This is a genomic window from Pseudomonas fluorescens (assembly GCF_001623525.1).
Lineage (GTDB): Bacteria > Pseudomonadota > Gammaproteobacteria > Pseudomonadales > Pseudomonadaceae > Aquipseudomonas > Aquipseudomonas fluorescens_Q.
On the sequence record NZ_CP015225.1, the window covers coordinates 6,284,206 to 6,341,154 of the forward strand.

At 62.7% G+C, this 56,949-nt stretch carries 51 protein-coding genes (2 of these 51 cut by a window edge); 26 read left to right on the forward strand and 25 right to left on the reverse strand.

Going from position 1 to position 56,949, the window contains the following annotated elements; genetic code table 11:
• The 3 genes in view from TK06_RS27270 to TK06_RS27280 are tightly spaced (at most 24 nt apart) and all read left to right on the forward strand, a layout consistent with a single transcriptional unit that may run on beyond the window.
• Positions 1-14 carry the 3' portion of an NUDIX hydrolase gene (locus TK06_RS27270; RefSeq protein WP_063324565.1) on the forward strand. 403 nt of this gene lie to the left of the window's left edge, so only the last 14 of its 417 coding nucleotides appear in the window; its start codon lies beyond the left edge, outside the window; the stop codon is at positions 12-14.
• A 24-nt stretch (positions 15-38) separates the two neighbouring features.
• Positions 39-677 (forward strand): LysE family translocator, encoded by a 639-nt coding sequence (locus tag TK06_RS27275; protein WP_063324566.1) that lies wholly within the window; start codon positions 39-41, stop codon positions 675-677.
• Positions 674-1,171: a GNAT family N-acetyltransferase gene (locus TK06_RS27280; RefSeq protein ID WP_063324567.1), complete on the forward strand. Its 498-nt coding sequence runs from the start codon at positions 674-676 to the stop codon at positions 1,169-1,171. The genes TK06_RS27275 and TK06_RS27280 overlap by 4 nt, the downstream gene beginning before the upstream one ends.
• Positions 1,172-1,637: 466 nt before the next feature.
• Here TK06_RS27280 and metR read toward each other — a convergent pair whose 3' ends face one another.
• The gene (gene metR, locus TK06_RS27285; protein WP_063324568.1) at positions 1,638-2,555 is read right to left on the reverse strand and encodes a transcriptional regulator MetR; all 918 of its coding nucleotides are present in this window, start codon (positions 2,553-2,555) and stop codon (positions 1,638-1,640) included.
• Positions 2,556-2,664: 109 nt separating this feature from the next.
• On the opposite strand from metR, the gene metE reads away from it, so the two are divergent.
• Positions 2,665-4,977, forward strand: coding sequence for a 5-methyltetrahydropteroyltriglutamate--homocysteine S-methyltransferase (metE, locus tag TK06_RS27290; protein ID WP_063324569.1), 2,313 nt, complete (start codon positions 2,665-2,667; stop codon positions 4,975-4,977).
• Positions 4,978-5,303: 326 nt separating this feature from the next.
• The gene (locus tag TK06_RS27295; protein WP_063324570.1) at positions 5,304-6,323 is read left to right on the forward strand and encodes an alpha/beta fold hydrolase; all 1,020 of its coding nucleotides are present in this window, start codon (positions 5,304-5,306) and stop codon (positions 6,321-6,323) included.
• 198 nt (positions 6,324-6,521) lie between these two features.
• Here the strand turns inward: TK06_RS27295 and TK06_RS27300 are convergent, their stop codons facing one another.
• On the reverse strand, positions 6,522-7,403 hold the full coding sequence (locus TK06_RS27300) for a LysR substrate-binding domain-containing protein (RefSeq protein WP_063324571.1): 882 nt from the start codon (positions 7,401-7,403) through the stop codon (positions 6,522-6,524).
• A 160-nt stretch (positions 7,404-7,563) separates the two neighbouring features.
• On the opposite strand from TK06_RS27300, the gene TK06_RS27305 reads away from it, so the two are divergent.
• From TK06_RS27305 to TK06_RS27330, 6 genes are all read left to right on the forward strand, one after another.
• Positions 7,564-9,201: a 5-guanidino-2-oxopentanoate decarboxylase gene (locus TK06_RS27305; protein WP_063325232.1), complete on the forward strand. Its 1,638-nt coding sequence runs from the start codon at positions 7,564-7,566 to the stop codon at positions 9,199-9,201.
• The gene (locus tag TK06_RS27310; protein WP_063324572.1) at positions 9,198-10,646 is read left to right on the forward strand and encodes an aldehyde dehydrogenase family protein; all 1,449 of its coding nucleotides are present in this window, start codon (positions 9,198-9,200) and stop codon (positions 10,644-10,646) included. Before TK06_RS27305 ends, TK06_RS27310 begins: the two co-directional genes overlap by 4 nt.
• A 215-nt stretch (positions 10,647-10,861) precedes the next feature.
• Positions 10,862-11,965: an extracellular solute-binding protein gene (locus TK06_RS27315; protein ID WP_063324573.1), complete on the forward strand. Its 1,104-nt coding sequence runs from the start codon at positions 10,862-10,864 to the stop codon at positions 11,963-11,965.
• A 118-nt stretch (positions 11,966-12,083) separates the two neighbouring features.
• Positions 12,084-12,992, forward strand: coding sequence for an ABC transporter permease (locus tag TK06_RS27320; protein ID WP_063324574.1), 909 nt, complete (start codon positions 12,084-12,086; stop codon positions 12,990-12,992).
• Positions 12,989-13,837, forward strand: coding sequence for an ABC transporter permease (locus tag TK06_RS27325; protein WP_003205149.1), 849 nt, complete (start codon positions 12,989-12,991; stop codon positions 13,835-13,837). Before TK06_RS27320 ends, TK06_RS27325 begins: the two co-directional genes overlap by 4 nt.
• A 15-nt stretch (positions 13,838-13,852) precedes the next feature.
• Positions 13,853-14,908 carry an ABC transporter ATP-binding protein gene (locus TK06_RS27330; protein WP_063324575.1) on the forward strand — a complete coding sequence of 352 codons (1,056 nt, stop codon included), beginning with the start codon at positions 13,853-13,855 and terminating at the stop codon, positions 14,906-14,908.
• 25 nt (positions 14,909-14,933) lie between these two features.
• Here the strand turns inward: TK06_RS27330 and TK06_RS27335 are convergent, their stop codons facing one another.
• On the reverse strand, positions 14,934-15,863 hold the full coding sequence (locus tag TK06_RS27335) for an AraC family transcriptional regulator (protein WP_063324576.1): 930 nt from the start codon (positions 15,861-15,863) through the stop codon (positions 14,934-14,936).
• Between the two features lie 328 nt (positions 15,864-16,191).
• Between TK06_RS27335 and TK06_RS27340 the strand changes: the two genes are divergently transcribed.
• Positions 16,192-16,545, forward strand: a complete 354-nt coding sequence (locus TK06_RS27340; RefSeq protein ID WP_063324577.1) for a putative quinol monooxygenase — start codon at positions 16,192-16,194, stop codon at positions 16,543-16,545.
• Positions 16,546-16,588: 43 nt separating this feature from the next.
• Positions 16,589-16,822, forward strand: coding sequence for a hypothetical protein (locus TK06_RS27345; RefSeq protein ID WP_063325233.1), 234 nt, complete (start codon positions 16,589-16,591; stop codon positions 16,820-16,822).
• A gap of 165 nt (positions 16,823-16,987) precedes the next feature.
• On the opposite strand, the gene TK06_RS27350 is transcribed toward TK06_RS27345, so the two are convergent.
• From TK06_RS27350 to TK06_RS27375, 6 genes are all read right to left on the reverse strand, one after another.
• On the reverse strand, positions 16,988-17,608 hold the full coding sequence (locus TK06_RS27350) for a flavin reductase family protein (protein WP_063324578.1): 621 nt from the start codon (positions 17,606-17,608) through the stop codon (positions 16,988-16,990).
• 278 nt (positions 17,609-17,886) lie between these two features.
• Positions 17,887-18,375, reverse strand: coding sequence for a hypothetical protein (locus TK06_RS27355; protein ID WP_063324579.1), 489 nt, complete (start codon positions 18,373-18,375; stop codon positions 17,887-17,889).
• Positions 18,376-18,673: 298 nt separating this feature from the next.
• Positions 18,674-19,993: an MFS transporter gene (locus TK06_RS27360; RefSeq protein WP_063324580.1), complete on the reverse strand. Its 1,320-nt coding sequence runs from the start codon at positions 19,991-19,993 to the stop codon at positions 18,674-18,676.
• A 210-nt stretch (positions 19,994-20,203) separates the two neighbouring features.
• Positions 20,204-21,529, reverse strand: a complete 1,326-nt coding sequence (locus TK06_RS27365; RefSeq protein WP_063324581.1) for a sigma-54-dependent transcriptional regulator — start codon at positions 21,527-21,529, stop codon at positions 20,204-20,206.
• Positions 21,522-23,288 carry a sensor histidine kinase gene (locus TK06_RS27370; protein ID WP_063325234.1) on the reverse strand — a complete coding sequence of 589 codons (1,767 nt, stop codon included), beginning with the start codon at positions 23,286-23,288 and terminating at the stop codon, positions 21,522-21,524. Before TK06_RS27370 ends, TK06_RS27365 begins: the two co-directional genes overlap by 8 nt.
• A gap of 244 nt (positions 23,289-23,532) precedes the next feature.
• Positions 23,533-25,056 (reverse strand): fumarate hydratase, encoded by a 1,524-nt coding sequence (locus TK06_RS27375; RefSeq protein ID WP_063324582.1) that lies wholly within the window; start codon positions 25,054-25,056, stop codon positions 23,533-23,535.
• Between the two features lie 476 nt (positions 25,057-25,532).
• On the opposite strand from TK06_RS27375, the gene TK06_RS27380 reads away from it, so the two are divergent.
• Genes TK06_RS27380 through TK06_RS27390 form a run of 3 tightly spaced genes read left to right on the forward strand, consistent with a single transcriptional unit; the run spans position 25,533 to position 28,345 of the window.
• Positions 25,533-26,639, forward strand: a complete 1,107-nt coding sequence (locus TK06_RS27380; RefSeq protein ID WP_063325235.1) for a GGDEF domain-containing protein — start codon at positions 25,533-25,535, stop codon at positions 26,637-26,639.
• Positions 26,632-27,567 carry an iron-sulfur-binding ferredoxin reductase gene (locus TK06_RS27385; RefSeq protein WP_063324583.1) on the forward strand — a complete coding sequence of 312 codons (936 nt, stop codon included), beginning with the start codon at positions 26,632-26,634 and terminating at the stop codon, positions 27,565-27,567. The genes TK06_RS27380 and TK06_RS27385 overlap by 8 nt, the downstream gene beginning before the upstream one ends.
• A gap of 28 nt (positions 27,568-27,595) precedes the next feature.
• On the forward strand, positions 27,596-28,345 hold the full coding sequence (locus TK06_RS27390) for an enoyl-CoA hydratase (protein ID WP_063324584.1): 750 nt from the start codon (positions 27,596-27,598) through the stop codon (positions 28,343-28,345).
• 101 nt (positions 28,346-28,446) lie between these two features.
• On the opposite strand, the gene pyk is transcribed toward TK06_RS27390, so the two are convergent.
• Positions 28,447-29,898, reverse strand: a complete 1,452-nt coding sequence (gene pyk, locus TK06_RS27395) for a pyruvate kinase (protein ID WP_063324585.1) — start codon at positions 29,896-29,898, stop codon at positions 28,447-28,449.
• A 365-nt stretch (positions 29,899-30,263) separates the two neighbouring features.
• Between pyk and TK06_RS27400 the strand changes: the two genes are divergently transcribed.
• Positions 30,264-30,638: a tetratricopeptide repeat protein gene (locus TK06_RS27400; RefSeq protein ID WP_053124682.1), complete on the forward strand. Its 375-nt coding sequence runs from the start codon at positions 30,264-30,266 to the stop codon at positions 30,636-30,638.
• A gap of 290 nt (positions 30,639-30,928) precedes the next feature.
• On the forward strand, positions 30,929-31,288 hold the full coding sequence (locus TK06_RS27405) for a PilZ domain-containing protein (RefSeq protein ID WP_063324586.1): 360 nt from the start codon (positions 30,929-30,931) through the stop codon (positions 31,286-31,288).
• A 77-nt stretch (positions 31,289-31,365) separates the two neighbouring features.
• On the opposite strand, the gene TK06_RS27410 is transcribed toward TK06_RS27405, so the two are convergent.
• The 7 genes from TK06_RS27410 to TK06_RS27440 all read right to left on the reverse strand — a co-directional run bounded on the left by TK06_RS27410 (position 31,366) and on the right by TK06_RS27440 (position 38,971).
• On the reverse strand, positions 31,366-31,734 hold the full coding sequence (locus TK06_RS27410; RefSeq protein WP_063324587.1) for a DUF6124 family protein: 369 nt from the start codon (positions 31,732-31,734) through the stop codon (positions 31,366-31,368).
• Between the two features lie 341 nt (positions 31,735-32,075).
• Positions 32,076-33,407: a DUF58 domain-containing protein gene (locus TK06_RS27415; protein WP_063324588.1), complete on the reverse strand. Its 1,332-nt coding sequence runs from the start codon at positions 33,405-33,407 to the stop codon at positions 32,076-32,078.
• 175 nt (positions 33,408-33,582) lie between these two features.
• The gene (locus tag TK06_RS27420) at positions 33,583-34,587 is read right to left on the reverse strand and encodes an AAA family ATPase (protein ID WP_063324589.1); all 1,005 of its coding nucleotides are present in this window, start codon (positions 34,585-34,587) and stop codon (positions 33,583-33,585) included.
• On the reverse strand, positions 34,584-35,747 hold the full coding sequence (locus tag TK06_RS27425) for a DUF4350 domain-containing protein (RefSeq protein ID WP_063324590.1): 1,164 nt from the start codon (positions 35,745-35,747) through the stop codon (positions 34,584-34,586). The genes TK06_RS27420 and TK06_RS27425 overlap by 4 nt, the downstream gene beginning before the upstream one ends.
• Complete coding sequence (locus TK06_RS27430) at positions 35,744-37,288, reverse strand: DUF4129 domain-containing protein (protein WP_063324591.1); 1,545 nt, start codon at positions 37,286-37,288, stop codon at positions 35,744-35,746. Before TK06_RS27430 ends, TK06_RS27425 begins: the two co-directional genes overlap by 4 nt.
• The gene (locus tag TK06_RS27435; RefSeq protein ID WP_063324592.1) at positions 37,275-38,249 is read right to left on the reverse strand and encodes a stage II sporulation protein M; all 975 of its coding nucleotides are present in this window, start codon (positions 38,247-38,249) and stop codon (positions 37,275-37,277) included. Before TK06_RS27435 ends, TK06_RS27430 begins: the two co-directional genes overlap by 14 nt.
• On the reverse strand, positions 38,246-38,971 hold the full coding sequence (locus tag TK06_RS27440; RefSeq protein WP_063324593.1) for an RDD family protein: 726 nt from the start codon (positions 38,969-38,971) through the stop codon (positions 38,246-38,248). The genes TK06_RS27435 and TK06_RS27440 overlap by 4 nt, the downstream gene beginning before the upstream one ends.
• A gap of 257 nt (positions 38,972-39,228) precedes the next feature.
• Between TK06_RS27440 and sbcB the strand changes: the two genes are divergently transcribed.
• A complete protein-coding gene (sbcB, locus tag TK06_RS27445) occupies positions 39,229-40,665 on the forward strand; it encodes an exodeoxyribonuclease I (protein ID WP_063324594.1) in 1,437 nt (478 codons plus the stop codon).
• An 81-nt stretch (positions 40,666-40,746) separates the two neighbouring features.
• Here sbcB and mvaT read toward each other — a convergent pair whose 3' ends face one another.
• Positions 40,747-41,124, reverse strand: a complete 378-nt coding sequence (mvaT, locus tag TK06_RS27450; protein WP_003205091.1) for a histone-like nucleoid-structuring protein MvaT — start codon at positions 41,122-41,124, stop codon at positions 40,747-40,749.
• A 306-nt stretch (positions 41,125-41,430) separates the two neighbouring features.
• Here mvaT and purU point away from each other — a divergent pair, with 306 nt between their 5' ends.
• Together purU and TK06_RS32815 are read left to right on the forward strand one after the other, a co-directional pair.
• Entirely contained in the window at positions 41,431-42,279 is an 849-nt protein-coding gene (purU, locus tag TK06_RS27455; RefSeq protein WP_003205089.1) for a formyltetrahydrofolate deformylase, read from the forward strand.
• 125 nt (positions 42,280-42,404) lie between these two features.
• On the forward strand, positions 42,405-42,578 hold the full coding sequence (locus TK06_RS32815) for a hypothetical protein (RefSeq protein WP_170862114.1): 174 nt from the start codon (positions 42,405-42,407) through the stop codon (positions 42,576-42,578).
• 4 nt (positions 42,579-42,582) lie between these two features.
• Here TK06_RS32815 and TK06_RS27460 read toward each other — a convergent pair whose 3' ends face one another.
• Genes TK06_RS27460 through TK06_RS27470 form a run of 3 tightly spaced genes read right to left on the reverse strand, consistent with a single transcriptional unit; the run spans position 42,583 to position 45,450 of the window.
• Positions 42,583-43,578 carry a lysylphosphatidylglycerol synthase transmembrane domain-containing protein gene (locus TK06_RS27460; RefSeq protein ID WP_063324595.1) on the reverse strand — a complete coding sequence of 332 codons (996 nt, stop codon included), beginning with the start codon at positions 43,576-43,578 and terminating at the stop codon, positions 42,583-42,585.
• On the reverse strand, positions 43,575-44,342 hold the full coding sequence (locus tag TK06_RS27465; protein WP_063324596.1) for a DUF2334 domain-containing protein: 768 nt from the start codon (positions 44,340-44,342) through the stop codon (positions 43,575-43,577). Before TK06_RS27465 ends, TK06_RS27460 begins: the two co-directional genes overlap by 4 nt.
• A 16-nt stretch (positions 44,343-44,358) precedes the next feature.
• Positions 44,359-45,450 carry a glycosyltransferase family 4 protein gene (locus TK06_RS27470; protein WP_086936729.1) on the reverse strand — a complete coding sequence of 364 codons (1,092 nt, stop codon included), beginning with the start codon at positions 45,448-45,450 and terminating at the stop codon, positions 44,359-44,361.
• A 342-nt stretch (positions 45,451-45,792) separates the two neighbouring features.
• On the opposite strand from TK06_RS27470, the gene TK06_RS27475 reads away from it, so the two are divergent.
• Positions 45,793-47,280, forward strand: coding sequence for a helicase HerA-like domain-containing protein (locus tag TK06_RS27475; protein WP_063325236.1), 1,488 nt, complete (start codon positions 45,793-45,795; stop codon positions 47,278-47,280).
• A gap of 137 nt (positions 47,281-47,417) precedes the next feature.
• Here TK06_RS27475 and TK06_RS27480 read toward each other — a convergent pair whose 3' ends face one another.
• Positions 47,418-47,873, reverse strand: coding sequence for a DUF721 domain-containing protein (locus TK06_RS27480; protein WP_063324598.1), 456 nt, complete (start codon positions 47,871-47,873; stop codon positions 47,418-47,420).
• Between the two features lie 294 nt (positions 47,874-48,167).
• Here TK06_RS27480 and secA point away from each other — a divergent pair, with 294 nt between their 5' ends.
• From secA to TK06_RS27500, 4 genes are all read left to right on the forward strand, one after another.
• Positions 48,168-50,903: a preprotein translocase subunit SecA gene (gene secA, locus TK06_RS27485; protein ID WP_063324599.1), complete on the forward strand. Its 2,736-nt coding sequence runs from the start codon at positions 48,168-48,170 to the stop codon at positions 50,901-50,903.
• A 123-nt stretch (positions 50,904-51,026) separates the two neighbouring features.
• Positions 51,027-52,244, forward strand: coding sequence for a bifunctional glutamate N-acetyltransferase/amino-acid acetyltransferase ArgJ (argJ, locus tag TK06_RS27490; RefSeq protein ID WP_063324600.1), 1,218 nt, complete (start codon positions 51,027-51,029; stop codon positions 52,242-52,244).
• Positions 52,245-52,337: 93 nt separating this feature from the next.
• Complete coding sequence (locus TK06_RS27495; RefSeq protein ID WP_063324601.1) at positions 52,338-52,970, forward strand: glutathione S-transferase family protein; 633 nt, start codon at positions 52,338-52,340, stop codon at positions 52,968-52,970.
• The gene (locus tag TK06_RS27500; protein ID WP_063324602.1) at positions 52,967-53,911 is read left to right on the forward strand and encodes a Nudix family hydrolase; all 945 of its coding nucleotides are present in this window, start codon (positions 52,967-52,969) and stop codon (positions 53,909-53,911) included. Before TK06_RS27495 ends, TK06_RS27500 begins: the two co-directional genes overlap by 4 nt.
• Before the next feature lie 135 nt (positions 53,912-54,046).
• Here TK06_RS27500 and TK06_RS27505 read toward each other — a convergent pair whose 3' ends face one another.
• The 3 genes in view from TK06_RS27505 to TK06_RS27515 are tightly spaced (at most 46 nt apart) and all read right to left on the reverse strand, a layout consistent with a single transcriptional unit that may run on beyond the window.
• Positions 54,047-54,628 carry a cob(I)yrinic acid a,c-diamide adenosyltransferase gene (locus TK06_RS27505; protein WP_063324603.1) on the reverse strand — a complete coding sequence of 194 codons (582 nt, stop codon included), beginning with the start codon at positions 54,626-54,628 and terminating at the stop codon, positions 54,047-54,049.
• Between the two features lie 2 nt (positions 54,629-54,630).
• Entirely contained in the window at positions 54,631-56,667 is a 2,037-nt protein-coding gene (locus tag TK06_RS27510; RefSeq protein ID WP_063324604.1) for a sensor histidine kinase, read from the reverse strand.
• A gap of 46 nt (positions 56,668-56,713) precedes the next feature.
• On the reverse strand, positions 56,714-56,949 hold the end of the coding sequence (locus TK06_RS27515; protein WP_063324605.1) for a putative 2-dehydropantoate 2-reductase. 682 nt of this gene lie beyond the right edge of the window; only the last 236 of its 918 coding nucleotides appear in the window; the start codon falls outside the window, past its right edge — the gene reads right to left on this strand; it ends in the stop codon at positions 56,714-56,716.

The following is a 56,949-nucleotide window of genomic DNA, read 5'->3' on the forward strand; positions in this document are numbered from 1 at the left end:
TAGCTACCTGCTGATTCACGCCTCAAGGACTGATGCCCATGATTCCATTGCCGGACCTGTTGATTTTCGCCGCTGCCGCGTTGCTGATGGTACTGACGCCCGGCCCGAACATGATCTACTTGATCTCCCGTTCGATCTGCCAGGGCCGCAAGGCTGGCGTCACCTCCCTGCTGGGGGTGGTGGCGGGGTTCTTCGTGCACATGTTCGCCGCGGCCGCCGGATTGACGGCAGTGTTCCTGGCGGTGCCCATGGCCTATGAAGTATTGAAATGGGCCGGTGCGCTGTACCTGTTGTGGCTGGCCTGGCAGGCGGTCAAGCCGGGCGCGCGTTCGCCCTTCGAGGCCCAGCAGTTGCCAGCGGACTCGACGCGCAAGTTGATCACCATGGGTTTTTTCACCAGCGCCCTGAACCCCAAGATCGCGGTGTTCTACCTGTCGGTGTTCCCGCAGTTCATCAGCCCGGAACACGGTTCGCTGTTCACCCAGAGCATTATCCTGGGCCTGACCCAGATCAGCGTCAGTTTCAGCGTCAACCTGCTGATTGCCCTGTTCGCTGCCGGCATTGCCTCATGGTTCGTCCACAACCCGACCTGGCTGGCGGCGCAGCGCTACTTCATGGGGTTTGTCCTCGGTGCGCTGGCGTTGCGCCTGATGTTTGAGCAACGGCGTTCGGCGTGAGCATCCGACGGCTGAGGGCCGGCGATGCCCAGGCGTATCGCCAACTGATGCTCCAGGCATACGCACTGCATCCCCAGGCCTTCACCTCCAGCGTCACCGAGCGGGCCAAGTTGCCTATCAACTGGTGGGAGTCACGCCTGGGCAGCCGGCTCGATGTACTGCTGGGGGCGTTTGTCGAGCAAGAGTTGGTCGGCATCGTCGGCCTGGCCCTGGAGCCCCGGGAAAAAGCCCGGCACAAGGCGCTGCTGTTCGGCATGTACGTCGCCGATGAACATCGCCATCGTGGGCTCGGCTACCAACTGGTCCAAGCCGCCCTCGCCGAAGCCCGGCGTCATCCCTTCCTGCGCCTGGTGCAACTGACCGTCACCGCCGGCAACGGCCCGGCGCTCAAGCTCTACCAGCGCTGCGGCTTCGTCCTGTACGGCCTCGAACCGATGGCGATCCGCGTGGAGGATGAGTTCCTCGACAAAATCCACATGTGGCTCGAGCTGTAAACCAATCGGCCATGACTGTTGAGCTTTTTTGTGGCGAGGGAGCTTGCTCCCGCTGGGGCGCGCAGCGGCCCTAGAGCCCGGCGACGCGGTGGATCAGGTTGATTGAGTGAGCTTGAGAGGGGCTGCTGCGCAGCCCAGCGGGAGCAAGCTCCCTCGCCACAAAAGCCCAAAAGCCCAAAAGCCCAAAAGCCCAAAAGCTCAAAAGCTCAAAAGCTCAAAAGCTCAAAAGCTCAAAAGCTCAAAAGCATCCCGGTCGACCAACCGATTGGCTCTTGAAACTGACACTGATTCGAGGCACTCCCTTAACCCGCGCCGAGCCCAATTCCCGTGGCGAGGGAGCTTGCTCCCGCTGGGGCGCGCAGCGGCCCTAAAACCCGGCGACACGGTGGATCAGGTTGATTGAGTGAGCTTGAGAGGGGCTGCTGCGCAGCCCAGCGGGAGCAAGCTCCCTCGCCACAAAAAGCAGTCAGCGCACGGCACTGACCCCGTCCAACGTGGAAAACGACGTGTCCTTGGCCGTCAGCAAAAAGTCGCGCATGTACGGCGCGTCGAGCATGTCGGTGCGCACCGCCGCGTAGAGCGTGGCAAACAAGCCTTTCTCCCCCAGCCGCTTGGCCTTCACGTAACCCCGCGAGCTGTATTCATGCAGGGCCCAGTGCGGCATGCCGCAGACGCCGCGACCGCTGGCCACCAGTTGCATCATCATCACCGTCAGTTCAGAGGTGCGCACCTGGGCCGGTTCGATGTCGGCCGGTTCCAGGAAACGGGTGAAGATGTCTAGCCGGTCGCGCTCCACCGGGTAGGTGATCAGGGTTTCGCTGATCAGGTCCTCGGGCACGATGTAGGGCTTGCCCGCCAGTCGATGCTGGTTGGCCACGGCGAGCATCGCTTCGTAGGTGAACAATGGCACGTAGGTGATGCCGGCCAGCTCCAGCGGGTCGGAAGTCACCACCAGGTCGAGGTCGCCCCGGGCCAGGGCTGGCAACGGCGCGAAAGCGAAGCCCGAGGCCAGGTCCAGCTCGACTTCCGGCCAGGCATCGCGGAATTGGTCGATGGTCGGCATCAACCACTGGAAGCAGCTATGGCACTCGATGGCCATGTGCAGCCGTCCGGCGGTGCCGCCAGCCAGGCGGGCGATGTCCCGTTCGGCGCCACGCAGCAAGGGCAGGGCGGCATCGGCCAGTTGCAACAGGCGCAGGCCGGCGCTGGTGAACCGTACCGGCTTGGTCTTGCGCACGAACAACGGCATGCCCAGGCGCTCTTCCAGTTCCTTGAACTGGTGGGAGAGGGCGGACTGGGTCAGGTGCAGGCGTTCGGCGGCTTCGACCAGGCTGTCGGCTTCGCGCAGGGCGTGCAGGGTCTTGAGGTGACGGAGTTCAAGCACCGGAGTTGCTCCATGAGTAAAACTTGTGATCAACACGAAAAGGTTGAGTTTGTCTCATGTAGGGTCAGCTGTCGACAATGGCGCCATCTTTTACAGGAGGACGCACACCATGGCCCTGGCCCACACTCTCGGTTTCCCTCGCATCGGCGCCGACCGCGAACTGAAAAAAGCCCTCGAAGCCTATTGGAAAGGTGACCTGGCCCCGGCCGCGTTGCAGGCGGTGGGTCGCGAACTGCGGGCCCGGCACTGGCAATTGCAGAAAGACGCCGGCATCGACCTGCTACCCGTCGGCGACTTTGCCTGGTACGACCAAGTGCTCAGCCACTCCCTGACCCTGGGCGTCGTGCCACCGCGTTTCCACAGCACCTTGAATGCCCAGGGCCGACCGACCCTCGACACCCTGTTCGCCATGGCCCGTGGCGCCACGGCCAGTTGCTGCGGGGCCGACCACGGCCAGGCGCAATACGCCCAGGAGTTGACCAAGTGGTTCGACACCAACTACCACTACCTGGTCCCGGAGTTTTCCGCTGACCAGACCTTCGCCCTGAGCTGGGAACAGTTGTTCGATGAAGTGGACGAGGCCCATGCCTTGGGCCATCAGGTCAAACCGGTGATCATCGGCCCGTTGACCTACTTGTGGCTGGGCAAGGCCAAGGGCGAGGCGTTCGACAAGCTCGGCCTGCTGGAGCGCCTGCTGCCGGTCTACGGGGAGATCCTCAACCGCCTCAAGGCCCAGGGCGTGGAGTGGGTGCAGATCGACGAACCGATCCTCACCCTCGACCTGCCTCAAGCCTGGAAGAGCGCTTTCGAACGGGCTTATCACATCCTCCAGTACTCGCCGCTGAAAAAACTCGTGGCCACCTATTTCAGTGGCCTGCAAGACAATCTCGGCCTGGCGGTCAGCCTGCCGGTGGATGGCTTGCACATCGACGCGGTACGCGCCCCGGAACAACTGGGCCAGGTGCTGGACCGCCTGCCGACCTACAAGATTCTGTCGGTGGGCCTGGTCAATGGCCGCAACGTCTGGCGCTGTGAACTGGAACAGGCGCTGGCGCAGCTGCAACCGGCCCAGGAGCGCTTTGGCGACAACCTCTGGGTCAGCACCTCATGCTCGCTGTTGCACAGTCCGGTGGACCTGGAGCGTGAAGACCGCCTCGATCCGGAACTCAAGAGCTGGCTGGCGTTTGCCGTGCAGAAGTGTGGTGAAGTCGCGGTGCTGCGCGATGCCCTGAACGATCCACACGCGCCCGCTGTGCAACAGGCCTTGGCCGACAGCCGCGAGGTGCAGGCCAGTCGCGCCCGTTCGGCGCGCATTCACAAACCCGCGGTCCAGGCGCGCCTGGCGGCAATCGGGCCACAGGACAGTCAGCGGCGCTCGCCGTTTGCCAAGCGCATCGAACGCCAGCGCGCCCGTCTGAAACTGCCGGCCTTTCCCACCACCACCATCGGCTCCTTCCCGCAGACCCCGGCGATTCGCCTGGCCCGTCAGGCCTACAAGCAAGGCAAGCTGTCGGCCAATGACTATCAGGACGCCATGCACACCGAGATCCGCCATGCCGTGCAGATCCAGGAACGCCTGGGCCTGGACGTGCTGGTGCACGGTGAAGCCGAGCGCAACGACATGGTGGAATACTTCGCCGAGCACCTGGACGGCTACGTCTTCACCCGTTTCGGTTGGGTGCAGAGCTACGGTTCGCGCTGCGTGAAACCGGCGATCATCTATGGCGACATCAGTCGGCCGAGCGCCATGACCGTCGACTGGATCCGCTACGCGCAAAGCCTGACCGACAAGGTCATGAAAGGCATGCTCACCGGCCCCGTGACCATGCTGATGTGGTCGTTCCCCCGCGAAGACGTGTCGCGCCAGGTCCAGGCCCGACAACTGGCCCTGGCCCTGCGGGACGAAGTGCTGGACCTGGAAAAGGCCGGGATCAAGATTGTGCAGATCGACGAGGCGGCGTTCCGCGAAGGGTTGCCGCTGCGTCGCGGGCAATGGCAGGAATACCTGGACTGGGCGGTTGACGCGTTCCGTTTGTGCGCGTCGGGGGTGGCTGATGAAACCCAGATCCATACCCACATGTGCTACAGCGAATTCAACGATGTGATCAAGGCCATCGCCGACATGGACGCCGATGTCATCACCATCGAGACCTCGCGTTCGGACATGGAATTGCTGGAGGCTTTCGAGGCGTTCGACTACCCGAACGACATCGGCCCGGGCGTCTACGACATCCACTCGCCACGGGTGCCGGACACGGCCGAGATGGTTGCGCTGATGAGCAAGGCGGTAAAACGGATCGCCGCCGAGCGGCTGTGGATCAACCCCGACTGTGGGTTGAAAACCCGGGGCTGGCCGGAAACGGAAGCGGCGTTGGTGAACATGGTGGCGGCGGCGCGGCAGTTGCGTAGTCAGTTGGCCTGAGGCCTCGGGTGTTGTGGACGAGCACCCTGTTTCCGACATTTTTTGTGGCGAGGGAGCTTGCTCCCGCTGGGCTGCGCAGCAGCCCCAACATCTATCTGTCGCCGCAGTGCCCCAGGCAGAGCCCCGGGGGTTGCTGCGCAACCCAGCGGGAGCAAGCTCCCTCGCCACAGGGTGTCCACCATGTCCCCGGTCCAAACAGGTGCCCACATGGCTTCAGATCACCACTCGGCAATCTTCATCAAACTGTCACGCAACTGTGGCAGCGCGCTTGAACAAACTTCATCAGACTCGCGCTCTACTGGGGTTCTGCGTTTCGGTGTTTCTTCATGCGTGTATTCATTTTCCTGGCCGCGTTGTTTTTCGGCCTGCCGTCGATGGCGGCTTCTCGGTGTGACATCAATGTTGCGACCCAACGGGTCGATCTGGCTCAGGTGAGCCTGGCCTACCAGAGCGTTGGCCGTGCCTCGGATCCGGCGCTGTTGCTGGTGATGGGCCTGGGTGGGCAGTTGATCCATTGGCCGGACGAAGTGGTGGTCGCCCTGTGCGAGCAAGGTTTCCGGGTGATTCGCTACGACAACCGCGACGTCGGCCTGTCCACCTGGCGTCAGGCGCCCGGCAGCGCCAACCTGACCTTTGAAGCCCTGCGCTACAAACTCGGCTTGCCCGTGGCCGCGCCTTATACCTTGACCGACATGGCTGATGATGGGCTGGGGTTGATGGATGCCTTGCAGGTGCAAAGCTTCCACGTATTGGGCGTGAGCATGGGCGGTATGATCGCCCAGCACATGGCCGCCATGGCGCCGCAGCGGGTCGAAAGCCTGACCCTGATCATGACCAGTTCCGGTGCCGAAGGCTTGCCCGCCCCTAGCGCCACGTTGGTGCAGTTGCTGTCGCGGCGCGGTGCGCCGAATCGCGAAATGGCCCTGGAACAGCAGGCCGATCTGCTGGCCGCCCTCGGCAGCCCGATGGTGGTCGACGACCGCGAGGCGCTGCTGCATCAGGCCGCAGTGGCCTATGACCGGGCCTTCAACCCCGAGGGCGTAAAGCGTCAGATCATGGCGATCATGGCCGAGCCAAGCCGGGTGACGCTGCTCGATCAACTGCGCGTGCCGACCCTGGTTGTCCACGGCACCGCCGACCCGTTGCTGCCGGTGATGCACGGCGTGCACTTGGCGGCGCACATCCAGGGCAGCCAGTTGAAGCTGATCCCGGGCCTGGCCCATCGTTTCCAGGAGGCATTCAAGGCGCCGTTGCTGGGTGCCGTGCTGCCGTATCTGCAGCAGCATCGCGAAGACACATCGCACTGGGCGCAGATCGAGCCGGTGCAGGCGCCTAATCTGCTCTGACAAGCCCGTACTGATCTCTTGAGCCTGGTGTGATCATGTGGCGAGGGAGCTTGCTCCCGCTGGGCTGCGCAGCAGTCCCATCATCTACCTGCCGCCGCAGTGCCCCAGGCAGACCCCAGGGGTCGCTGCGCAACCCAGCGGGAGCAAGCTCCATCGCCACGGTCCCATTCATCCTTGAATGATCTGGGTGGCTGACGCTTACCGCGCCTTGGCCTGCTCCACCAACCACCCCATCAAGGCCTGCAACGGCCCCGATGCCTCGGGTTTGTGCGGATGCACCAAGTGATAACCCAGCCCGGTCTTGACCTTCAGTTCAAACGGCATCACCAGTCGGCCGGCGCTCAAGTCATCGCCGATCAGCGACCAGTCGCCAATTGCCACGCCCGTGCCTTGGGAGGCCATGGACATCGCCAGGTCCAGGGTTTCGAAATGTTGGCCCTTGCTGACATTGCTCAAGTGCACATCGGCTGCCTTCAGCCAGGCGTTCCAGTCGCGCTCGTCACGGGTGGGGTGCAGCAGCACGTGTTGTTGCAGGTCGGCGGGTTCATGCAGCGGCACCGGCCCTTCCAGGACCGGGCGGGAGCAGACGGGCGTCAGTTGTTCATCGAACAGATGTACGCACGCCAGCGAGGCGTCGGGTGCTGGGCCATAGACCACCGCGGCGTCGAAGGCTTCGCGCTGGAAATCCACGCCGTGCCTGACCGTGGTGGTCAGTTCCACCGGCACGTCCGGTCGTTCCTTCTGCCATTGCAACAGGCGCGGCAGCAGCCAGCGCATCACGCAGGTCGGGGCCTTGAGTTGCAGGGTCTGGCGTTTTTCGCCGACCTGCTCAACCGCTTCGCCGATCAGGCTGAACACCTGCTGCACCCGGGGTAGCCACGCCTGGCCTTCGGCAGTCAGGGTCAGGCCGCGTGCCTGGCGCTGGAACAGTGCATAACCCAGATGATCTTCCAGCCCGGCGATCTGCCGGCTCACCGCGCCTTGGGTGATGTGCAGTTGTTCGGCGGCCCGGGTGAAATTGCAGCATTGGGCCGTGATCAGAAATGTGTGCAGCGCCGGCAGCGGGGGAAGTCGTTTCATTTCGGATCCAAGCCATGACGTGAGGACATGGCTAGTATGACTTTTTATCCATTGTTGCCGCTATGGTCGGACCGTTCCAATAACGCCATTCCCAAGACAGAAAAAGGGTCCCGCCGCATGCCGTGCGAGGCCCTTTACACGACAAGAAAAGGCAATGGCAATGGCGACGTGCGGCGAAGTATTGGTCAAGTTACTCCACGCGTATGGCGTGGAGCAGGTGTTCGGCATTCCTGGCGTGCACACCGTCGAGTTGTACCGCGGGCTGGCCCGTTCCAACATCCGCCATGTGACCCCGCGTCATGAACAGGGCGCAGGTTTCATGGCCGACGGTTACGCTCGGGTCAGCGGCAAGCCCGGCGTGTGTTTCATCATCACCGGCCCCGGCATGACCAACATCACCACCGCCATGGGCCAGGCCTACGCCGATTCGATCCCGATGCTGGTGATCTCCAGCGTGCAATCGCGCAACCAGTTGGGCGGCGGGCGCGGCAAGTTGCATGAACTGCCGAACCAGGCTGCATTGGTGGGCGGTGTCGCGGCGTTTTCCCACACGCTGATGTCCGCCGCTGAATTGCCCGGTGTGCTGGCCCGGGCGTTCGCCGTGTTCCAGGCTGGGCGCCCGCGGCCAGTGCACATTGAAATTCCGTTGGATGTGCTGGTCGAAGACGCCGATGCCTTGCTCGCCAGTGTGCCGGTGAACATCAACCGCGCCGGTGCTGCGCCGAGTGCCGTGGCGCAAATGGCTGCAAAGCTGGCATCGGCTCAACGGCCGTTGATCCTGGCCGGCGGCGGTGCCATCGACGCGGCGGCCGAATTGACTGAACTGGCCGAACGTCTCGGCGCACCCGTGGCGTTGACCATCAATGCCAAGGGCCTGTTACCGTCCCGGCATCCGTTGCTGATCGGCTCCACGCAGAGCCTGGTCGCCACCCGCGCGTTGGTGGCCGAAGCGGATGTGGTGCTGGCCATCGGCACCGAGCTGGCCGAGACCGACTACGACATCACCTTCGCCGGCGGCTTCGAGATTCCCGGTGCGTTGCTGCGCATCGACATCGACCCGGACCAGACCGTGCGCAACTACCCGCCGTACCTGGCGCTGGTGGCCGACGCTCGCGTCGCCACCCGGGCCGTGCTCGATGCGTTGAGCCAGCACCCCTTGGCCGAGCGCCGTGACGATTGGGGCACGACGCGTGCCGCCCGGTTGCGCGCAGAGCTTCAAGGCAGTTGGGACGCCGCGACCCGCGCCCAGACCTTGTTTCTCGACACCGTCTTGCAAGCGCTGCCGGAGGCGGTGTTCGTCGGCGATTCGACCCAACCGGTGTACACCGGCAACCTGACCTTCAACCCGGAGCAGCCACGCCGCTGGTTCAATTCATCCACCGGCTACGGCACCCTCGGCTACGCCTTGCCGGCGGCCATTGGCGCCTGGCTTGGTGGCAAGGACCGGGGCCATGGTCGCCCGGCGGTGGTGTGTTTGATCGGCGATGGCGGGTTGCAGTTCACCCTGCCGGAACTGGCCAGCGCGGTGGAGGCGCGCACGCCGGTGATCGTGCTGCTGTGGAATAACCAGGGCTACGAAGAGATCAAGAAATACATGGTCAACCGCGCCATCGAGCCGGTGGGCGTGGACATCTACACCCCGGATTTCATCGGTGTCGCTAGGGCTTTGGGCTGCGCTGCGCAAGCCATCGACGGCGTGGCGCAACTGCACGCCGCGTTGCTCGCCGCTTGCGACCGGCAGGGTCCGACGCTGATCGAAATCGACCAGGCAACCTGGATGGCGCAGGTGTCGAAATGAATGTCCCTACGACGCAAGACGGGCTGTACATCAACGGTGAGTGGTTGGCCGGCGATCAACCGCTGCGGGTGATCAACCCGGCGACCGAAGCGCTGCTGACCACCGTTCATGGCGGTGGTGAACGCGCCGTCGATCAGGCGTTGAACGCCGCGACCCAGGCGTTCACGCACTGGTCGACCACCACCGGCACCGAGCGTGGCGCGATCCTGCGCCGGATTGCCGCTGGCGTGCAGGCAGGCCGCGAGCGGTTGATGCAATTGCAATCGAGCAACAACGGCAAGCCGTTGTTCGAAGCGGCCATCGATGTCGACGATGTGGTCGCCACCTTCGAGTATTACGCCGAGTTGGCCGAAGGCCTGGACGCTCGGCAAGACAGTCCGCTGGCATTGCCCAGTGCTGATTTCAGCGCACGCCTGCGCCGCGAACCGTGCGGCGTGGTCGGCTTGATCGTGCCGTGGAATTTCCCGATGGTCACCACGGCCTGGAAACTCGCCCCGGCATTGGCTGCCGGCTGCTGCGTGGTGCTCAAGCCCTCGGAGGTCACACCGTTGCCGGAGCTTGCGCTGGCGTCGATCATCGCCGAATCCGGCTTGCCCCACGGGGTGTTCAACCTGGTCTGCGGCACCGGCCTGGCAGTGGGCGCGCCGCTGGCGGCGGACCCGCGCGTGGCGAAGATCTCCTTCACCGGCAGCAACGCGGTGGGCGTGCAAGTGATGCAACGGGCGGCGGAAACGGTGAAGGGCGTGAGCCTGGAGCTGGGCGGTAAATCGTCCCTGTTGGTACTGGCGGATGCCGACCTGGACCTGGCGGTGGAGCTGGCCTGTGGCGGCGCTTTCTTCAATGCCGGACAGATGTGTTCGGCCACCAGCCGCGTGCTGGTGGCCGACGAGCTGGCCGATGAATTCCTGCGCCGGCTCAAGGCCCGTGCCGAAGCGATCCGCGTGGCCGATCCGTTCGATCCGGACGTGGAGATGGGGACACTGGTCAACCAGGCGCAATACCAGCGAGTACTGGGGCACATCGACCGAGGCCTGAGCGCCGGAGCGACCCTGGTGTGCGGCGGCCAGCGACCGGCGCACCTGCCGCGCGGCTTTTTTCTACAGCCGACAATCTTCACTGACGTGCCCCTCGACAGTGCGCTGTGGTGCGAAGAGATCTTCGGGCCAGTGGTGTGTGTACGCCGTTTCAGCAGCCAGGCGCAGGCCATCGCCCTGGCCAACGACAGCCGTTTCGGTCTGGTGGCCAGCGTGGTCAGCCGCGATGCCGAAGCCGCCGGGCAGGTGGCCGACGCGTTGCAGGCTGGGCTGGTGTGGATCAACGCGCCCCAGGTGATTTTTCCCCAGGCGGCGTGGGGAGGGTACAAGCAGAGCAGCCTGGGCCGCGAGTTGGGACCTTGGGGATTGGCCGCGTTCCAGGAAATCAAGCATGTGGTCCGGGCGATCTGACGGCACGTTTTCAGGTCATGCATGCCTCGAAAAAAGGCATGCGCCAAGGACATGGCTCCAATGAGTTTTTTTCGATAGTCAGGGATTTTGCACAACCTCAGGATGGCCGCAGGCGGCGGCAAAGCCCAGGCAATACGGGGCTTTCGTCGACGCCGAACGGTGCGGGCACAACGGTTTTTACCCACCTCATACTTAAAAGAATAAAGGGAGTCCTCATGGGCGAGCATGATCTGAACAGACGTCAATTCATCAAGACTGCAAGTGTGGTTTCGGTTGCAGCGGCGGCCATGAGCATGCCGTTCATCAGTGCGCGGGCCAGTGACACGCGGTTCGTCGGCAAGACCCTGCGCCTGCTGACCTGGTCCGATGACACCGGGCTGGCGGCGCTGCGCAACATCGCCGCCACCTTCGAGGCCAAGACCGGGGCCAAGGTCATTGCCGACCGCACCGGCAGTACCTCGGAGATGGTGGCCAAGCTCAAGGCCGGTGGCGACCGGCCGCAGTACGACATTATCACCCTGGCAGGCGTCGGCGCCGAGGGCCTGGCCGTCGCCGGGCTGCTGGAAAAGCCTGACCTCAACCGCATTCCCAACCTGGCTGACGTGCCGGCGCAATACCGCACCGGCGCTGGCGGCCATGGCATCGGTTACCTGCTGTGGTGCAACAGCCTGGTCTACAGCACCCGTACCTTGCAGCAGGCACCGGACAGTTACGCTGCGCTGTGGGACGCGGAGCTGGCGCCGAACATTTTCCTGCCGCCGCCAAACTGGACCGAGGCCATGGACCTGATCATCATCGCCGCCAAGCTGGCCGGTGGTGATGAACACAACATCGAGCCCGGCTTCAAGAAACTCGCCGAACTCAAGGATCGGGTGGTGACCCTGGGGGAAAACCCGAACCAGATCGCCGAGCTGTTCCGCACTGGTTCCCTGGACATGGGCGGCTTGTACGCGCCGGCGTTCTTTCCCAAGCAGATCCGCGACCCGGCCTACAGCCTGGGGGCGACGTTCGGCATGAAGGAAGGTTTCTACACCGACCTGATGCTCTCGGTCATGCCAAAAAACCGCCCGGGCGACACTGACCTGGCCTACGCCTTCATCGACCACTCCCTCGACCCGCTGGTGCAGGGCAAGATGGCCGAAGACATCTTCAACGGCCCGGTCAACGCCAAGGCCATCATTTCCAGCGAAGCGCGCAAGAGCCCCTACATCCTCACCCCGGAGCAAATCGCCGACAAAGCGATCATGCATGACAACGCCTTCCTGGCGACGGTGCATGACCAGTGGATTCGCCGGTACACGGAAATCTTTTCTTCCTGATCCCGGTCTTGTGAGCATTCGAAATCCAGTGTGGGAGCGAGCAGGCTCGCTCCCACAGGGCGTTGAGCGGGTTTGAAATTGTGTTTGCTCTGTCGTTTTCCTCTGACGAGATTTTGCCATGGAACCCCAACCGTTAACCCATCCCCAACGTGTTGCGCCCATGCGACCACCCCGGGGTATTTCACCCACCGGCCGAGCCTGGCTGTTCCTGTCGCCGTCCATGCTGTTTCTCGGCGTGCTGATCGCCGCCAGCCTGCTGGTGCTGCGCATGAGCGTCGGCACCAAGGGCGCGGAGTGGAGTGGGTTCAGCCTCGCCAGCTACGAGCAGTTGCTGGAGCCTTATTACCTCAAGTCCCTGCTGCTGACCTTGCGCCTTGCATTGATCAGCGCGGTGATTGCTGTGCTGCTGGCGATCCCCGTGGCCTACACCATGTCGCGCCTGGCCTCGCCGTTGTTGCGGCGGGTGTTCCTGGCGGCGGTGCTGTTGCCGCTGTTGGTCAACCTGCTGCTGCAAAGCTATGGCTGGCTGGTGATCCTCGGCCCTGCCGGCATGCTCAATCAGGCACTCATGGGCCTGGGTCTGATCAAGCGGCCGATCATGCTGCTGTACAACCAGAATGGTGTGTTGATGGGCCTGGTCCAGACGGCCTTCCCGCTGGCCGTGCTGCCCATCGCCAGCGCCATGCGTGGTGTCGCCCGCAGCTATGAAGAGGCCGCCGCGACCCTCGGCGCCAGCCGCTTCCAGGTCTTTCGCCAAGTGGTGCTGCCCATGAGCCTGCCGGGCATCATCACCGGCGCGACGCTGGTGTTTGCCTACAACGCCAGCAGCTTTGTCGTGCCGCTGCTGTTGGGCGGTCGGCGGGTGCCGATGCTGGCGGTGATGGTCCACGATCAGATTGCCCCGTTGATGAACTGGCCCGCCGCGTCCGCCGCCGGGGTGGTGCTGATTGTCACCACATTGATGATCATGACCCTGTCCGAATACTTCACCGGCCGTCGTCGGCGGATGCTGGAGGCTTCTCAATGACCGCGTTGAGCAAAAAACGCCAGTCGCTGTTGCCCGGTGAAACCGGGCGCGCAGTGGGGCTGCTGTCGGGTTTCATCCTGTTGCTGGCGGTGCTGCCGATCCTGACCATGATCGTCATGTCCTTCAGCGGCGCCGCGAACCTGGACTTTCCGCCGAGCAGCTACAGCCTGCAATGGTATCGGGCGGCCTGGCACACCTTCGTGTCGCCGGATGCCAGCGATGTGCTGAGCCTGGGCCAGGCCATGGGCACCAGCCTGTTGGTGGCCTGCCTGACCATGATTTTCGCCACGCTGATCGCCGTGCCGGCGGCCTACGCGCTGACCCGTTGCGAATTCCGGGGCAAGGCCGTGGCGTTGCAACTGATGTCGCTGCCGCTGGTGTTTCCCATGGTGGTGCTGGGGTTGGCGCTGCTGTTGGTGTTCGACAGCCTGCCGTTCCAGATGACCACCTCGCGGCTGGTCATTGCCCACGTGATCCTCGCCTTGCCGTTCGTGGTGAAGAACTGCACCGCCGCCATGCTTGGCATCGGCAGCGAAGTCGAAGAAGCCGCGCGAATGCTCGGGGCGACGCCACGGCGGGCCATCGTCGATGTGGTGGTGCCATTGATGAAGTCGGGGATTCTCGCCGGGATGCTGCTGGCGTTCATTGTCTCGTTCAACGAATTCACCGTGACCTATTTCCTCTACACCATCGATGTCATGACCGTGCCGATCTGGATGTACAGCCGCACCGTGTCGTCGTTGGACCCCACCGTTTTCTCGTTTGCCGTGCTCATCGTGCTGATCGACTTCGTGCTGATCTGGGCGTTGGAGAAGCTGGTGGGCGAGGGCGGCGTTTCCTTTTGATTTCAAGGTGAAGACATGACTGGACTGATACTGGAAAACGTCGAGAAACATTACGGCTCGGCCTGCGCGGTGAAGGACGTGAACCTGCATTTGCCAGAAGGAAAACTGGTGTGTTTCCTCGGGCCTTCAGGCTGTGGCAAGACCACGTTGTTGCGCATGATCGCCGGCCTGGAAAGCCTCAGCGGCGGGGAAATCCGCCTGGATGGGCAAGACATCGGCCATACCCCGGCGCACCTGCGCAACTTCGGCATGGTGTTTCAATCGCTGGCGCTGTTCCCCCACATGACCGTCGGCGAGAACATCGCCTATCCGCTGAAGCTTCGGGGTGTGGGCAAGGCCGAGCAACAAGCGCGGGTGGTGGAGCTGCTGGAACTGATCCAGCTCCAGGCGATGATCGACCGGCCCGTGGCGAAACTGTCCGGTGGCCAACGCCAGCGCGTGGCGATTGCCCGGGCCATCGCCGCCCGGCCGAAGATCCTCTTGCTGGACGAACCGCTGTCGGCCCTGGACGCCAAGCTGCGCGAGTCGATGCAAGTGGAAATCCGCCAACTGCAACAGCGGCTGAACATCACCACGATCCTCGTGACCCACGATCAACGCGAAGCTATGACCATGGCCGACATCGTCGTGGTGCTGGGCGAACATCGGGTGCAACAGGTCGGTACGCCGATCGAGATCTACCGGCACCCGGCCAATGAGTTCGTCGCCGACTTCATCGGCTCAGGCAACATTTTTCCGGCGACCACCCTGGGCAACGGGCGAGTGGAGCTGCCGGGTGGCGATGCGCTGGAGGTGCCGGCCAGCGATAGCCTCAAGGTCGGCGAAAACATCAAGCTGCTGGTGCGCCCCGAAGACCTGCAACTGTCCGCGCCCCAGGCCACGGTGGGCAACCGGTTGCTGGGCAAGGTCACGTTCGTGCGCGACATTGGTGCGACGATCGAGACCACGGTGGAGTGTTCTGGAATCTCGTTCACGGCACTGAGTACGCCGTGCCAGGGCATGGATCTGGGGATTGGGCATGCGGTGTCGGTGACCATACCGGCGCAGGCATGTCGGGTGCTCGCTGCCTGATTTCAAAAGGCAATGCAAACCCAGATCAAACCGTCATCCGCAACCGCGCCAAGTCCCGCAACGGCGGCGCGCCGAACAACCGGCTGTACTCGCGGCTGAACTGCGAAGGGCTTTCATAGCCCACCCGATAGCCCGCCGCCGAAGCTTCCAGCCCTTCGGCCAGCATCAGGCGCCGGGCTTCCTGCAAGCGCAGTTGCTTCTGGTATTGCAGCGGGCTCATGGCGGTCATGGCCTTGAAGCGGTGGTGCAGGGTCGAGACGCTGAGGTTCACTTCCCGGGCCAGGTCATCGATGCGCAACGGCTGTTCGAAATGGCCGTTGAGCCATTTGATCGCCTGGCTGATGCGATGGCTCTGACTGTTGGCGATAGCGATTTCGTACAGCCGATAACCCTGGGGACTGCGCAGCAGACGATAGAGGATTTCCCGGCGCACCAGCGGCGCGAGCATGGCGATGTCTTTCGGCGTATCGAGCAACCGCGCCAGGCGCAGTACGGCGTCGAGCATTGGCGTGTCCAGGCGTTCGACATACAGCCCGCGCCCGGCGGGGCGGGTCGGTACGCCCAGGGGGCCGGCGTCGGCGATCAACGCGGTGATTTCCGCGGGGTCGATGTCCAGGCGCAGGGCCAGGATGGGTTGCTCGGGCGAAACGTCGGCAATGCAACCACTCAGCGGCATCGAGACCGAGACCACCAGGTAATGGAGTGGGTCGTAGTTGAACAACTCATCCGCCAGGCGCACCTGTTTGCTGCCCTGGGCCATGATGCACAGCGCCGGTTGCGCCAACACCGGGGCGAACTTATGCGGCTGGCTGTGCCGTGACAGATTCAGTGAGCCGATGGCCGTGGCGTAGCTTCCGTCTTCGCTGGTGTTGCGGTCGATGATCGATGCCAGTTCGGCGCGCTGTTGTTCCAGATACGTGTCCAGTGGGACGTGGGCGTGGTCGAGTGGCGACATGCCGGGATCCTCAAGCGATAGGGAGCGATGAACAAAAGCTTATGTTTGTGCAAGGCGCAGCGGTAGCAACATCCTGTTGAAAGCTTGCCTGATCCTGCACGGCGCAAAGGGCCATGACGCTGCAATGCTGTGGAAACTTGCTTGAAACCTTTTGTTTCAACTTCCTGGGTTTCGACCGGATCGATAGCAAATTTTATGATACCGACGCGCAGGATCGTGCAATGGGTCGGCAGGAATCGACTAACGAAACTGGCAGGGCGGCGCTTAACCTTTGATCCTGTCGCGGCCTGTCCCCGGCTGCACAACGGATGACCTGGGAGGGTTGAACATGTCTACACAGATCCCCGTCAGTCACATGGCTTTTGTCCGGGCCCGTACCGGTTGCTCCAGGCAACTGGGGGCGCGCCTGAGTACGCTGATCGCGCCCTCGCGCCAGGCCCCCGGTTGCCTGTACTTTGCCTTGCAGCATTCGCAGTGCGATGCCGATTTGTGGCTGGTGTCCGGGCTTTGGGTCAATCAGGCGGCCATGGATGCCTACTTCAATTCCCCGGCCATGGCGATATTTGCCGAGCTGGTGCAAGACCTGGTGGTGAGCAGCCTGGATTTCCATACGTTCCGCGACGTGTCCGCCGCCCAGGCGACCGAAGGGTGCCGGGCGCAGGTACACAAACTGGCCGGTTGAAGGTTTAATGAGCGTCATTTTCCACCGCCAGGATGCACAAGACATGGCACGTAAAGCCTTTGAAACCTTTGAAGCTGTTTCCGCTGTAATCCCCAAAGAAGGCGGCGGCTACCATGCCGCCATCGCCACCAAGGCCATCGGTGGTTCCGGTGCGCCACGTTTCAACAAGATCCTTGAAGAGCAAACCTTCGAGACCGCGGTCAAAGCCGATGAAGCGGCAGCCCTGCAACTGACCCACCTCAAAGGTGTCGACGACGAGGGCGGGTTGGTCTGGTAGCGGCACGATCACCCGGTAGGGCTTTTGTGGCGAGGGAGCTTGCTCCCGCTGGGCTGCGAAGCGGCCCCCCCGGTTTGTCTGACACACCGCAAGGGGACGCTGCGCGTCCAGCGGGAGCAAGCTCCCTCGCCACAGGTTGCTGTTTCTTCTTGAGAGCCGTGTCGCTTACTTCGGGCGATGCATCTTGAACAACGCCTCAGGCCCCAGCTGGAAATAATCCGCCGGCCCGCCACCGCGCAAGATCGGCTCGGCGGCGGCGGTGTCGTACACCCCGTCTTTCAACAACCACTTGGCGATATGCACGGCGACCACTTCGCCGAGAATCAGCCAGCTTGGCACCAGCCCTTTGTCCGCTCGCTGCAGTTGAATAATCTGCGTGACCTTGCATTCGAAGGACACCGGGCTTTCGGCGACGCGTGGAACCTGGATTACCCGTGATGGGGCGGCCGTCAAACCCGCCAGTTCGAACTCATTGACCTCTGGGGCGACCATCGCGCAGCTCTGGTTCATCTGCTCGGCCAGCGGGCGCGTGGCCAGGTTCCAGGCGAATTCGCCGGTCTGTTCGATGTTGTTCAGGCTGTCTTTGCGCCCAACGCTGGAGAACCCGATGATCGGTGGAATGTAGTTGAAGGCGTTGAAAAAACTGTAGGGCGCAAGGTTCAGGCGGCCTTCGGCATCCTGGGACGAAATCCAGCCAATGGGGCGCGGGCCAACGATGGCGTTGAATGGGTCGTGGGGTAGGCCGTGGCCGTTGGCGGGTTCGTAGAAGTGGATGTCATCGGGCATGGTTGAAGAAGGTCCTGCGGTGGGGTTTCAAAGGGATTGGAAGATAGTGCAGGGCCGCACTGTTTTTGTCAGCACCCAGGGACACTGGGGGAGCGGGCTGTTCGCGAATGCGCAGGTTCAGATACATAGATGTCGACTGACATACTGTCTTCGCGAGCAAGCCCGCTCCCACAATTTGATGAGTGGCGATAACAAAACCACTGGCGGTCTTCCTTTTTCCATATCCCATGAATAACTAAGCCCGGCCGAAGCCGGGCTGTGAGGGTGTCGTTCTCGGGTTAGCTGATGGCAGCAGTGTTAGTGCGGTCGAAGCCATCTTCGGCAACGGTGGCGCCGTTAGTGCGGTCGAAGCCATCTTCGGCAACGGTGGCGCCGTTAGTGCGGTCGAAGCCATCTTCAGCAACGGTGGCGCCGTTAGTGCGGTCGAAACCATCTTCAGCAACGGTGGCGCCGTTAGTGCGGTCGAAGCCATCTTCAGCAACGGTGGCGCCGTTAGTGCGGTCGAAGCCATCTTCGGCAACGGTGGCGCCGTTAGTGCGGTCGAAGCCATCTTCGGCAACGGTGGCGCCGTTAGTGCGGTCGAAGCCGTCTTCAGCAACGGTGGCGCCGTTAGTGCGGTCGTAACCATCAGATGCGACGGTGGCGGCGCTCGTACGGTCATAACCATCGGCGGCGATGGCCGAGCTGGTGCGGTCGAAACCGTCGGCAGCAAAGGTGTTGGCAGCCAGTACGGAAAGGGTCAGGGCGATGATCAGTTTGGTTTTCATGGTCGTGCTCCAGAATGTTTGGCGTTAGCGCCTTGGGTGTGGAGTTGATATTACGCTTGTTAATTTGATTAAAAAGCGCAAAAAAATGCTCAAATAAATCGATAAAATCGATGTGTTCGCCATTGCAGCAGAGCGGTCAATGAGCCATTGCCGGCGTATTCGAGTGGCGTTCTGTTGAGGATGAGGATGAAGGTCAGGCATTAACCAGGGATTAATGTCAGAAAAATCTTTAGCCAAGGAACGAAAAAAGGGGCGAACCCTGTCAGGTTCGCCCCTTTTTGTTTGTACGACTTGGAGGTCAGTCGGTCACGATCCGCGAATGCTTGCGGGTGTCTTTCATGGTGATGTACACCAGCAGCGACACAGCGATGCAGGCCGTCACGTACCAGTAGTAACCGGTTTCCATGCCGATGCTCTTGAACCATAGGGCGATGTATTCAGCGGTGCCGCCGAAGATCGACACGGTCAGTGCGTACGGCAGGCCGACGCCCAGGGCGCGGATTTCGGTGGGGAACAGCTCGGCTTTCACCACGGCGTTGATCGAGGTGTAGCCGCTGACGATGATCAGCGCGGCCATGATCAGGAAGAACGCACCCCACCAGGTCTGGATGGTGTGAAGGGTGGTGAGGATCGGCACGGTGAACAGCGTGCCGAGGATGCCGAAGGCGATCAGGATCGGCCGGCGACCGATCTTGTCCGACAGCCCGCCGATCACCGGTTGCAGGCACATGAACAGGAACAGGGTGGCGGCGGAAATGGTGGTGGAGTCGGAGATGCTCATGCCGACGGTGTTCACCAGGTATTTCTGCATGTAGGTGGTGTAGGTGTAGAACGCCAGCGTGCCGCCCATGGTCAAGCCGACCACGGTCATCAGTTCCTTGGGATGGCGCAGCAAGGTGCGCATGGCGCTTTCCTTGGCTTTTTCCTTCTTGGTGAACGACTCGGTTTCTTCCATGCCGCGCCGCAGGTACAGCGCCACGATCGCACACAGCGCGCCGATGGCGAACGGGATGCGCCAGCCCCAGGCATACAGCTGTTCGGTGGTGAGGAACTGTTGCAGCACGATCAGCACGCCGAGGGCGATGAGCTGGCCGGAGATCAGGGTCACGTACTGGAAGCTGGAGAAGAAGCCGCGACGTTCCTTGGTCGCCATTTCGCTCAGGTAGGTCGCCGAGGTGCCGTACTCGCCACCCACCGACAGGCCTTGGAGCAGGCGGGCAAACACCAGCAGGATCGGCGCACCGACGCCGATGGTTTCGTAGCTCGGGCTCAAGGCGATGATCAGCGAGCCGAAGCACATCAGGTACACCGAGGCCATCAGTGCCCGTTTGCGACCGGCGCGGTCAGCGTACAGACCCATCAACCACCCGCCGATCGGGCGCATCAGGAAGCCCACGGCGAAGATCGCGGCGGTATTGAGCAATTGGGCGGTGGTGTCGCCCTTGGGGAAGAAGACTTTGGCGAAGTACAACGAGAAAGCGGCGTAGACGTACCAGTCATACCACTCGACCATGTTGCCGACCGAGCCGCTGAAGATCGATTTGATCCGGCTGGCGGTGGTTCTTTCACGGGCGGGCACGGCAGCCGACCCAAGGGGCAGGGCGTTGGAGTTATCCATTGAAGGATCCTTCGTTTAATTGTTTTTGTGGAGCGCGTGGGAACGCAGCCTGCCAGGGCTATAGCAGGAGCTGTGCCAGGTGGCAGAAGGCCGGTTTAGAGGGGGTAGTGACGTTGAATGAGCGGAAATCCGCTTGCTTTGGATTCGGCATGAGCGGGAATCCGCTTATGTTGATCGTTCCCACGCGGGAGCGTGGGAGCGATCAACACCCTACAAAAACATTTCCCGACTCAACCCATGGCGCTGCATCTTTTCATTGAAGGTGCGGCGCGGCAGTTGCAGTTCTTCGAGCACCGCTTTCACATCGCCTTTGTGCCGCGTCAGGGCGGCGCGCAGGCATTGGGCTTCGAAGGCTTCCTGCTGGGCCGCGAGGGACTGGCCCGGCTCCGTCTCCAGGGCCTGTGGTTGATCGAGCCCCAACACCTGGCGTTCGGCGACATTGGCCAGCTCTCGCACGTTGCCCGGCCAGTCGTGGCTGAGCAGGTGGCTCAATTGCGGGCCGCTCAGGGGCGCGGCGGCGCGGCCCAGGCGTTCGGCGGCGCTGTGGGTGAAATGCTCGAACAGTAGGGGAATGTCCTCGCGCCGTTCTCGCAGCGGCGGCAGGCGCAGCTCGGCGATGTTCAAGCGATAGGCCAGGTCTTCGCGAAAACGCCCGGCCCGGGCTTCGTCCAGCAGGTCGGGCTTGGTGGCGGCGATGATGCGCAGGTCCACCTGGATGCTCTGGTTGGAACCCAGGCGTTCGAGCTTCTGTTCCTGCAACACCCGCAATAACTTGACCTGCTGGGCCAGGGGCATGCTCTCGATTTCATCGAGGAACAGCGTGCCGCCGTTGGCGTATTCGAGCTTGCCGATGCGCTTGCCCTGGGCGCCGGTGAAGGCGCCGCTTTCGTGACCGAACAGCTCCGCTTCGAACAGCGCTTCGGGAATGGCTGCGCAGTTCAACGCGACGAAGGGCATGCTCGCCCTCGTGCCGAAGTCGTGCAGGCAACGGGCGACCAGTTCCTTGCCGCTGCCGGTTTCGCCGCGGATCAACACGTTGACCGGCAGTGCGGCCAGGTCCAGCACCTGGCGCCGCAGGTTTTGCAACGCACGGGAAACGCCCAGCAGCGTGCCATCGAGGCGGGCCCGGGCGTCGGCTTGTTCATGCAGGCGACGGTTTTCCAGGACCAGGGTGCGCTTGTCCAGGGCCCGGCGCAGGCTGCCGAGCAGGGCTTCGGGGCTGAAGGGTTTTTCCAGGAAGTCGTAGGCGCCGTCGCGCATGGCCTCCACAGCCATGGGCACGTCGCCGTGGCCGGTCAACAAAATCACCGGCAGGTCCGGATCGCGGCGACGCACTTCGGCCAACAGTTCCAGGCCGCTGAGGCCGGGCATGCGCACGTCGCTGAGGATCACCCCGGGGAAATGCTCCGGCAACCGGGCCAGGCATTCGTCGGCGCGGGCGAACAACTGCACCTGGAACCCCGACAGGCTCAACCATTGCTCGACGGCACTGCGGATGCTGCCTTCGTCATCCACGACCATGACTGAATCAAGCATGCAGTTGGGCCTCCTGATCGATGGGCAAGGTCACGCAGAATACTGCGCCATGTTCGTGATTGTCTGCCGTCAGCCGCCCGCCGGATTCATGAATGATCGCGAAGGAAACCGCCAGCCCCAAGCCCAAGCCGTCGCCTACCGCCTTGGTGGTGAAAAACGGATCGAACACCTGGGCCAGGTGTTCCTCGGCGATCCCGGTGCCGCTGTCGCTGACGGTCAGGCGCCACAATTGCTCATCGGCCTCCAGGCGCACTTCCAGGCGCTTGATGGGTTGCTCGGCCATGGCGTCGAGGGCATTGCGCAGCAGGTTGATCAACACTTGTTCGAGGCGGATCGCATCGCCGCGCACCCAGGCCGGTCGAGTCAGGTGCAACACGGTGCTGATCTGTTCGTCGCGCAGGCGCGTGTCCAGCAATTGCAGCGCCTGGTCGACCACCGCCGCCAGGTCCAGGCGTTCGCGCAGGCCGCTGGGGCTTTTGCGGGCAAATGTTTTCAAGTGGCCGGTGAGGGCGGCCATACGCGTCAGCATGTCGTCCACCGGCTTGAGGGCCTTGTAGGCGTCATCGACCCGACCGTGATCGAGCAACAAGCGCAGGGTCGCCAATTGCATGCGCTGGGCGGTCAAGGGCTGGTTGATTTCATGGGCCAGGGCCGCCGACATCTGCCCCAGTGCCGCCAGCTTGGCCGATTGCACCAACCCGTCCTGGGCCGTGCGCAGATCCCGGGTACGTTCTTCGACCAACCGTTCGAGCTCTTCGCGGCTGCGCTGGCGCAACCTTGCCAGGCGCCAGCGCTGGTTGAGAAACAGCAGCAGGAACACCAGCGCCAGCCACGAACCGGCGGCCGCGAGCCCGGCATTACGCCGGTCTTCGAAGGCGATCTGCGGACGGCGCAGCAAGTGCAGCGTCCAGCCTTCGGCGGTCAGCGGCAAGGATTCCCACAGGTACTCCGCCGCGCCATCGGGCGTCTCGACCCGGGCCAGATGGCTATTGTCGTCAAAGCGCCGCAACGTTTCGTAAGCCAGCGGTTGCAACGGTTGTTTGTCGTATTGACGGGTGGCCTTGAGCTCGGCGCGGTCGCTGTCGCTCAGCGGCTGCAAGTGGCGATAACGCCAGCCCGGGCGGTTGGCGATGAAGATGATGCTCCGGGCATCGCTGACCAGCAGAGTGTCGCTGCCCTGGCGCCATTCGCGTTCCAGCTCCGGAAACTCCAGCTTTACCACCATCGCGCCGAGGAACTCGCCGTTGTCGTCGGTCACGGCGCTGGAGAGGAAGTATCCCGGGATGCCGCTGGTCACGCCCACCGCATAAAAACGTCCGGTGCCCTGGGTGCGGGTCTGGAGGAAATACGGACGAAAGCCATAGTTGTGCCCGACATAGCTGCTGGGCAGGCGCCAGTTGCTGGCCGCGACGGCCAAGCCTGTGTGGTCGAGCAATTCCAGGGTGGATGACTGGGCGGCGCCATTGATCCGTTCCAGCTTGCGGTTCAATACATCCTGCTGCGCCGCGCCGACCGGTCCCTTGAGGGCCGAACGTAACTCCGGGTCCAGCGCCAGCACGGCAGGCAGGGCGCGATAGCGCTCGATCAGGGTGTGCAACGAATTGGCGTACAGCGCCAACTGCTGGTTGGCACGGCTGGCGTCTTCTTCCAGGGCCACGCGTTCGGCGTGGCGCACGGCGAGGGTGGCGGCAACGGCTGCGCCGGTGAGGATCAGCAAGGTGTACAACGACAGACGCAAGGTACGGGTAGTTGGCAGCATGCTGGTGTGAACAGTTGCAAGTCGGGCGGGCACGATAGCATGGCGGTTGCGAAGACGGCTGCACATCCATATTCAAGGTGTCATTCATTGTGGCGAGGGCGCTTGCTCCCGCTGGGCTGCGTAGCAGACCCTTTTGTGAGCGCTACGCGCTCAAGCGGGAGCAAGCTCCCTCGCCACGGTTTGCACAAAAAAAGGCCGGTGAGCTTGTCGCCCACCGGCCTTTTTTACAGCAGCAAAGTGCCTGTTACTGCACTTCCACCGCCAGGCTGTCACTGATCTTCTTTTGCCAGATGGCAGGACCGGTGATGTGCACCGACTCGCCTTTGCTGTCGACCGCAACGGTCACCGGCATGTCCTTGACCTCGAACTCGTAGATCGCTTCCATCCCCAGTTCGGCGAACGCCAGGACCTTGGATTTCTTGATCGCCTGGGCCACCAGGTAAGCGGCACCGCCGACGGCCATCAGGTAGACGGCCTTGTTGTCCTTGATCGCTTCGATGGCGGTCGGGCCGCGCTCGGATTTGCCGATCATGCCCAACAGGCCGGTCTGCTCGAGGATCTGGCGGGTGAACTTGTCCATCCGCGTGGCCGTGGTCGGGCCGGCCGGGCCGACGACTTCGTCGCCTACCGGGTCGACCGGGCCGACGTAGTAGATGAAGCGGCCCTTGAGGTCCACTGGCAAGGTTTCACCCTTGTTCAGCATCTCGACCATGCGCTTGTGCGCCGCGTCGCGGCCGGTGAGCATCTTGCCGTTGAGCAGCACGGTTTCGCCCGGTTTCCAGCTCTGGACTTCTTCCGGGGTCAGGGTGTCGAGGTTCACGCGGCGAGCCGACGGGCCGGCTTCCCAGACGATTTCCGGGTAGGCGTCCAGCGGTGGCGCTTCCAGCGACGCCGGGCCGCTGCCGTCGAGCACGAAGTGGGCGTGACGGGTGGCGGCGCAGTTGGGGATCATGCACACCGGCAGCGAAGCGGCGTGGGTCGGGTAGTCCATGATCTTCACGTCGAGCACGGTGGTCAGGCCACCCAGGCCCTGGGCGCCGATGCCCAGTTGGTTGACCTTCTCGAACAGCTCCAGGCGCATCTCTTCGATACGGTTCTGCGGGCCGCGCGCCTTGAGCTCGTGGATGTCGATGGATTCCATCAACACTTCCTTGGCCATCACCGCAGCTTTCTCGGCGGTGCCGCCGATGCCGATACCGAGCATGCCCGGTGGGCACCAGCCGGCACCCATGGTCGGCACGGTTTTCAGTACCCAGTCGACGATGGAGTCGGACGGGTTGAGCATGGCCATCTTCGACTTGTTCTCGGAGCCGCCGCCCTTGGCCGCCACGTCCACTTCCACGGTATTGCCGGGGACGATGGAGTAGTGGATGACCGCCGGGGTGTTGTCCTTGGTGTTTTTGCGGGCGCCTGCCGGGTCGGCGAGGATGGACGCACGCAGGACGTTTTCCGGCAGGTTGTAGGCGCGACGCACGCCCTCGTTGATCATGTCGTCCAGGCTCATGGTCGCGCCGTCCCAACGCACGTCCATGCCCACGCGCACGAACACGGTCACGATGCCGGTGTCCTGGCAGATCGGCCGGTGGCCGGTGGCGCACATGCGCGAGTTGATCAGGATCTGCGCCATGGAGTCACGGGCCGCCGGCGATTCTTCGCGCAGGTAGGCCTCGTGCATCGCCTGGATGAAATCCACGGGGTGGTAGTAGGAAATGAACTGCAAAGCGTCGGCAACGCTCTGTATCAGGTCATCTTGCTTGATCACGGTCATGAGTCGCGCTCCTCTCTAAAGACGGGAACATTCAATAAGGTGCCGGCCGCTTGGGTGCATCGGTCGACGGGCGGCACCTCTATAAGGCACGCCGGGCATGCTGGCGCGACGCTAAAAAGGCGCGGCAGTATATCGCAGGCCGGCACCCTGTGGGAGCGAGCTTGCTCCCGATCACGACGGATTGATGAGGTGGGGAGTGAAACCTGTGGCGAGGGAGCTTGCTCCCGCTGGGCTGCGTAGCGGCCCCCTGGTTTGTCTGACACACCGCAAGGGGACGCTGCGCGTCCAGCGGGAGCAAGCTCCCTCGCCACGGGGACCAGGACGACCTACAAATGCGTCAATCTGGGCCATTGCTTTGACGCCATTTTTCTGCTCCAGAATTGAATGGTCATTTGTCCTACACGCCACTAAAGTGGCGTCTGGCCTGTAGCGTAGGACGCCTCCTGTCAGTTTCCTTTCCCATGGTGAGTCAACGATTGACCCATAACGCCATTCAACGTCTTTTGCTGAAACGCTTCGCTTTGGCGGCAGCGACGTACGCGCTGGCACTGGTTTTATTGTGGCTGGCATTTTTCAGTGGTCATTACCTCGATTCGTTGCGCGGTGTCATCATCGGCAGCGTGTTGGTCGTGCTGTGCCAGGCTGGGCTGTTTGCGCTGTTTATCACGGATCGTAACCTGCGCTTCGCCGACCCCAGCCTTACCGAAGCGCAGGTGTTGATCGGCCTGGGCTGGCAGACCTGGATGATGGCGCACCTGGACCAGGCTCGGGGCGTGTTCCTGGTGTTTTATGTATTGATCCTGCTGTTCGGGCTGTTTCACCTGTCGCGCCGGGCCTTCGTGCGCTGCGCGACGCTGGTGTTCATCAGCTTCGCCGCTATTACCCTTTGGGACGGTTACTTCTTCAGGCTTCCCGATCCCACCTTGGCCGGGTTGCAGGTGGCCGTGCTGTTTCTGGTGCTGGTGTGGCTGGTGTTTTACGCCCGCTACGTCCAGATATCACGTCAGCGCATGCGCCAGCGGCGGTTTGCCCTGCAGGCGCACCAGGACACCTTGCGCGGGATGATGCGCCAGCTCGAAGACCTGGTGGCCACCGACGAGCTGACCGGGCTGTTCAATCGCCGCCACTTCCTGCGCCTCGCTTCGCGCGAACTCAACACGCTCAGGCCCGGCATCGCCCATGGCCTGGCCCTGATCGACCTCGACCATTTCAAGCGCATCAACGACCTGCACGGCCACGCCGCCGGCGATCAGGTGCTGCAGGCATTTGCCGCGGTCGCCACAGCGTGCCTGCGCGAGGGCGATGTATTGGCCCGTTATGGTGGCGAGGAGTTCGTCATGCTGCTGCCTGCCTGCGACCCCCAGCGCCTGACGGCCTGCTGTGAAAGGCTGCGGCTGGCATTCACAGAAGTCGAGCTGATCGGTCTGCAGGTCGGCGCCCTCAGCTTGTCGGCGGGCATGACGATGCTGGGAATGGGCGATGACCTGGACAACGCGTTGCAGCGTGCCGACCAGGCCCTGTACCGTGCCAAGCGAGACGGTCGCAATCGGTGCGCTGCCGCCTGGGAGAACGTCGATGCCTGAACTGACAGTCGCCGGTCGGCAATGGACGGTGGCGGCGGGCAGTAACCTGCTGGACGCCTTGAACGGTGCAGGCGTCGCGGTGCCCTACAGTTGCCGCGCCGGCAGTTGCCACGCCTGCCTGGTGCAGTGTGTGGGCGGTGATGTGCGCGACAGCCGCCCCGACGCCCTGAGCCCGACGCAGCGCGACCAGGGTTGGCGGCTGGCCTGCCAATGCCAGGTGGTCGAGGATGTGCAGATCCACACCTTCGACCCGCAACGCGACGGCCAGGCCGCTAACGTGACGGCGGTGGATTGGCTTGGTGGCGATGTGCTGCGCCTGCGCATCACCCCCAAGCGGTCGCTGCGTTATCAGGCCGGGCAGCATCTGGTGCTGTGGGCCGGCGACGTGGCCCGGCCGTATTCCCTGGCGAGCCTGCCCGAGGAAGACCGTTTCCTGGAATTCCACCTCGATTGCCGCGAACCCGGTCAATTCATCGATGCGGCCCGGCGGATGAAGGCCGGTGATCCGATCCGCCTGGGCGAGTTGCGCGGCGGTGCCCTGCATTACGACCCCGACTGGCACGCCAGGCCGCTGTGGCTGCTCGCCGCCGGCACCGGCCTGGCGCCGCTGTTCGGCTTGCTGCGCGAAGCCTTGCGTCAGGATCACCAAGGCGCGATTCGCCTTATTCACGTGGCCCATGATGCGGCTGGGCATTACCTGGCCAAACCCCTGGCGGCGCTGGCGGCCAAGCACCAAAACCTCACCGTGGAACTGTTGACCGCGGCCGAGGCGCCGTCCGCCTTGGCGCAACTGCGGCTTGTTTCACGGCAAACCCAGGCCTTACTCTGCGGCCATCCCGACCGGGTCGAGGCCTTTGCCAAACGCTTGTACCTGGCCGGCTTGCCGCGCAACCAACTGCTGGCCGACGTCTTCCTGCCCCGTGGTTGAGCGCTGATTTCCAGACGCGAGACCGACCATGACCCCAACCCTGTTGCTCGACCGAGAACGCGGCCTGCTGACGGTGCGCTTGAACCGTGCGGAAAAGAAAAACGCCCTGACCCGGGCCATGTACAGTCAGTTGGCCCAAGCCCTGGCGATGGCGGACAGCGACCCGCAGATTCGCGCAGTGCTGCTCACCGGTTCCAGCGACTGCTTCACTGCCGGCAACGACATCGTCGACTTCCTCGAACAACCACCGAACGACCTCGATAACCCGGTGTTCCAGTTCATGCTCAGCCTGCTCGATTGCCGCAAACCGGTGATCGCCGCCGTGGCCGGGCCGGCGGTGGGCATCGGCACCACGTTGCTGTTGCATTGCGACCTGGTCTACGTCAGCCGGGACGCGCGGCTGCGCATGCCGTTCGTCAACTTGGGGCTGTGCCCGGAATTCGGCTCCAGCCTCATCCTGCCACGGTTGCTGGGCCAGGCCAGGGCCGCGCAATTGTTGCTGTTGGGCGAGGGCTTCAGTGGCGAACAAGCGGTCGCCTGGGGCATTGCCACCGAGGCAATGGACAGTGGCGAGGCGGCATTGGCCAAGGCGCGGGAGGTGGCGTTGCGCTTCGAATCGCTGCCGGCTGAAGCGGTGAGTATCAGCAAGCAACTGATGAAAGCGCCGGACCGGGAACAGTTGCGCAAGGTGATTGAAGCAGAGGGCAAGCTGTTCACCCAGCGGCTGCGTTCGCCCGAGGCGGTTGCGGCGTTGTCGGGGTTTATCAACAGGCAATAAGTTCTGCAGGGCCCAGTTCAGGCACTACATTCCCCAAGGGCAAAAACCAAAAAGCCCCGCCATTCACATGGCAGGGCTTTTGTTTTCCAGCGCTCGGTCACTCAGACCATCGGGTCGCCAACATGCAGGATTTTCATCCCGTTGGTGCCGCCGATGGTGTGGTAGCTGTCGCCTTTGGTCAGGATGACCCAGTCACCGGTCTGCACCACGCCGCGCTTGACCAGTTCATCCACCGCCGCCTGGCTGACTTCGCCCGGTTGCAGGGCGGCCGGGTCGAACGGCACGGTGTAGACGCCACGGAACATGGCGGCGCGAGCCTGGGTTTCGCGGTGCGGGGAGAATGCGTAGATCGGCACCGAGGAACGGATGCGCGACATGATCAACGGCGTGTAGCCACTTTCGGTCAGGGCGATGATCGCTTTCACGCCCGGGAAGTGGTTGGCGGTGTACATCGTCGCCAGGGCGATGCTCTCGTCGCAGCGCTCGAAGGTCTTGCCGATGCGGTGGCTGGAAGTCTTGCTGGTCGGGTGCTTTTCAGCGCCGATGCAGATGCGTGCCATGGCCTGCACCGCTTCGAGCGGGTAGAGGCCCGCGGCGCTTTCGGCCGAGAGCATCACGGCGTCGGTGTAGTCCAATACGGCGTTGGCTACGTCGGACACTTCGGCACGGGTCGGCATCGGGTTCTGGATCATCGACTCCATCATCTGGGTCGCGACGATCACCGCTTTGTTGTGGCGGCGTGCGTGCAGGATGATCTTCTTCTGGATACCCACCAGCTCAGCGTCGCCGATTTCCACGCCCAGGTCGCCACGGGCCACCATCACGGCGTCGGAGGCCTTGATCAGGCCGTCGAGGGTTTCGTCGTCGGCGACGGCTTCGGCGCGCTCGATCTTGGCCACCAGCCAGGCAGTACCGCCGGCTTCGTCGCGCAGTTGACGGGCGTATTCCATGTCGGCGGCGTCACGGGGGAAGGACACGGCCAGGTAATCGACTTCCATCTCTGCGGCCAGCTTGATGTCGGCCTTGTCTTTTTCGGTCAGGGCCGGTGCGGTCAGGCCACCACCGCGACGGTTGATGCCTTTGTGGTCCGACAGCGGGCCGCCGATGGTCACGACGCAGTTCAGTTCGGTGGCGGTGGCGGTCTCGACGCGCATCACCACGCGACCGTCGTCGAGCAGCAACTCGTCGCCCACGCCGCAGTCCTTGACCAGGTCCGGGTAGTCGATACCCACCACCTGTTGGTTGCCTTCGGTCAGCGGATGGCTGGTGGAGAAGGTGAAGGTGTCACCAATCTTCAGCTCGATGCGCTTGTTGGCGAATTTGGCGATACGGATCTTCGGGCCTTGCAGGTCGCCCAGCAGGGCAACGAAACGGCCGTGCTTGGCGGCGAGGTCGCGCACCAGCTTGGCACGTGCCTTGTGTTCTTCGGGGGTACCGTGGGAAAAGTTCAGGCGGGCGACGTCCAGGCCAGCCAGAATCAGCTGTTCGAGAACTTCCGGCGAATTACTGGCCGGGCCAAGGGTAGCGACGATTTTGGTGCGACGGACGGACATGCAAGACTCCTCAAGTTCAAGCGCCAGCGAAGGCTACTATGCTCTTTGGGTGTAGTCATTGTTCATATGCACTACTTTTTCGTTTGTTTTTCGAAATGAACATTCCTGAAAATTTTCACACCTCTTTAAAGCCTGCCACAGGCTCTTGTGGCGAGGGAGCTTGCTCCCGCTGGGTTGCGAAGCGACCCCAAACAAGTTGAACCCGGGCTGCCTGATACACCGAGGGGCCAGGTTTCAGGGCTGCTGCGCAGCCCAGCGGGAGCAAGCTCCCTCGCCACGGGGTGTGTGCCAGCCATGGCAAGCGTTTTCAGGCTGAAGATTTTCTCAGCCAGGTCGATACAGAGCTCAAGACAGGAGAACCTCCCATGCGATTCGTGCTTTTTGTTGCCCTGGCCCTGAGCGTCACGGGCTGCACCCGTTGGTCGATGAACCATCACATGAACCTGGCCTACAAGGCCTATGACCGCGGTAATTGCGAGCAGGTCATGCTCGAACTGTCCCAGGTCGACCGCGCCAGCCGTGCCCGCCGCTACATGCAGCCGGAAGTCTCGATGCTGCGCGGCCAGTGCCTGGAACGGCAGAAGCTGTTTGTCGATGCGGCGCAGACCTACCAGTTCATCATCACGCAATACCCTAACAGTGAATACGCCTTCCGCGCCCGCGCCCGGCTCGAGACCTTGCAGAGCCTGGGCCATTACCCGACCCGCAGCGCGTCGGCGATCCGCCCGACGGCGTCCTGACAGGCTCATCAAGCCATGGGCCGGGGGCGATCCCTGGCCACAAGCCACCGGGTGTTTTTGTTTATGAAAGGTGTGCGCACGGACTGGCTGCCACACGACCATGAGCTATATTTGTACAAATCGTCATTAGAGCTAAATCTCTAACTTCAAGCGGCACCTGTGACCGGCAGCACTAGGCTTGAACGCTTGCGAGCGTCTGGCACCGGGATCGGGGAGAGCGAGCTGGCGTGTGCTCGTTCCGAAGTATTAGGTTGCCCCGATTCGGGGTCGTTCAAAAAGCGATACAGGACATGTACAAAAAACGGCGCATCGAACGGCAGCAGCTGCCGTATTTCCTGAGAGTGTTTAATGGCGTCAACGGCAAGCCCATCGGTTTTTTGGGCAACGTTTCTGCAGATGGCCTGATGCTGATCAGCCATTTACCGTTGATGGTCGGTGCGGACTTTGACTTGCACCTGAAAATCCCTTCCGACGAGGGACCGCAGCAGAACATTGTGCTCAGAGCCAATTGCCTGTGGTGCCGCGAAGACGTGACGCCGCAGCATTTCGACGCCGGTTTCAGCCTGCAATGGGCGCCGCCGGAGTACGGGCAACTGATCAGCGCATTGCAACAATATTTCAGTTTTTATCCGTTGCCGGAATCGGCCTGAGCCCCGGTCACTTTTGTTGGCGCAACACTTTGTGGGAGCGAGCAAGCTCGCTCCCACAGGTTTCTCATACACCTCTTCTAGCGCTGAACCTTCGCCTCGTTATCCAGCATCTTCTCCAGCAACAACACCCCCATCTCGCCCATTTGGTGAATCGCCAGGGCCAGGTTGCGCGGGGCGCCTTCCAGGTCTTCCGATAAATCCAGGATCAGCGTGCTCACCGAACAGAAGGTTTCGTAGGTGTGCGCGAGCATGCCATCGGGGTCGGCGTCGGGGGCGACGATGAAGTAGTCCGGTTGTTTGCCAGGCTTCTTGTCAGGTTGGCCGTGGTTGGGCTTGAGGTAATAGTCGAGGGCTCTTTGGGCGGCTTCGTCGAGCTTTTCGGGGTCGAGGGTTTCGTGGGGGGAGAGCGGGTCGGTATGGGGCGGATTGGGGGTTGGTTTGATCATATTCGTTTTTCCATGATTGGTGCTGCCACCCGGTTCGCGACTAAACGAGGGGTGGCGGCTGGACGCAGGTTAGTCGACCGGTGGAAAAACGAAGCCCGGCGCGCCCGAGGGCGCCCTGCGCACAGCCACCATCAAGTGCGGGGATAGGGGAACCCGACTGGATGACGCTTGTGCACACCGTTTTTACCACCGGGCGACTAAACCCGATCGCTGGATATCAGCGACGCGAATCAAGTTACGGGGCAAGGCCAAGGCACACAAGCCGGCGGATTCTGGCGGATCTGTAGTCCGTTGCGCAAGGCGCTGTAGTCAGCTGGAGCTTTGCTGGCTCGCTGTAGGACCTATGCGGTCCCCGCCTTTTTCCATGCAAGATATTGCGTCACCAATTGCGCCCCCAACTCACTGGGGCGCGCATCCAGGGTCGGGATGCCATGGGCGCTCAGTTGCTGATGCAGTTCGGCCCGGGCATTCAAGTAGTCCACCGTTCCGCAATAGGCCAAGGCTTCAGGCAAGGTTTGCACCGGCGCCTGGCGCAACCGGTCGAGGGCTTCTTCCCGCAGGCTGGCCACCAGTACTCGATGCTGTTGGCCCAACCGTTTCACGGCGGCGAGCAGATCGGCGTCGTCCTCATCCCGCAAGTTGGTCACCAGCACCACCAGGGCCCGGCGTTTTTGCCGGGCCAGCAGTTGGGTGACGGCTGCCTGGTAGTCGGCGGGGCGTTGGCTGCTGTCGAGGTCGTACACGGTGTTGAGCAAGACGTTGAGCTGGCCCGGGCCTTTGACCGGGGCGAGGTAGCGGGGCTGATCACTGGCGAACGTGTTCAGGCCCACGGCATCGCCCTGGCGCAGCGCGGTGTAGCTGAGCAGCAGGCAGGCGTTGAGGGCGTGGTCGAAGTGCGACAGCTCGCCGTCCTGGCTGCGCATGCGCCGGCCGCAGTCGAGCATGAAGATGATCTGTTGGTCGCGCTCGTCTTCGTATTCCCGGGCAATCGGCGTGCGATGGCGGGCCGTAGCCTTCCAGTCGATCTGGCGCAGGCTGTCGCCCTCGCGAAATTCGCGCAGTTGATGAAATTCCTGGCCCTGGCCGCGCCGTTGCCGCTGACGGATGCCGAGTTGGCTGAGCCAGTTGTCCACCGCCAGCAGTTGACCGTCGTAGAGCCTGGCGAAGTCCGGATAGACCCGCGTCTCATCGACCGCATCCAGCAGGCGCTTGTCGGTCCACAGGCCCAATGGGCTCGGCAGGTTGATTTCGCAATGTTCGAAGACGAAGTGCCCGCGCTCGAGCGGGCGCAGGCGGTAGCCAACCTGGCTGTGTTGGCCGGGTTGCAGCTCGACGGACAGGGGCAGGTTTTCGAAATCCAGGCCGTCGGGTACGTGATCGAAGACCTGCGCCTCCAGCGGTTGGGCAAAGTCATGGCTGATGTCCAAGCGGATTTCACCCCAGCGACCCAGGGCCAGGCTGCCGGGCATCTGCCGTTGTACCCGCGGCGAGGGCAGGCGCCTGACGCGCACCGCGTCGAGCAGCGCCAGGGCCAGCAAGGCCAGCAGCAGCCCCCAGTTGATCGACAGCAGCGCCGATGGCACCGTCACGCCGAGTGCTCGCAGCGCGCCCAGCACAATGCCGAGGGCCAGCAGAAGCGCGAGCCAGATCAAGAGCAGGCGCGAGGGTTTCATGGGTGCATTCCCGTTGGAGACATGCAGAGCGCGCTTTTGTGGCGAGGGGATTTATCCCCGCTGGGCTGCGAAGCGGCCCCCTGGTTTTGTCTGACACACTGCAAGGGGCCGCTGCGCGCCCCAGCGGGGATAAATCCCCTCGCCACAATGAGTTTCTCCATCATGAAATGCGTATTCACAACCGCGGCGCCGGCACTTGATCGAGCAACTGCCCCAGCACCTGGTCCACCGACAGCCCTTCGATGTCCAGCTCCGGCGCCAGCCGCACGCGATGGCGCAGCACCGCGATGGCGCAGCCCTTGATGTCGTCCGGCACGACGAACTCGCCGCCGCGCAACAACGCCCGGGCCCGGGCACACCGCACCAGGGCAATCGACGCGCGCGGTCCGGCGCCGAGGGTCAGGCCCGGCCAACTGCGGGTGGTACGGGCCAGGCGTACGGCGTAGTCGAGCACCTGATCGTCCATCGGCAGGTCGCTGGCAATGCGTTGCAGCGCTTGCACGTCCTTGGCCTGCAACACCACGCGCAGCGGTTGCACGTCGAGCATGTCGGCGCGGGTCGAGCGGCTGACCTGGCGCACCATGTCCAGTTCCTGGTCGGCGTCCGGGTAGTCCATGCGCACCTTGAGCATGAAGCGGTCGAGCTCGGCTTCGGGCAACGGGTAGGTGCCTTCCTGTTCGATGGGGTTCTGGGTGGCGAGGACCATGAACGGCTGGCTGATGGGCAGGGCGCGGCCTTCGAGGGTGACCTGGCGTTCCTGCATGGCTTCGAGCAGCGCGGCCTGGGTCTTGGCCGGTGCGCGGTTGATCTCGTCGGCCAGCAGCAGGTTGGTGAACACCGGGCCCTTGCGCAGCTTGAACTGCTCGGTCTGCAAGTCGTACACCGCGTGCCCGGTGACGTCGCTGGGCATCAGGTCGGGGGTGAACTGGATGCGCGCGAACTCGCCGTTGAAACAGCGGGCCAAGGCCCGCACCAGCAAGGTCTTGCCCAGCCCGGGAACGCCTTCGAGCAGCACGTGACCACCGGCGATCAGCGCGGTGAGCACATCGTCGATCACCGCGCTCTGGCCGACCACCGCTTTGCGCAGCTCGGTGCGGATGGCCTGGGCCAACTGACTGGCGCGCTGGCGCTGTTGGGCGGCGTGGGCCTGGCCGTCGGTAGGTTCGTTCTGTTCAGTCATAAGGCATTCCTGAGAGTTTGCAAATGGGCGACCTGGCGGCAGAACTCAGCGTTCGACATCCGCTGTTTCGGCCGGGGGCTCAAGGCCTGGCTGATGGCTCGCGTGGGCTGGCGGGTCAGGCGGGCGAGTACCTGCCATTGTTCGGCGACGGCCAGTTGTTCGAAGCCTGGGTGAAGATGACGTGCCCGGCGCAGCACGTCTTGTTGCAAGGCATGCAACAGGTACTCCTGGCCGTTGTGGCGCAGGTGGAAACCGGCGCCGGCCTGCACATGCTCTTCCAACTGACGCCGCGCCTTGGGCGCCGGTTGTTGCAGTGGGCCATGGCGTACCGCCGAGCGCCAGAGCCATAGCGCAACCAGAGCCAGCAGGGCCACCAGTGCCTGGGGGAAATAGCGCAGCAGCAAGGTCAGCAGGTCGTCGTGGTCGGTGTTGAACAGCAGGGTGACGTCCGTGTCGGCGCTCAAATACCAGAGCAGCCAGGCGTTGTCGTATTGGTCGATGGCATCGTTCTTCCACAGCTCGGCGTCGGTGATCACGGTGATTGAGCCCAGGCCGAGGTTCAACTGCATCATGTGGGTCGACAGTGCGCTGTTGGCCCAGGCCTGGGCCAGGTTGTGCGGGTCTTCGAGGTGGAAATCGGTGTCGAAGCCGATATACGCCGGCGCCTCTTCATCTTCCAGGTAGAGCTTGGTCAGTTCCGGGTAACGGTCCTTGATCAGTTCGGGCGCGGGCTCCTTGAGGTCTTCGCTCAGGAGTTGACGCAGGCGCACGCGATCGAGCAGCAGGTCGCCGCTGCTGCCGGTGTTGTTGTCCCACAAGGCTTCGGCAACGAAGAGCAAGCGCCCGCCGGCCCGAGTCCAGTTCATCAACTGTTCGACTTCCCGTGGCGTCATGTGGGTTCGCTCGCCCAGCAACAGCAGGCTGTGCTGGCGAGGTTCCAGGCTGGGCAGCACCTCCAGGCTGTTGGCGTGCTCGACGTTGATCCCCCGTTGGCGCAGGAAAAGTTCGGCGGCCAGGTAAGGATTGGCCTGGGCTTCAGGGGAGGGGCCGTGTTCGACGACCTCTTCATAGGGTTCGGCCTTGGTGTAGAGGTAGAGGCCGAATGCGCACACCAGCGCGGCCAGCACGGCGCCGATCAGCCACCCTGCGTGCCGGCTCATCGAGAGGCTCCCGGACCGAACAGCTCGCGCCAGCCGTCACACAATTCCTGTTGCAGGTGTGTCGGCGGTGGACGATGCCCATAGGCAATGTTCTGCCAATGCAGGGTCAGGTTTTTGCTGAAGCCCAGCAGGTTGTCCTGCTTGAGTTGTTCGACGCGTTCCAGCACCTGGCCTTCGGTGTCGGCCGGTTTCAAGGGGATCTTGAAGTCATGATGCAACCGACTGAGCAGCGCCCGGTACAGCAGGCCCAGGGCTTCACGGGGTTGCGTGGCCCACAGTTGTTCGACGCGGGTGGCCACATCGGCGGGCAGGCTCTCTTCGCGAATATCCAGGCCGAACATGCGCGCCGGTACGGCTCGTTCCACCGGCAGGCGCTGCGTCGGTCGGCGATTGGCCAGGGCCTTGAGTCTTTCACGGTAGCGCCAGGCCAGCCAGGCGATCGCTGCCATCAGGCAGGCCCACAGCACCACCTGGATCAGTGCGGCGGCGATGTCGAAACGTTGGCTGCCGAGCCATTTGAACAGGTCCTTGAGCCAGCTCGGTTTGGCCTCGGTCTCGGCCTCGGGGGATTCGGCAGTTTCTTCGCCGAAACGATAACGGATAACGGTCTCGGGGGTCTTGAACGGCGGGGCGTCGAGGATTGCCTTGATACCGTCCCGGGAGGCTTCGCTGGTGAGGGGCTGGTTGAGCAGCCGCGGGCTATCGGGGGCGTCGCTGTCTTCGGCGGCAAACGCCGGGGGCGTCGGCGGCAGCAGCATGAGCGCCAGCAGCATCAACACCGGGGCCACGCCGCTCAGGCGCTGACGCAGGCGTCGGAACACCAGTTCGATGTCCCACGCTTCGAGGATGGTGCGCCGGTTCAGGTAGAGGCTGAAGCCGCAGGCGACATACACCGGCTCCCACAAGATCAGCAGCAGCGGGTAGAGGAAGTTGACCAGGTGTTCGAACCACAACCAGTCGTGCTCGGCCGCTGACACCAGCGTCTCCCAATCCCATTGCAGTTCGACTTGTTGTGGCACGAACAGGTAGAACAGGGCCATCAGGCCGAACCACAAGGCGGTTTCCAGGTGCACGCCGATGATGGTCAACCATTGCGCCGCGCCGCGGTTGCGTTGCATCAAAACCCGCAAGCGTTGCGTCCGCGCCTCACCGCTAAGCCCCTCCAGTTGCACCACCGGCATCAGGAAGCTGCGGCTCAGGCTCAGCCGGCGCCAGGTCAGGCTGGCCAGCAACTGCGGCTTGAGCAGCGCCGGCCACTGGCGCAACGCCTGGCGCAAGGTGGGGGTTTCACCAAACAGTGCCTTGGACAGAATGTACAGCGGCAGCCGGTCGAAGGCCGGCTTCAACCACCAGAACAGCATCACCACCAGCGACGGTGAATCCCACAGCAGCAGGGTCAGCAACAGATACACCGGCAACGTGATGATCGCCCAACTGGTCATCAGCAGGCGTCGATGCTGCTGGCTCATCAACACCCCCAGGTCCATGGCTTCCCAGGTGGAGCGTGGGCGGATGACGACGGTGGCGTCACTCAGGCGCATGGCGGACCCGTCCGGCAAGCGACAGATAGCTGATGACCAACAGCCACAACAAGGCGCCCACCGTGTATTTGGTGGCGGGCGTCACGGCGCTGGAAGACCAGTAGGCCTCGATGAACGCGGCAATGAGCAGGAACAGCATCACACCGCCGATCATCAGTACGCTTTTGCCCGCCGCGAGCCGCAAGGCCTCGCCTCGGCTCAGGCGTCCCGGCGCAATCAGAGCCCAGCCCAGTTGCAGGCCTGCGGCCCCGGCCAGGGCGATGGCAGTGAGTTCGAAGGCGCCGTGGCCAATCACGAACGACCAGAACGTTCCCCCGGAGCCGATCTGGGTCAGGTGCCCAGCCACCGCGCCAATGGTCAGGCCATTGAAAAACAGGAAGAACGCGCTCCCCAGGCCAAACATCAAGCCACTGGCAAAGGTCTGAAAGGCAATGCCGATGTTGTGCATGATGTAGTAACCGAACATGACCCAGTCCTCGCTGGCGGCGCGCTCGACCGAACGCCCCAGGTGCCCGGACGCGGGGTCATACATGCTGCGGATCTGGCTGATTTCGTCGGCGCCGAGCACGCTGTAGACCAGTTCCGGGAACAGATAGACCAGCAGCCCGATACCCACCAGGCTGCCCAGGAACATCAGGCTGGCGGCCAGCACGAATCGCCATTGTTCACGCACCAGTCGGGGAAAACCGGCCAGGATAAACGCCGAGAGACCGGTCGATGGCCGGCTGCGATCCCGGTACAGTTGCTGGTGACCGCGCAGCGCGAGTTGTTGCAGTGTGTCGACCAGCAAGCTGCTGTAGCCCCGGGCCTGGGCCAATGCCAGGTGGTGGCAAAGCCGTCGGTAGGTGGCGGGAAAGTCGCTGCTCTGGGGCACGCTGCGGCTGCGCTCCAGTTGGTCGAGTTGCCGGGCCAGGTGCTCCCATTCCCCTTGGTGACGGCTTTCGAACAGGCTTTGCTTCATGTTGGCCCCAGCAGGCCGCGGGCGACGCCATTGAGTTCGGCCGCAGCGTTTGGCACCTGGACGTTCAGTGGCGCGGCCAGGATGGCAGCCAGTTCGTTGACCCGCGCCTGGGACAGTTCTGCCTGGCGTTCGGCGAAGCCCAGTACGGCGCGTTGCTCATGCAGGCTGAGGGTGAAAGGTGTTCGTATCGGCGCTGCCATTGGCAATGCAGGGCGTTTGACCGGTTGTTCGCGATACACCACCAGCGTGCCGGCCGCGAGATCGCCCAAGCGCTTGAACGCCGGATGCTGCAGGCAACTGATGGCCCCGAAGGTGTAGCCGAAGGGCAGCATGTCGACAAAACGCAGCAGGTTGCGGATCAACGACGCCGACCAGCCGATGGGCCGGCCATCGTCCTGCACCACGCGCAGCCCCATGATCTGCTTGCCGGGAGAGCGCCCCTGGTTGAGCACCTCGAACAGCACCATGTACCACCAACTGACGACAAACAGCAGGATGGACCCAAGGCCGATCCCCAGCTCGCCGAAAAACGCCAGGACCAGAAAGAACAGCCCCAGGACCAGCCCGCGTATGCCCAGGTCGATGGAGAAGGCGATTGCACGCGGCATCAGTCCCGCCGGGCGCAGCGGCAGGTCGATGCCTTCGGGCGTTTCAACCTGATAGCGCGTGTCCAGGGGCGCGGGCAGCGTCGCGTTCCTTTGCAGTGCTGGTGTCTCGAGCATGGGCAACCTGTGATGGGCCAGACCGAATGTTCAATCTCGGCCCAGATGCTAGCAGTCTTCGTGCGGGCAAACGATACAACTGTGCAGGTCATTTCATGGTTTGCAACAGGATTGAGAAGGCGAACACTGCCCATATGAGCACCAGGGTTCAAACTGTGGGCGTGGAACCCGTGTTGGAATTCAAAAGTTACAGGACTGCTGGTCTCGGGCGGGCCCGAGCGCCTAGACTTCGCCAGTCTTCAGTTCAGGAACAGCCCGTGACTTCCATCTTCTGGTACGACTACGAAACCACTGGCATCAACCCGCGTTGCGACCGGCCCTTGCAGGTGGCGGGTATCCGTACCGATTTCGAACTCAATGAAATCGACGAACCGGTGAACCTGTATTGCCGGCCCAGCGATGACATCCTGCCGCATCCGGCGGCCTGTGCGATTACCGGTATCACCCCGACATGCCTGGCCGAAAAAGGCTTGAGCGAAGCCGATTTCATGACCCGTGTCCACGGGCACCTGGCCGCGCCCGGAACCTGTGGCGCCGGCTACAACACCCTGCGCTTCGACGATGAAATGACCCGCTACAGCCTCTATCGAAATTTCTTCGACCCGTACGCACGGGAATGGCAGGGCGGCAACAGTCGCTGGGATTTGATCGACCTGGTGCGCGCGGCCTATGCGCTGCGCCCGCAAGGCATTGTCTGGCCGCAAGAGGACGGGCGCGTAACCCTCAAGCTCGAGCGCTTGACCGCCGCCAATGGCATCGACCATGGCCAGGCCCACGATGCGTTGTCGGACGTGCGCGCGACCATTGCCCTGGCCCGGCTGATCCGTCAGCAGCAGCCCCGGCTCTACGACTGGCTGTTCCAGTTGCGCAGCAAACAGAAGGTGATGGACCAGATCCGTCTGTTGCAGCCCATGGTGCATATTTCCGGTCGCTTCTCGGCGGCGCGCAACTACATCGGTGTGGTCTTGCCGCTGGCCTGGCACCCGAAAAACCGTAACGCCCTGATCGTATGCGACCTGCACCTGGACCCCCAGGGCCTGCTGGACCACGATGCCGAAAGCCTGCGCCAGCGTCTGTATACCCGCCGTGAAGAATTGCTCGAAGGTGAGTTGCCGGTGCCGCTCAAGCTTATCCATATCAACAAATGCCCGGTGATCGCACCATTGTCGGTGCTGCGTGCCGAGGACCAGCAGCGACTGGAGTTGGACATGGAGGGCTATCAGCAACGGGCATCGCGGCTAACTGACGCACAGAAAGTTTGGCAAGATAAACTTCAGGCTATTTATGGTCGCGAGGATTTCACCGCCAGCGAGGATCCCGAGCAACAGTTATACGCGGGCTTCCTGGGGGATCGCGATCGACGTTTATGTGAACAAGTCCGCATGGCGGATCCGGCGCAATTGGCTCGAGAACGCTGGCCTTTCGATGATGAGCGTTTACCAGAACTATTGTTCCGATATCGTGCACGCAACTTTCCAGACACGTTGAATCCTGAAGAGCAGGAGCGTTGGAGACTTTTCTGTCAACAACGGCTGTCATCCCCGGAGTGGGGCGCGCCTAATACCTTGGAAAGTTTTGATGCGGCGATGGGGGAGTGGATGGACCTGTCTACACCAGTGCAGCAAGAAGTACTCAGGGAGTGGAAGGGTTACAGCCAGCAATTGCGCAAACGTTTAAGCCTTGGGCCGCGATGAAGTGAAAAGATGACAGGCAAAAAAACGCCAGCAATCGCTGGCGTTTTTTTGTTCGCTAAGAACGCTGCGAACCGGTGGGGCTTAGCCCAGCAGGGTTGCCCAGCCTTCAACCACGTCACCGCCCCACTTGGCTTTCCACTCTTTCAGAGTCTTGTGGTTGCCACCTTTGGTTTCGATGACTTCGCCGTTGTGCGGGTTCTTGTATTGCTTAACTTTGCGAGCGCGTTTGGTGCCGGTAGTTTTCACGGCGCCACGTGGTGCTTTGCTCGACTTGGCTTCTGGATCCAGCAGGGCAATGATGTCGCGCAGCGACTTGGAGTATTCGCCCATCAGAGTGCGCAGTTTGCCTTCGAATTCAAGCTCGGTTTGCAGTTTGTCGTCTTGGGACAGGTTTTTCAGGCGAGCTTGCAGTTCTTTGATAGCTTCTTCTGTGGCGCGGTATTCATTGATCAAGGACATGTGGACTACCTTATGTAGGACGCGGGTGACAAGGACACAGTGCGACAATAGTAATCAGACAGTTTCATCAAGTAAACATTTAACCGGTGTTTTATTTAATTAATTAGTGCTACGCCACAAAAACGCCTGTTGCAGTTAAATACCGCGACAGAGTCTTCACATCTGTTCACACATATAGCTTGCTTTCCCGGGCCTCGCCGGTCGTGGCCCGGGGGGCGTCGTCGAGATTTGGCGTCTCATCGATACTGCAGTTTTGCCGCGCAATGGCTAGAATGGCCGCCTTTGCGAAGTTCTGGAGTTTCCCTAATGCGCACTTTTCGTCTGGTGATTGCTTGCCCGGACCGCGTCGGCATCGTTGCTAAAGTCAGTAACTTTCTGGCGTCCCATAACGGCTGGATCACCGAAGCAAGCCATCACTCGGACAATCAAAGCGGTTGGTTTTTCATGCGTCACGAGATTCGTGCCGACTCGCTGCCCTTCGGTATCGAAGCCTTCCGTGAAGCATTCGCCCCCATTGCCGAAGAGTTCTCGATGGACTGGCGTATCACCGACACCGCGCAGAAAAAGCGCGTGGTGCTGATGGCCAGTCGCGAGTCCCACTGCCTGGCCGACCTGTTGCACCGCTGGCACAGCGATGAGCTCGATTGCGACATCGCCTGTGTGATTTCCAACCATGATGACTTGCGCAGCATGGTGGAATGGCACGGCATCCCTTACTACCACGTGCCGGTCAACCCGCAGGACAAGCAGCCGGCGTTCGCCGAAGTCTCGCGGTTGGTCAAGCAGCACGATGCCGAGGTGGTGGTGCTGGCCCGCTACATGCAGATCCTGCCGCCGGCCTTGTGCCGCGAATACGCCCATAAGGTCATCAACATCCACCACAGTTTCCTGCCGTCGTTCGTCGGGGCCAAGCCGTACCACCAGGCCTCGATGCGTGGTGTGAAGCTGATTGGCGCCACCTGCCACTACGTGACCGAAGAACTGGATGCCGGCCCGATCATCGAGCAGGACGTGGTGCGCGTCAGCCACAGCGACAGCATCGAAGACATGGTGCGTTTCGGCCGTGACGTAGAGAAGATGGTGTTGGCCCGGGGCCTGCGTTATCACCTGGAAGATCGGGTGCTGGTGCACGGCAACAAGACCGTGGTGTTCTGACCACACTGCAAAGGGCCTGGACGAGCGATCGCCAGGCCTTTTTACTGAAGCACAATATGACCCGTGGCGAGGGAGCAATCTCTGGCCACAATGATTCATGAAACCTTCAGGGGCAACGTTGCACCATGACCGATCCACTGGATAAAGCCACCTCCCGTGCGCCGGACACCCTGGGCGAGGGCTGCCTGAGCCGCTACGACCCTGATGCACTGGGGCCCGAGGATGGCACTGAGTTCCCCGATGCCGCGCAACTGTGGGAGCAGTTACATCCCCAGGATGAGCCCGGGCAGAAGCGCTGATCGCTCAGGCCTGCTTGAGCTTTATCAGCTTCTTGATCAGGGGGCGCCCGACCATCAGGAAGAACACCGGTCCGCCGGCCACCAGGTAAAAGTAATAGGTCACTGCTCGCCAGATCAGGATCGCTGCCGCCGCCGTGGATTTGCCCACCATGGGAGCCAGCAACGCCGCCGAGGTGACCTCGGCCGCCCCAGCACCGCCCGGCAAGAGGCTGAATTGCCCCGCGCTCAAGGACAGCATCTGGATCAGGAAACTCCAGGCCCACTGCAAGTCCGCGCCCAACCCTTTCAACGCCAGGTACAACACGCTGTAGCGCAGGGCCCAGTGCAGGCACGTCAGGCCAAAGACCTGGAACAGCGTCTGCCGTGGCAATTTCAAGGTATCGGTAAAGGCCGCAAGAAAGTGCAGGATCTTTCGCGCCCAGCGTCGGCGGGTGCTGCCCTTGACCCGCAAATGGCACAGCAGCCGCGCGCCCAGCAGGATCAGTCGGCGATGGAAGCGAGCTACCAGTGCGCAGGCGAACAGTCCGCCAAACATTGAAACCGCACTCAACCCCAGCATCCACTCCATGCGCTGGCTGAGGTTCTGGAACAGCGCATAAAACAGAATGCCCACCAAGGCGCAGAGGAAGAACAGCAAGTCGCTCAACTGATCCATGGCAAACACCGCGCTGCCATGGGCCGGGCGCACGCCGTTGCGTGCCAGCAGGGCCATCAGCGTCAGCGGGCCGCCACTGCCACCGGGCGTCGCGCACATGGCGAACTCGGTGGACATCACCACGCCGATGCTTTTCAGCCTGCCGATGCGCCCACGGTGTTCCCCCAGCAGCAGGCGCAAGCGCACGGAGTTCAAGGTCCAGCACAGCACGATCATGCCGAGCATGGCCAGCAGCAGGGACAGGGGAAAGCGCTGCACCCGCGACCACATTTCCCCACCACCGACCAGCAGCGGCACCAACAGCGCCGTGAGCAGGGCGGCGCCCAGCCAGATCAGCCGTTTCATGCGGCGCTGCGGGCCCGCAGCCCCTGGGTTGCCAGCCAGCCGACCTTGGTCATCGGCACTCGACCGTCGTTGAGCAGGCGTTCGAGGGTGCGCAGCCAATAGTCCCGGGAAAAGCTATGGCGCATGTCCACCGGATGCAGGCCCAGGCGAATCACCGGCGCCTGGCGCCAGCGCTGCTCACGCTGGTCGCTGATGACTTTCGACAGGCCACGGCGCCAGGCACTGCGGGCACTCCAGACCAGCCCCGGCGCGTCGATGGCGCTGAAGTCGGGCAGGCGATAGAGGTGTTGGGTGTCACTGGTGTAGCTCAGCGGTAACTGGCGCAAGGCTTGGCGCGTGCCTTCGCTCATCAGCCAGGCCGGGGCGACGAAGCCTTCCAGCGGCCAATGGTAGCGCTCGAAGGTGTCGATACCGGCGCGCAGGCGGGCGAGGGCGGCGGCCTCGGACAGGTTGTAGAACTCACCCTCATGGGTATAGACCCGGCGCATGAACCAGTCCTTGGGGTGGCGAGCGACAGGACCGTCGTCGCAATGGTAGTAGCCGTGCAACACCAGTTCGTCGCCGCGCTCGACCCGGCTATCGAGCAGGCGCCGAAAGCCGGGGTGAGCCTCCAAGGCATTGTTGCGGTGAAAGTCAGGTACCACCAACCAGGTCATCGGTACGTGGCCGAGGGCGTCAACGGCTTCGACGAAGGGCTGATAGTCGGGCCAGGTTTGCGGTGCCACGTCGTGCAGCACCAATAGCACGCTGGGCGAAGAACTCATCGACACGGTCCTCGCCTCAACCATTGGCCAGCAACGGCATTTGTTCGCCGAGCACGGCGTAGTAGTGCCCCAGCAAGCTGTTGACCACGGTATCCCAGGCGTAATGACGCTCCACGTGCCGGCGTGCCAATATCCCCCGGCGCTGACAACCTTCGGAAAACAGTTGGCGCACGGCATTGGCCATGGCCTGTGGATTGTTGGGCATGCACAGCAGGCCGCAGTCTTCGTTGACGATTTCGGTAAAGGCCCCGGCCGCCACTGCCACCACGGGAATGCCACTGGCCATGGCTTCGAGGATCACCAGGCCGAAGGTTTCCTGGTCACCGGCGTGCAGCAAGGCATCGGCGCTGGCCATGAGCCGGGCGACTTGCGGCGCCGGGCAGAATTCATCGATCACCGTGACGTTGTCCGGCACCAAGGCGGGCATCGACGAGCCCACCAGGAGCAGGTGGTAGCGCTCTCCCAGGCGTTTCATGCACTTGAGCAGCACCGGCAGGTTTTTTTCCTTGGAGCCGCGACCGGCGAAAATCAGCAGGCGCGCGTCTTCGGCGATGCCCAGCTCGGCGCGCAACTCCGGATCGCGGGCGGCCGGGTTGAAGGTTTGCAGGTCGACGCCCAACGGTTGCACGTAGACGTTCTTGACCCCCAACCCGGTCAGTTTGTCGGCCATGACCTGGCTCGGCGCCAGGACCCGGTCGAAATTGCCGTACAACTTGCTGACATAGGCTTCGATGTTGGGGGTGAACCAGTTGCCCATGCGGTTGCTGACCAGCAGTGGCAGGTCGGAGTGATAGAAACCGATGACGGGCACGTCGAGCTGGCGACGGGCATCCAGCGCGGCCCACGCCGTGAGGTAGGGATCGCCGACTTCAATCAGATCGGGCTGTAGATCGCGCAGGACATTGCGCCAGGGGGCCAGGCGAAGGGGGAAACGATAGCCCTTGCCGAACGGCAGTGCAGGGGCAGGAACCTTGTAGATCCCATCGTGCTCGCTCAAATGCGCGCCGGGGATCAACAGACTGTGGCGAATACCGGGCCGATCGCCCAGGCGCCGGTGCTTGGCATCCAGATAAGTGCGCACGCCTCCGCTGGCGGGGGCGTAGAACATGGTTATGTCCGCTATATGCACGATGAACGTCCCTCCGGTCAGTGTTCTCCTGTGTTGACCTTTAGTAAGAATAGATGTTCGGTTGGGTTATGGTGACGTAGCGGCTATGTAAATGAATACGTGGCGAGGGCGCTTGCTCCCGCTGGACCGGGCTGGCGCTCCAGGGCGAAGCACTCCCAAGATTTTGGGACCGCTTCGCAGCCCAGCGGGAGCAAGCGCCCTCGCCACATGAGTGCGATCACATGCGATTTTTATTTCCAGCGCCGGGGGCTTAATGCGCCAGGCATGCTTTTATATAAGCGTGCAAAATGGCGTCATATCGCAAACACCACGGGTGACTACATGCCTGACTCATCGCAACTCGTTATCGGGGCCGACCTTAGCGGCCAGCCCATCGCCCAGGCCATGCGCCTGGCGAACCGTCATGGTCTGGTGGCAGGCGCCACCGGTACCGGCAAGACCGTCACCTTGCAGCGCCTGGCCGAAATGTTCAGCGATGCCGGCGTGGCGGTGTTCGCGGCGGACATCAAGGGTGACCTGTGCGGCCTGGGCGCTGCCGGCAATCCCCAGGGCAAGATCGCCGAGCGTATCGCCGGCATGCCCTGGCTCAACCACAAGCCCCAGGCTTACCCGGTGACCTTGTGGGATATCCACGGCCAGTCCGGGCATCCATTGCGCACCACCCTGAGCGAGATGGGCCCGTTGTTGATCGGCAGTCTGCTGGAACTGACGGACAGCCAGCAGTCGGCGCTCTACGCCGCGTTCAAGGTGGCCGACCGCGAAGGCCTGTTGTTGCTGGACCTCAAGGACCTGAAGGCGCTGCTCAACCATCTCAAGGACAACCCAGAATTGCTGGGGGACGACGCGGCCTTGATGACCACCGGTTCCAGCCAGGCGTTGTTGCGACGCTTGTCCACCCTGGAACAGCAGGGGGCGGACGCGTTGTTCGGCGAGCCAGCCTTGCAGCTCGAAGACATCCTGCAACCGGCCAGCGATGGCCGTGGCCGCATCCACTTGCTCGACGCCAGCCGCCTGGTCCATGAAGCACCGAAGGTCTACGCGACGTTCCTGTTGTGGCTGCTGGCCGAGCTGTTCGAGCAGTTGCCCGAGCGCGGCGATGCAGACAAACCGCTGCTGGCGCTGTTCTTCGACGAGGCGCACCTGCTCTTTGCCGGGACGCCCAAGGCCTTGCAGGAGCGCCTGGAACAAGTGGTTCGGCTAATCCGTTCCAAGGGCGTGGGGGTGTATTTCGTGACCCAGTCGCCGGGCGATTTGCCGGACGACGTGCTGGCGCAGTTGGGCTTGCGCATCCAGCACGGCTTGCGGGCCTTCACTGCCAAGGAGCAGAAATCCCTGCGGGCGGTGGCCGACGGTTTCCGGCCCAACCCGCAGTTCGATGCCCTGGCGGTGCTGACTGAACTGGGCATCGGTGAAGCCCTGGTGGGCACCTTGCAGGAAAAAGGCACGCCGGAAGTGGTCCAGCGCGTGCTGGTGGCGCCGCCGCAGTCGCGCATCGGGCCGCTGAGCGAGGCTGAGCGTGCCGGGTTGATCGCCAGCTCGTCGCTGCAAGGGCGCTATGACAAGCCCATTGATCGCGAGTCGGCCTATGAAGTGCTGATGGGCCGCAAAGGGCTGGAACCGCAGGCCGAAGAGGCACCGGGTAAGCCGACGGCGGAAGAACCGAGCTTCACCGAAAAGGCCGGGGAATTCCTCGGCACCGCGGCCGGTCAGGCGCTTAAATCGGCGATGCGCCAGGCGGCCAATCAGTTGGGGCGGCAATTGGTGCGTGGGTTGATGGGCTCGTTGCTCGGTGGCAGCAAGCGCCGGTAGCCAGGACCGAGTTGCCACCATCGCGAGCAAGCTCGCTCCCGCAAAGGATTGGCGTCGTACACGAAACAGGTGCCCGCCGCAGATCCCCTGTGGGAGCGAGCTTGCTCGCGATAGCGGTTCAACAGGCGCCGAAACTCTCAGCCCTTGGGCCTGGCATGCGCCGCCAACCGCTCCAGCGCCGCCCGCAGGTTAGGGTCGGTGATGCCGTCCGCCGTGGCCTGGATAGTCGCCGCGGCGTCGGTGGACAAATCCAGCGTGTGCCCTTTGGCGCCGACCTGGACGGTGGGCGGTTGCACCTTGAACAGGATCCGCGTCAGGTTGGCGAATTCTTCGAACACCTGCAATTGACGCAAAAGACGCTTTTGCTGATAGCGCAAACGCGTGGCCCAATGCCCGTCGGTGACGATCAGCAACAAACTGCCTTCGCGCCAGGACGCCACGTGGCAATGCTCGCGGGCGGCAGGCTGCAACTGGCTGTCGAGCAAGCGCTGCAAGTGACCCAGGCGTTTGGCGTGGCCGAAGATGGCTTTCAGCGGTTTGGCTTCGCGCAGCAGGACGGCGGGAGCCTTGGCTGGAAGAGGGCGAAAGGCCATGAATGAATACCGCAAGTGACAGAGGCGCCATGGTAGCAGAAAGCGCCGGGGCCGCCTCGACCGCTGTCGCCCGCCCCATCAAAGCGTAACTTCTGGGCTTTGTGGGTTGAAGTTCGCGCAAAAGCCCTTATTTTATGCAGGCCCCGTCACAGCGCTGTGCCAGCATCGTGGAATAACGCCACTTTCCTCTCCATCGTTTCCGGGTAGAATGCTCGTTCGCATGCGGCCATGAGGGCTGCACGGGCGACTCACGGGGCCGCCCTCCATCCCTTTAGTGTGGAAGATCCTGCCGATATGTTTGCGCCTTTGTTAAAGAAACTTTTTGGAAGCAAGAACGAGCGTGAAGTCAAGCGCATGCTCAAGACGGTACAGACTGTCAATGCCTTCGAAGAGCAAATGGTGGCCCTTTCGGACGATCAGTTACGCGCCAAGACTGCCGAATTCAAGGACCGCATCGCCAAGGGGGAAACCCTTGACCAGCTCCTGCCTGAAGCCTTTGCGGTCGCCCGTGAAGCCGGCAAGCGGATCATGGGCATGCGCCACTTCGACGTTCAGTTGATCGGCGGCATGACCTTGCACGAAGGCAAGATCGCCGAAATGCGTACCGGTGAGGGCAAGACCCTCGTGGCGACCTTGGGCGTGTACCTCAACGCACTGTCCGGCAAGGGCGTGCACGTCGTGACGGTCAACGACTACCTGGCCCGCCGCGACGCCAACTGGATGCGCCCGCTCTATGAATTCCTCGGCCTGACTGTCGGTGTCGTCACGCCGTTCCAGCCGCCGGAAGAGAAGCGCGCCGCCTACGCCGCCGACATCACCTACGGCACCAACAACGAATTCGGGTTCGACTACCTGCGCGACAACATGGCGTTCAGCATGGAAGAAAAATTCCAGCGTGAACTCAACTTTGCCGTGATCGACGAAGTGGACTCCATCCTCATCGACGAAGCCCGTACCCCGCTGATCATTTCCGGTCAGGCCGAGGACAGCTCCAAGCTGTACATCGAGATCAACAAGCTGATCCCGCAGCTCAAGTTGCACGTCGAGGAAGTCGAAGGCGAAGTGACCCAGCCCGGGCACTACACCGTTGACGAGAAGACCCGTCAGGTCGAGCTCAACGAAGCGGGTCACCAGTTCGTCGAGGAAATGCTCACCCGTATTGGTTTGCTGGCTGAAGGCGAGAGCCTGTACTCGGCCCACAACCTGGGCCTGCTGACCCACGTTTATGCTGGCCTGCGTGCGCACAAGCTGTTCCATCGCAACGTCGAATACATCGTGCAGGACGGCCAGGTCGTACTGGTGGACGAACACACCGGCCGTACCATGCCGGGTCGTCGCCTGTCCGAAGGCCTGCACCAGGCCATCGAAGCGAAGGAAGGCCTGAACATCCAGGCCGAGAGCCAGACCCTGGCCTCGACCACCTTCCAGAACTACTTCCGCCTGTACAACAAGCTGTCCGGCATGACCGGTACGGCCGACACCGAAGCGTTCGAATTCCACCAGATCTACGGCCTGCAAGTGGTGGTGATTCCGCCGAACAAGCCATTGGCCCGTAAAGACTACAACGACCTGGTGTTCCTGACCGCCGAAGAGAAGTACGCGGCGATCATCAACGACATCAAGGAAGGCATGGCCCAGGGCCGTCCGATCCTGGTGGGTACCGCCACCATCGAGACTTCCGAGCACATGTCCGCCCTGCTCAACAAGGAAGGCATCGAGCACAAGGTCCTCAACGCCAAGTTCCACGAGAAGGAAGCCGAGATCATCGCCCAGGCCGGTCGCCCGGGTGCGCTGACCATCGCCACCAACATGGCCGGTCGTGGTACCGACATCCTCTTGGGCGGCAACTGGGAAGTGGAAGTTGCCAGCCTGGAAAACCCGACCCCCGAGCAGATCGCACAGATCAAGGCCGACTGGCAGAAACGTCACCAACAGGTGCTCGAATCCGGCGGTTTGCAGGTGATCGCTTCCGAGCGTCACGAGTCGCGTCGTATCGACAACCAGCTGCGTGGCCGTGCCGGTCGCCAGGGCGACGCCGGTTCCAGCCGTTTCTACCTGTCCCTGGAAGACAGCCTGATGCGCATCTTCGCCTCTGACCGGGTGAAGAACTTCATGAAGGCCTTGGGCATGCAGCCGGGCGAGGCGATCGAGCACCGCATGGTGACCAACGCCATCGAGAAGGCCCAGCGCAAGGTCGAAGGCCGCAACTTCGACATTCGTAAGCAACTGCTGGAGTTCGACGACGTCAACAACGAACAGCGTAAAGTGATCTATCACATGCGTAACAGTTTGTTGGCCGCCGACAACATTGGCGAAACCATCGCCGATTTCCGCCAGGACGTGCTCAACGCCACCGTCAGTGCCCACATTCCGCCGCAGTCGTTGCCGGAGCAGTGGGACGTCGCTGGCCTGGAAGCCGCCTTGCAGAGCGACTTCGGCGTGGCGTTGCCAATCCAGCAATGGCTCGACGAAGACGATCACCTGTACGAAGAAACCCTGCGCGAGAAGCTGCTGGCCGAACTGATCGCCGCGTACAACGAGAAAGAAGACCAGGCCGGCGCCGAAGCGCTGCGCTCCTTCGAGAAGCAAATCGTGCTGCGGGTGCTGGACGACCTGTGGAAAGACCACCTCTCGACCATGGACCACCTGCGTCACGGTATCCATTTGCGTGGTTACGCCCAGAAGAACCCGAAGCAGGAGTACAAGCGCGAGTCCTACACGCTGTTCTCCGAGTTGCTCGACTCGATCAAGCGCGACTCGATCCGTGTGCTGTCTCACGTTCAGGTTCGCCGCGAAGACCCGGCCGAAGAAGAAGCCCGCCTGCGCCAGGAAGCCGAAGCCCTGGCTGCGCGCATGCAGTTCGAACACGCCGAAGCCCCGGGCCTGGAAGTGGTCGCCGAAGAGGGCGTCGATGTGGATGTCGCCTTGGCGACCGCACCGGTGCGCAACGAACAGAAGCTGGGTCGTAACGAACTGTGCTACTGCGGTTCGGGCAAGAAATACAAGCATTGCCACGGGCAGATCCAGTAACCCCGTTTCAACGCTGAACCACCCGCGCCGCGACCGGATTTTATCCGTCGCGGCGTTTTGCCATTTTGATTCGCCGTCCCAATGAGGACGGCGTCGATAGACATCTCATTTAGGAGCGCATTCATGGCTGTTGGTCTTGGTCCGTTGCCCACGTTGCACCCGGTTGCCGGTTTTGAACTCGGTATCGCTTCGGCGGGCATCAAGCGCCCCAGGCGCAAGGACGTCGTGGTCATGCGTTGCGCCGAAGGTTCGACGGTCGCTGGCGTGTTCACCCTCAACGCCTTTTGCGCCGCTCCAGTCATCCTGGCCAAGCAACGCGTGCAGGGACCGGTGCGTTACTTGCTGACCAACACCGGTAACGCCAACGCCGGTACCGGCGCGCCAGGCCTGGCCGCTGCCGAGCGCACCTGCGCCAAGCTGGCGGAACTGACCGGTGTCGACGCCAGCCAGGTGCTGCCGTATTCCACCGGCGTGATCGGCGAGCCGCTGCCGGTCGAGAAGATCGAAGGTGCGTTGCAAGCCGCTCTCGATGATCTGTCGGAAAACAACTGGGCCGCAGCCGCCACCGGCATCATGACCACCGACACCTTGCCCAAGGGCGCGAGCCGCCAGTTCGAGCACGATGGCGTGACCATCACGGTCACCGGTATCAGTAAAGGTGCTGGCATGATCCGTCCGAACATGGCGACCATGCTTGGCTACATCGCCACCGACGCCAAGGTCTCGCGCCAAGTGCTGCAAGACCTGATGCTTGACGGCGCCAACAAGTCGTTCAACCGCATCACCATCGACGGCGACACCTCCACCAACGACTGCTGCATGCTGATCGCCACCGGCAAGGCCAGCCTGCCGGAAATCACCGAAGCCAGCGGCCCGCTGTTCGCGGCGCTGAAGCAGGCGGTGTTTGAAGTGTGCATGGAAGTGGCCCAGGCCATCGTGCGTGACGGTGAAGGCGCGACCAAGTTCGTGACCGTGCAGGTGAACGGCGGTGGCAATCACCAGGAATGCCTGGATGTCGGCTACACCGTGGCCCACTCGCCGCTGATCAAGACCGCGCTGTTCGCCTCCGACCCTAACTGGGGCCGCATTCTCGCCGCCGTTGGCCGTGCCGGCGTGCCTGAGCTGAACGTGAGCAAGATCGACGTGTTCCTCGGCGAAGTCTGCATCGCCAGCCAAGGCGCTCGCGCTGCGACTTACACCGAAGCCCAGGGCGCGGTGGTCATGCAACAGGAAGAAATCACCATCCGTATCGAGCTGGGACGGGGTGATTGCAGCGAAACCATCTGGACCACTGATCTGTCCCACGAGTACGTCAAGATCAACGCTGAGTACCGGACTTAACAGGCTCGGGACCGAGTTGCTGCCATCGCGAGCGAGCTTGCTCGCGATGGCGCCAGAACAGACACCTCAGAACCATAAGAAAGGAATCCAGGCATGAGCATGCACCTGATCATTGGCGACCAACGCATTTCTTCCTGGTCCCTGCGCGGCGCGTTGGCCCTGGCGCTGACCGGCGCGAAGTACACCGAAGAGCTGGTCAGGCTCGACCAGCCCGACACCCGCGAGAGGCTGCTCAAGTATTCGGCCACGGCCAAGGTCCCGCTGCTCAAGACCGAGTTCGGCGTGATCGCCGACTCCCTGGCGATTGCCGAATACCTGGCTGAACAGTTTCCCGAGGCCAATCTCTGGCCCAAGGATGTTGCCGCCCGGGCCCAGGCTCGCTCGGCTTGTGCGCAGATGCACAGCGGTTTTTTCGCCCTGCGCAGCCACATGCCCATGGACCTGCTGCACGATGCGCCGTTGTCGCCGATGCCATCTGACGTGCAGGCGGAAATCCAGCGGATGCTGGCGCTATGGGCGGAGTGCCGTGCGGCGGCTACCGAAACCGGTCCCTATCTGTTTGGCCGCGTGAGCCTGGTCGATGCGTTTTTTGCCCCTGTTGCCGTGCGCTTGCGCACTTATCAGGTGAAACTGTCGCAGGTCGATGAGGCCTACGTCGAAACCCTTTATCAATGGCCGGCGTTCAAGGCGTGGCAACACGCTGGCCTGGAGGACACTGCGCGGTGAAACGAGTCCATGTGGCGGCGGCGGTCATTCGCGACGCCGCCGGTAAAATCCTGATCGCCCGAAGGGCCGACACCCAGCACCAGGGGGGCCTGTGGGAGTTCCCCGGTGGCAAGGTCGAGGCCGATGAGTCCGTCGAAACCGCCCTGGCCCGTGAACTTCATGAAGAGCTGTGCATTGTCGTCGATGCCGCCCGACCGTTGATCAAGGTGCGCCACGATTACCCGGACAAACAGGTGTTGCTGGATGTCTGGGAAGTCTCGGCGTTCACCGGCCAGCCCCACGGCGCCGAAGGGCAGCCGTTGGCCTGGGTGACGGCCCGAGATCTGACGAACTATGAGTTTCCGGCGGCCAATCAGCCGATTGTCGCGGCGGCCCGTTTGCCGGGTGAGTACCTGATCACGCCTGACGGCCTTGAAACACCGGCCTTGCTGCGAGGCATGCAGAAGGCGATTGCCGGTGGGATCAAGTTGGTCCAGCTACGTGCCCCCAACGGTTACGACCCGCAATACCGCGATCTGGCGGTGGACGCGGCGGGGCTGTGTGCCGGCAAGGCCCAGCTGATGCTCAAGGGCCCGTTCGAATGGCTGGGGGATTTTCCTTCCGCTGGCTGGCACATTACCGCCGCGCAACTGCGCAAGCATGCAGCGGCCGGTCGACCGTTTGGCAAGGACCGCTGGCTGGCGGCCTCCTGCCATAACGCTGAGGAACTGTCCCTGGCGCAGCAGATGGACGTGGACTTCGTGACACTCTCGCCGGTGCAACCGACCCAGACCCATCCCGATGTACAGCCGTTGGGGTGGGCAGAGGCGGCGCGCTTGATCGAGGGCTTCAATAGGCCGGTCTATCTGTTGGGCGGGGTCGGGCCTGGCGAGCGGCAAAAAGCCTGGGAAGCCGGGGCGCAGGGTGTGGCGGGGATTCGGGCGTTTTGGCCAGAGGCTTGAAGCGGCAGTGAACTGATCGTTCCCGCGCTCCGCGTGGGAATGCCTCAACGGACGCTCCGCGTTCGGCTCTGGAGGGACGCGGAGCGTCCCGGGCTGCGTTCCCACGCAGAGCGTGGGGAACGATCATGCAGGTGATCAGCCCTCAGGCTTGGCCGCCGCTTCCCAAAGCACCTCCGCCACCCCTTGCCGCCGGGCAATGACCCGCGCGGCCACGAACAGCAGATCCGACAACCGATTGATATAGGCCAGCCCCGGCCCGGCCAGCGGCTCCATGGCGTTCAATTGCTGGCAGCGCCGCTCGGCGCTACGGGCCAGGCTGCGGCAGACGTGGGCCTGGGCTACCAACGTCGAGCCTCCTGGCAGGATGAAGTTTTCCAGGGGGCCCAATTCCTCGTTCCACCCATCGATCGCCGCTTCCAGCCGCTCGATTTCCGCGACGTTCAAGGCCTGATAAGCCGGCATCGCCAGTTCCCCGCCGAGATCGAACAGACGGTGCTGACAAGGGGCGAGCACGTCACTGACCTCCTTCAGCCCCGGATGCCGGGTCGTTTCAGTGGCGAGCCCGGCCAGCAATAAACCCAGCTGGCTATTCAGTGTATCCACTTCGCCGATGGCCTCGACCCGTGGGTGGTCCTTTGCCACGCGGCGACCATCGCCCAACCCGGTTTCACCTGTGTCGCCGGTGCGGGTGTAAATCTTCGACAGGCGAAAACCCATGCTCAGCGCTCCAGTTGTCTGTTTTCCTGCGGCACCATTGAAGTGCCGGCCAGGGGCAGGCGCAAGGTGAAGCAGGTGCCTTGACCTGGCGCCGACTGCACTTCCATCTGGCCCTTGTGGTTGTTGGTGATGATGAAATACGAGACCGACAGCCCGAGGCCCGTGCCCTGGCCGATCTCTTTGGTGGTGAAGAAAGGTTCGAAGGTACGTTTGCGCACGTTCTCGCTCATGCCAATGCCATTGTCCTCGACCTGGATTTCCGCCCACGGCGGATTCAACCGCGTGCGCAGGATGATACGCCCCGGTTCGCTGTCGTCCTGGCGCTGATGGATCGCCTGGGCGGCGTTTTTCAGCAGGTTGAGCAGCACCTGTTCCAGCTCGTTGGCCGTGCCGGGCACCGGGCCCAGGTTCGGGTCGAACTGACGGGTGATCGCCTGGCCCTTGAAGTCGAAACCGATGGCCAGGTCGAAGTCGTTGCCAGCGATTTCCACTGCCTGGTCGATCAGCGCGGGCAGGTCGCAAGGCGCCATTTGCCGGGTACTGCGACGACTGAAACTGAGCATGTGGGTGACGATTTTTGCTGCCCGGGCGCCGGCTTGCTGGATACCGTCGAGCAACTGCGGGATCTCCCGACCCTGGAGGTAACGATTGACCTCCTCTAACTGGATACCCAGCAGCTCGGCCTGTTCGAGGTTCTTGGGCAGTTCCGGCGACAGGCGACGACGGATGTTCTGCACGTTGTGCAGGATCGCGCCCAACGGGTTGTTGATTTCATGGGCCATGCCCGCTGCGAGGCCGCCGACCGAGAGCATTTTCTCCGATTGCACCATCATTTCTTCCAGCGACAGGCGCTGGGTGATGTCATCGATCCGGATGACCACGCCACGCCCGGCGCCGCCCATCAGCGGGTAGAAGGTGAGGGCGTAATGCCGGGCTTCGTCGTCCTTGGTCCAAGTGACGCGTTCGATCTTGGCCACCGTGTGCTGCTCGACGGTTTGCTTGAGCTGGGGCAGGTAGGGTTTGAGCGGTTCGAAGGCGAGGAAGATCGGCTGGTTCAGCGCCTCATCCAGCCGTGTGCCGGAGAGGGCGCTGGCTTCCTGGTTCCATTGGGTGACGTAGAGCTGCTCGTCGAGGGCGATCAGCGCCGACGGCATGGAGTCGATAATGCTGTTGAGGTAATTCTGGAAACCGGTGAGCTTTTTCTCGATCTTGCTACGCACCTGGACTTCCAGTTCCAGCTTGCGATTGGTGTGGCGGGTTTCTTCCGCCAGGCCCTGGGCCTGGTCGTAGGCGGCCTGGGAGTCGTCCCGCGCGCGCTTGAGTTGCTGCTCCCGGGCTTCGATGCGCGAGAGCATGGTGTTGAACGCCTCGGCCAGGCTGCCGATCTCATCGTGGTTGCCGCGTGCGGCACGCAGGGCATAGTTCTCTTCGCGGGTGACCTGGCGTGACAGTTCTTCGAGTTGATGGATTGGCTGGGTGATCAGGCGCTTGATCTGCTGGGCAATGATCAGCCACAGCAACACGCTGAAAATCAGGATGCCGAGGCTGGCAGTCAGGGTGCCGGTGTAGAACGCGGTCGGCAATTCGCTGCTGGCCACCAGTAACAGATGGCCGGGCACCGTGCCGGGGCGGGGCAGGGTGATGACCTGGTTGCTGCGAAATTCGCCCGCCTGCCAGGCTTGTATGTTGCGGTAATGGTCCGGCAGCTTGAGCTTTTCGCCCTGTTGCAGTTGTGCCAGGCGTTCGCCCTGGCCGTCGTACAGCGCCGCCGCCCGCAGCGGTGCGTAGCTGTTGAGCTCGTCGAGCAAGCGTTGGGCGCTTTGTGGCGATTGCAGGGCGTCGGAGATCAGGCTTGGATTGGCCACCAGCCGGCCAATGGTCTGCAGGGCCTGGGGTGCCATGCTTTCCTGGGAGATGTAGTAGGCGGCGCTGATAAAGGTCAGGTTGGCCACCAGCAGGACAGTGGTCAACAACACCAACAGGGCGGCCAGCAGTTTCTGGCCGACCGGGAGGTTTTCAAGGCGCTGGCGCAATGGCATCAGACTCGTCGCTAAAAAGGAATACGAGGGCCAGCGTAGCCGCTGCTCAGTCGCTGGGCAATCCGAGGTTGTGCAAGTGGACAATCAGTCGCTGTCGCAGTTGTTCCAGGTGCGGCACGCTCAGTTCATGGCGTTGGGCGACCTTGCAGGCATAACCGAGCAAGTAGCTGATTTCGGTGCGGCGCCGATTGGCGACATCCTGGTACATCGAGGAATAATTGGCGGCCGTGGCCTGGATCACCCGTTCGACTTCCGGCTGTAAATCTTCGGCCGCAGCGGGCT

Coding starts and splice junctions, on each gene's coding strand:
- mvaT (WP_003205091.1), bottom strand. CDS start 41,124: ATGTCCTTGATCAATGAATACCGCGCCACAGAAGAAGCTATCAAAGAA.
- argJ (WP_063324600.1), top strand. CDS start 51,027: ATGGCTGTTGGTCTTGGTCCGTTGCCCACGTTGCACCCGGTTGCCGGT.
- TK06_RS27335 (WP_063324576.1), bottom strand. CDS start 15,863: ATGTCGCCACTCGACCACGCCCACGTCCCACTGGACACGTATCTGGAA.
- TK06_RS27480 (WP_063324598.1), bottom strand. CDS start 47,873: ATGGCCTTTCGCCCTCTTCCAGCCAAGGCTCCCGCCGTCCTGCTGCGC.
- pyk (WP_063324585.1), bottom strand. CDS start 29,898: ATGTCCGTCCGTCGCACCAAAATCGTCGCTACCCTTGGCCCGGCCAGT.
- TK06_RS27385 (WP_063324583.1), top strand. CDS start 26,632: ATGCCTGAACTGACAGTCGCCGGTCGGCAATGGACGGTGGCGGCGGGC.
- TK06_RS27345 (WP_063325233.1), top strand. CDS start 16,589: ATGGCACGTAAAGCCTTTGAAACCTTTGAAGCTGTTTCCGCTGTAATC.
- TK06_RS27440 (WP_063324593.1), bottom strand. CDS start 38,971: ATGCTCGAGACACCAGCACTGCAAAGGAACGCGACGCTGCCCGCGCCC.
- TK06_RS27410 (WP_063324587.1), bottom strand. CDS start 31,734: ATGATCAAACCAACCCCCAATCCGCCCCATACCGACCCGCTCTCCCCC.
- TK06_RS32815 (WP_170862114.1), top strand. CDS start 42,405: ATGACCGATCCACTGGATAAAGCCACCTCCCGTGCGCCGGACACCCTG.
- purU (WP_003205089.1), top strand. CDS start 41,431: ATGCGCACTTTTCGTCTGGTGATTGCTTGCCCGGACCGCGTCGGCATC.
- TK06_RS27495 (WP_063324601.1), top strand. CDS start 52,338: ATGAGCATGCACCTGATCATTGGCGACCAACGCATTTCTTCCTGGTCC.
- TK06_RS27390 (WP_063324584.1), top strand. CDS start 27,596: ATGACCCCAACCCTGTTGCTCGACCGAGAACGCGGCCTGCTGACGGTG.
- TK06_RS27305 (WP_063325232.1), top strand. CDS start 7,564: ATGGCGACGTGCGGCGAAGTATTGGTCAAGTTACTCCACGCGTATGGC.
- TK06_RS27330 (WP_063324575.1), top strand. CDS start 13,853: ATGACTGGACTGATACTGGAAAACGTCGAGAAACATTACGGCTCGGCC.
- TK06_RS27350 (WP_063324578.1), bottom strand. CDS start 17,608: ATGCCCGATGACATCCACTTCTACGAACCCGCCAACGGCCACGGCCTA.
- TK06_RS27510 (WP_063324604.1), bottom strand. CDS start 56,667: ATGCCATTGCGCCAGCGCCTTGAAAACCTCCCGGTCGGCCAGAAACTG.
- TK06_RS27300 (WP_063324571.1), bottom strand. CDS start 7,403: ATGAAACGACTTCCCCCGCTGCCGGCGCTGCACACATTTCTGATCACG.
- TK06_RS27295 (WP_063324570.1), top strand. CDS start 5,304: ATGCGTGTATTCATTTTCCTGGCCGCGTTGTTTTTCGGCCTGCCGTCG.
- TK06_RS27310 (WP_063324572.1), top strand. CDS start 9,198: ATGAATGTCCCTACGACGCAAGACGGGCTGTACATCAACGGTGAGTGG.
- TK06_RS27355 (WP_063324579.1), bottom strand. CDS start 18,375: ATGAAAACCAAACTGATCATCGCCCTGACCCTTTCCGTACTGGCTGCC.
- TK06_RS27475 (WP_063325236.1), top strand. CDS start 45,793: ATGCCTGACTCATCGCAACTCGTTATCGGGGCCGACCTTAGCGGCCAG.
- TK06_RS27365 (WP_063324581.1), bottom strand. CDS start 21,529: ATGCTTGATTCAGTCATGGTCGTGGATGACGAAGGCAGCATCCGCAGT.
- TK06_RS27470 (WP_086936729.1), bottom strand. CDS start 45,450: ATGTTCTACGCCCCCGCCAGCGGAGGCGTGCGCACTTATCTGGATGCC.
- TK06_RS27420 (WP_063324589.1), bottom strand. CDS start 34,587: ATGACTGAACAGAACGAACCTACCGACGGCCAGGCCCACGCCGCCCAA.
- TK06_RS27425 (WP_063324590.1), bottom strand. CDS start 35,747: ATGAGCCGGCACGCAGGGTGGCTGATCGGCGCCGTGCTGGCCGCGCTG.
- TK06_RS27430 (WP_063324591.1), bottom strand. CDS start 37,288: ATGCGCCTGAGTGACGCCACCGTCGTCATCCGCCCACGCTCCACCTGG.
- TK06_RS27275 (WP_063324566.1), top strand. CDS start 39: ATGATTCCATTGCCGGACCTGTTGATTTTCGCCGCTGCCGCGTTGCTG.
- TK06_RS27465 (WP_063324596.1), bottom strand. CDS start 44,342: ATGAGTTCTTCGCCCAGCGTGCTATTGGTGCTGCACGACGTGGCACCG.
- TK06_RS27415 (WP_063324588.1), bottom strand. CDS start 33,407: ATGAAACCCTCGCGCCTGCTCTTGATCTGGCTCGCGCTTCTGCTGGCC.
- metE (WP_063324569.1), top strand. CDS start 2,665: ATGGCCCTGGCCCACACTCTCGGTTTCCCTCGCATCGGCGCCGACCGC.
- TK06_RS27315 (WP_063324573.1), top strand. CDS start 10,862: ATGGGCGAGCATGATCTGAACAGACGTCAATTCATCAAGACTGCAAGT.
- TK06_RS27375 (WP_063324582.1), bottom strand. CDS start 25,056: ATGACCGTGATCAAGCAAGATGACCTGATACAGAGCGTTGCCGACGCT.
- secA (WP_063324599.1), top strand. CDS start 48,168: ATGTTTGCGCCTTTGTTAAAGAAACTTTTTGGAAGCAAGAACGAGCGT.
- TK06_RS27360 (WP_063324580.1), bottom strand. CDS start 19,993: ATGGATAACTCCAACGCCCTGCCCCTTGGGTCGGCTGCCGTGCCCGCC.
- TK06_RS27460 (WP_063324595.1), bottom strand. CDS start 43,578: ATGAAACGGCTGATCTGGCTGGGCGCCGCCCTGCTCACGGCGCTGTTG.
- TK06_RS27325 (WP_003205149.1), top strand. CDS start 12,989: ATGACCGCGTTGAGCAAAAAACGCCAGTCGCTGTTGCCCGGTGAAACC.
- TK06_RS27505 (WP_063324603.1), bottom strand. CDS start 54,628: ATGGGTTTTCGCCTGTCGAAGATTTACACCCGCACCGGCGACACAGGT.
- TK06_RS27320 (WP_063324574.1), top strand. CDS start 12,084: ATGGAACCCCAACCGTTAACCCATCCCCAACGTGTTGCGCCCATGCGA.
- TK06_RS27370 (WP_063325234.1), bottom strand. CDS start 23,288: ATGCTGCCAACTACCCGTACCTTGCGTCTGTCGTTGTACACCTTGCTG.
- TK06_RS27340 (WP_063324577.1), top strand. CDS start 16,192: ATGTCTACACAGATCCCCGTCAGTCACATGGCTTTTGTCCGGGCCCGT.
- TK06_RS27405 (WP_063324586.1), top strand. CDS start 30,929: ATGTACAAAAAACGGCGCATCGAACGGCAGCAGCTGCCGTATTTCCTG.
- TK06_RS27435 (WP_063324592.1), bottom strand. CDS start 38,249: ATGAAGCAAAGCCTGTTCGAAAGCCGTCACCAAGGGGAATGGGAGCAC.
- TK06_RS27400 (WP_053124682.1), top strand. CDS start 30,264: ATGCGATTCGTGCTTTTTGTTGCCCTGGCCCTGAGCGTCACGGGCTGC.